The organism is Pseudomonas sp. NPDC098747 (assembly GCF_044760045.1).
GTDB lineage: Bacteria > Pseudomonadota > Gammaproteobacteria > Pseudomonadales > Pseudomonadaceae > Aquipseudomonas.
Genome location: NZ_JBIWAL010000008.1, coordinates 51,430 through 109,100, shown reverse-complemented (window position 1 = coordinate 109,100; position 57,671 = coordinate 51,430). Strand labels below are relative to the sequence as shown.

The 57,671-nt window shown below is 58.9% G+C and carries 45 protein-coding genes and 3 pseudogenes (1 of these 48 running past the window's edge); 13 read left to right on the top strand and 35 right to left on the bottom strand.

The annotated features are described in order from the left end of the window. Nucleotides 1-204: 204 nt before the first annotated feature. The 11 genes and pseudogenes from ACIQVE_RS07600 to ACIQVE_RS07550 form a co-directional block, all read right to left on the bottom strand. A complete protein-coding gene (locus ACIQVE_RS07600; RefSeq protein ID WP_402806272.1) occupies nucleotides 205-507 on the bottom strand; it encodes a DUF2934 domain-containing protein in 303 nt (100 codons plus the stop codon). Between the two features lie 27 nt (nucleotides 508-534). Further along, the gene (locus ACIQVE_RS07595) at nucleotides 535-3,303 is read right to left on the bottom strand and encodes a malto-oligosyltrehalose synthase (protein ID WP_402806270.1); all 2,769 of its coding nucleotides are present in this window, start codon (nucleotides 3,301-3,303) and stop codon (nucleotides 535-537) included. Beyond that, nucleotides 3,300-5,378, bottom strand: coding sequence for a 4-alpha-glucanotransferase (gene malQ, locus ACIQVE_RS07590; RefSeq protein ID WP_402806268.1), 2,079 nt, complete (start codon nucleotides 5,376-5,378; stop codon nucleotides 3,300-3,302). The genes ACIQVE_RS07595 and malQ overlap by 4 nt, the downstream gene beginning before the upstream one ends. Beyond that, nucleotides 5,375-7,177 carry a malto-oligosyltrehalose trehalohydrolase gene (gene treZ / locus ACIQVE_RS07585; RefSeq protein ID WP_402806265.1) on the bottom strand — a complete coding sequence of 601 codons (1,803 nt, stop codon included), beginning with the start codon at nucleotides 7,175-7,177 and terminating at the stop codon, nucleotides 5,375-5,377. Before treZ ends, malQ begins: the two co-directional genes overlap by 4 nt. Nucleotides 7,178-7,195: 18 nt before the next feature. Further along, the gene (gene glgA / locus ACIQVE_RS07580) at nucleotides 7,196-8,782 is read right to left on the bottom strand and encodes a glycogen synthase GlgA (RefSeq protein WP_402806264.1); all 1,587 of its coding nucleotides are present in this window, start codon (nucleotides 8,780-8,782) and stop codon (nucleotides 7,196-7,198) included. A gap of 617 nt (nucleotides 8,783-9,399) precedes the next feature. Beyond that, nucleotides 9,400-10,353 carry a D-2-hydroxyacid dehydrogenase family protein gene (locus ACIQVE_RS07575; RefSeq protein WP_402806262.1) on the bottom strand — a complete coding sequence of 318 codons (954 nt, stop codon included), beginning with the start codon at nucleotides 10,351-10,353 and terminating at the stop codon, nucleotides 9,400-9,402. A gap of 13 nt (nucleotides 10,354-10,366) precedes the next feature. Beyond that, the gene (locus ACIQVE_RS07570; protein WP_402806259.1) at nucleotides 10,367-11,419 is read right to left on the bottom strand and encodes an alpha/beta fold hydrolase; all 1,053 of its coding nucleotides are present in this window, start codon (nucleotides 11,417-11,419) and stop codon (nucleotides 10,367-10,369) included. Nucleotides 11,420-11,505: 86 nt separating this feature from the next. Beyond that, entirely contained in the window at nucleotides 11,506-11,940 is a 435-nt protein-coding gene (locus ACIQVE_RS07565; RefSeq protein ID WP_402806256.1) for a YqaA family protein, read from the bottom strand. Beyond that, a complete protein-coding gene (locus tag ACIQVE_RS07560; protein ID WP_402806253.1) occupies nucleotides 11,940-12,386 on the bottom strand; it encodes a DUF411 domain-containing protein in 447 nt (148 codons plus the stop codon). Before ACIQVE_RS07560 ends, ACIQVE_RS07565 begins: the two co-directional genes overlap by 1 nt. Before the next feature lie 250 nt (nucleotides 12,387-12,636). Further along, nucleotides 12,637-13,164, bottom strand: a pseudogene (locus tag ACIQVE_RS07555) (methyl-accepting chemotaxis protein); the annotation flags it as partial. 333 nt (nucleotides 13,165-13,497) lie between these two features. After that, a pseudogene (locus tag ACIQVE_RS07550) lies at nucleotides 13,498-14,574 on the bottom strand (cache domain-containing protein); the annotation flags it as partial. A gap of 434 nt (nucleotides 14,575-15,008) precedes the next feature. Between ACIQVE_RS07550 and ACIQVE_RS07545 the strand changes: the two are divergent. Further along, nucleotides 15,009-15,536 carry a hypothetical protein gene (locus tag ACIQVE_RS07545; protein WP_402806250.1) on the top strand — a complete coding sequence of 176 codons (528 nt, stop codon included), beginning with the start codon at nucleotides 15,009-15,011 and terminating at the stop codon, nucleotides 15,534-15,536. 59 nt (nucleotides 15,537-15,595) lie between these two features. Here the strand turns inward: ACIQVE_RS07545 and ACIQVE_RS07540 are convergent, their stop codons facing one another. From ACIQVE_RS07540 to ACIQVE_RS07515, 6 genes and pseudogenes are all read right to left on the bottom strand, one after another. After that, nucleotides 15,596-16,540, bottom strand: coding sequence for a GNAT family N-acetyltransferase (locus ACIQVE_RS07540; RefSeq protein ID WP_402806247.1), 945 nt, complete (start codon nucleotides 16,538-16,540; stop codon nucleotides 15,596-15,598). Then, a complete protein-coding gene (locus ACIQVE_RS07535) occupies nucleotides 16,518-17,828 on the bottom strand; it encodes a phenylacetate--CoA ligase family protein (protein ID WP_402806245.1) in 1,311 nt (436 codons plus the stop codon). The genes ACIQVE_RS07540 and ACIQVE_RS07535 overlap by 23 nt, the downstream gene beginning before the upstream one ends. A gap of 46 nt (nucleotides 17,829-17,874) precedes the next feature. Next, a pseudogene (locus ACIQVE_RS07530) lies at nucleotides 17,875-20,277 on the bottom strand (acyl-CoA reductase). 1 nt (nucleotide 20,278) lies between these two features. Beyond that, nucleotides 20,279-21,409, bottom strand: coding sequence for an acyl-protein synthase (locus ACIQVE_RS07525; protein WP_402806242.1), 1,131 nt, complete (start codon nucleotides 21,407-21,409; stop codon nucleotides 20,279-20,281). 10 nt (nucleotides 21,410-21,419) lie between these two features. Then, the gene (locus ACIQVE_RS07520) at nucleotides 21,420-22,667 is read right to left on the bottom strand and encodes an MFS transporter (RefSeq protein WP_402806240.1); all 1,248 of its coding nucleotides are present in this window, start codon (nucleotides 22,665-22,667) and stop codon (nucleotides 21,420-21,422) included. Between the two features lie 265 nt (nucleotides 22,668-22,932). Then, nucleotides 22,933-23,073 carry a hypothetical protein gene (locus ACIQVE_RS07515; RefSeq protein ID WP_191627647.1) on the bottom strand — a complete coding sequence of 47 codons (141 nt, stop codon included), beginning with the start codon at nucleotides 23,071-23,073 and terminating at the stop codon, nucleotides 22,933-22,935. Between the two features lie 157 nt (nucleotides 23,074-23,230). Here ACIQVE_RS07515 and ACIQVE_RS07510 point away from each other — a divergent pair, with 157 nt between their 5' ends. Then, nucleotides 23,231-23,419 (top strand): hypothetical protein, encoded by a 189-nt coding sequence (locus ACIQVE_RS07510; RefSeq protein ID WP_042559024.1) that lies wholly within the window; start codon nucleotides 23,231-23,233, stop codon nucleotides 23,417-23,419. An 18-nt stretch (nucleotides 23,420-23,437) separates the two neighbouring features. Here the strand turns inward: ACIQVE_RS07510 and ACIQVE_RS07505 are convergent, their stop codons facing one another. Continuing rightward, nucleotides 23,438-23,815 (bottom strand): fe2+ zn2+ uptake regulation protein, encoded by a 378-nt coding sequence (locus tag ACIQVE_RS07505; protein WP_402806236.1) that lies wholly within the window; start codon nucleotides 23,813-23,815, stop codon nucleotides 23,438-23,440. A 300-nt stretch (nucleotides 23,816-24,115) separates the two neighbouring features. On the opposite strand from ACIQVE_RS07505, the gene ACIQVE_RS07500 reads away from it, so the two are divergent. Continuing rightward, complete coding sequence (locus ACIQVE_RS07500) at nucleotides 24,116-26,461, top strand: penicillin acylase family protein (protein WP_402806233.1); 2,346 nt, start codon at nucleotides 24,116-24,118, stop codon at nucleotides 26,459-26,461. A gap of 55 nt (nucleotides 26,462-26,516) precedes the next feature. Here ACIQVE_RS07500 and ACIQVE_RS07495 read toward each other — a convergent pair whose 3' ends face one another. After that, a complete protein-coding gene (locus ACIQVE_RS07495) occupies nucleotides 26,517-27,518 on the bottom strand; it encodes a FecR family protein (RefSeq protein ID WP_402806231.1) in 1,002 nt (333 codons plus the stop codon). 105 nt (nucleotides 27,519-27,623) lie between these two features. Beyond that, complete coding sequence (locus ACIQVE_RS07490; protein WP_402806229.1) at nucleotides 27,624-31,580, bottom strand: dermonecrotic toxin domain-containing protein; 3,957 nt, start codon at nucleotides 31,578-31,580, stop codon at nucleotides 27,624-27,626. Here ACIQVE_RS07490 and ACIQVE_RS07485 point away from each other — a divergent pair. Both ACIQVE_RS07485 and ACIQVE_RS07480 read left to right on the top strand, forming a co-directional pair. Then, entirely contained in the window at nucleotides 31,557-32,066 is a 510-nt protein-coding gene (locus ACIQVE_RS07485) for a hypothetical protein (protein ID WP_402806226.1), read from the top strand. The genes ACIQVE_RS07490 and ACIQVE_RS07485 overlap by 24 nt on opposite strands. Nucleotides 32,067-32,649: 583 nt before the next feature. After that, a complete protein-coding gene (locus ACIQVE_RS07480; protein WP_402806225.1) occupies nucleotides 32,650-33,690 on the top strand; it encodes an Ldh family oxidoreductase in 1,041 nt (346 codons plus the stop codon). Nucleotides 33,691-33,905: 215 nt separating this feature from the next. Here the strand turns inward: ACIQVE_RS07480 and ACIQVE_RS07475 are convergent, their stop codons facing one another. Continuing rightward, complete coding sequence (locus ACIQVE_RS07475) at nucleotides 33,906-34,223, bottom strand: YqjD family protein (protein WP_402806224.1); 318 nt, start codon at nucleotides 34,221-34,223, stop codon at nucleotides 33,906-33,908. 154 nt (nucleotides 34,224-34,377) lie between these two features. Between ACIQVE_RS07475 and ACIQVE_RS07470 the strand changes: the two genes are divergently transcribed. Then, entirely contained in the window at nucleotides 34,378-34,629 is a 252-nt protein-coding gene (locus ACIQVE_RS07470) for a hypothetical protein (protein ID WP_402806223.1), read from the top strand. Nucleotides 34,630-34,824: 195 nt separating this feature from the next. On the opposite strand, the gene ACIQVE_RS07465 is transcribed toward ACIQVE_RS07470, so the two are convergent. Further along, nucleotides 34,825-35,298, bottom strand: a complete 474-nt coding sequence (locus tag ACIQVE_RS07465; protein ID WP_402806221.1) for an LEA type 2 family protein — start codon at nucleotides 35,296-35,298, stop codon at nucleotides 34,825-34,827. Between the two features lie 67 nt (nucleotides 35,299-35,365). Further along, nucleotides 35,366-36,832: a nucleobase:cation symporter-2 family protein gene (locus ACIQVE_RS07460; protein ID WP_402806218.1), complete on the bottom strand. Its 1,467-nt coding sequence runs from the start codon at nucleotides 36,830-36,832 to the stop codon at nucleotides 35,366-35,368. A gap of 202 nt (nucleotides 36,833-37,034) precedes the next feature. Here ACIQVE_RS07460 and zapE point away from each other — a divergent pair, with 202 nt between their 5' ends. The 3 genes from zapE (at nucleotide 37,035) to ACIQVE_RS07445 (ending at nucleotide 39,372) form a co-directional block, all read left to right on the top strand. Beyond that, nucleotides 37,035-38,153 carry a cell division protein ZapE gene (zapE, locus tag ACIQVE_RS07455; protein ID WP_402806216.1) on the top strand — a complete coding sequence of 373 codons (1,119 nt, stop codon included), beginning with the start codon at nucleotides 37,035-37,037 and terminating at the stop codon, nucleotides 38,151-38,153. Between the two features lie 17 nt (nucleotides 38,154-38,170). Beyond that, a complete protein-coding gene (locus ACIQVE_RS07450) occupies nucleotides 38,171-38,752 on the top strand; it encodes a DinB family protein (protein WP_402806215.1) in 582 nt (193 codons plus the stop codon). Nucleotides 38,753-38,874: 122 nt separating this feature from the next. Further along, complete coding sequence (locus tag ACIQVE_RS07445; protein WP_402806212.1) at nucleotides 38,875-39,372, top strand: GNAT family N-acetyltransferase; 498 nt, start codon at nucleotides 38,875-38,877, stop codon at nucleotides 39,370-39,372. Between the two features lie 86 nt (nucleotides 39,373-39,458). On the opposite strand, the gene ACIQVE_RS07440 is transcribed toward ACIQVE_RS07445, so the two are convergent. The 4 genes from ACIQVE_RS07440 to ACIQVE_RS07425 all read right to left on the bottom strand — a co-directional run bounded on the left by ACIQVE_RS07440 (nucleotide 39,459) and on the right by ACIQVE_RS07425 (nucleotide 44,482). Beyond that, nucleotides 39,459-39,668 carry a hypothetical protein gene (locus ACIQVE_RS07440; protein ID WP_402806209.1) on the bottom strand — a complete coding sequence of 70 codons (210 nt, stop codon included), beginning with the start codon at nucleotides 39,666-39,668 and terminating at the stop codon, nucleotides 39,459-39,461. 275 nt (nucleotides 39,669-39,943) lie between these two features. Further along, on the bottom strand, nucleotides 39,944-42,190 hold the full coding sequence (locus ACIQVE_RS07435) for a TonB-dependent siderophore receptor (protein ID WP_402806207.1): 2,247 nt from the start codon (nucleotides 42,188-42,190) through the stop codon (nucleotides 39,944-39,946). 147 nt (nucleotides 42,191-42,337) lie between these two features. After that, nucleotides 42,338-44,086, bottom strand: coding sequence for a phosphoethanolamine transferase CptA (locus ACIQVE_RS07430; protein WP_402806205.1), 1,749 nt, complete (start codon nucleotides 44,084-44,086; stop codon nucleotides 42,338-42,340). Between the two features lie 213 nt (nucleotides 44,087-44,299). Further along, nucleotides 44,300-44,482, bottom strand: a complete 183-nt coding sequence (locus ACIQVE_RS07425; protein WP_064391122.1) for a DUF6026 family protein — start codon at nucleotides 44,480-44,482, stop codon at nucleotides 44,300-44,302. A gap of 272 nt (nucleotides 44,483-44,754) precedes the next feature. Here ACIQVE_RS07425 and gnd point away from each other — a divergent pair, with 272 nt between their 5' ends. Genes gnd through ACIQVE_RS07410 form a run of 3 tightly spaced genes read left to right on the top strand, consistent with a single transcriptional unit; the run spans nucleotide 44,755 to nucleotide 48,061 of the window. Then, nucleotides 44,755-45,735: a phosphogluconate dehydrogenase (NAD(+)-dependent, decarboxylating) gene (gene gnd / locus ACIQVE_RS07420; protein WP_402806202.1), complete on the top strand. Its 981-nt coding sequence runs from the start codon at nucleotides 44,755-44,757 to the stop codon at nucleotides 45,733-45,735. After that, entirely contained in the window at nucleotides 45,732-47,255 is a 1,524-nt protein-coding gene (gene zwf, locus ACIQVE_RS07415) for a glucose-6-phosphate dehydrogenase (RefSeq protein WP_402806200.1), read from the top strand. Before gnd ends, zwf begins: the two co-directional genes overlap by 4 nt. Further along, complete coding sequence (locus ACIQVE_RS07410; protein WP_402806198.1) at nucleotides 47,252-48,061, top strand: HAD family hydrolase; 810 nt, start codon at nucleotides 47,252-47,254, stop codon at nucleotides 48,059-48,061. Before zwf ends, ACIQVE_RS07410 begins: the two co-directional genes overlap by 4 nt. 125 nt (nucleotides 48,062-48,186) lie before the next feature. On the opposite strand, the gene nhaB is transcribed toward ACIQVE_RS07410, so the two are convergent. The 3 genes from nhaB to ACIQVE_RS07395 form a co-directional block, all read right to left on the bottom strand. Next, nucleotides 48,187-49,689 (bottom strand): sodium/proton antiporter NhaB, encoded by a 1,503-nt coding sequence (nhaB, locus tag ACIQVE_RS07405; protein ID WP_402806196.1) that lies wholly within the window; start codon nucleotides 49,687-49,689, stop codon nucleotides 48,187-48,189. 88 nt (nucleotides 49,690-49,777) lie between these two features. Next, nucleotides 49,778-51,067, bottom strand: a complete 1,290-nt coding sequence (locus ACIQVE_RS07400) for a hypothetical protein (RefSeq protein ID WP_402806194.1) — start codon at nucleotides 51,065-51,067, stop codon at nucleotides 49,778-49,780. Nucleotides 51,068-51,349: 282 nt separating this feature from the next. After that, nucleotides 51,350-51,616 carry a hypothetical protein gene (locus tag ACIQVE_RS07395; RefSeq protein WP_402806191.1) on the bottom strand — a complete coding sequence of 89 codons (267 nt, stop codon included), beginning with the start codon at nucleotides 51,614-51,616 and terminating at the stop codon, nucleotides 51,350-51,352. 366 nt (nucleotides 51,617-51,982) lie between these two features. On the opposite strand from ACIQVE_RS07395, the gene ACIQVE_RS07390 reads away from it, so the two are divergent. Beyond that, nucleotides 51,983-53,308, top strand: coding sequence for a sigma 54-interacting transcriptional regulator (locus ACIQVE_RS07390; protein WP_402806189.1), 1,326 nt, complete (start codon nucleotides 51,983-51,985; stop codon nucleotides 53,306-53,308). Between the two features lie 54 nt (nucleotides 53,309-53,362). Here ACIQVE_RS07390 and ACIQVE_RS07385 read toward each other — a convergent pair whose 3' ends face one another. The 5 genes from ACIQVE_RS07385 to ACIQVE_RS07365 form a co-directional block, all read right to left on the bottom strand. Next, complete coding sequence (locus ACIQVE_RS07385; RefSeq protein ID WP_402806186.1) at nucleotides 53,363-54,667, bottom strand: hypothetical protein; 1,305 nt, start codon at nucleotides 54,665-54,667, stop codon at nucleotides 53,363-53,365. A 45-nt stretch (nucleotides 54,668-54,712) separates the two neighbouring features. Further along, nucleotides 54,713-55,459 carry a hypothetical protein gene (locus ACIQVE_RS07380; RefSeq protein WP_402806184.1) on the bottom strand — a complete coding sequence of 249 codons (747 nt, stop codon included), beginning with the start codon at nucleotides 55,457-55,459 and terminating at the stop codon, nucleotides 54,713-54,715. A 43-nt stretch (nucleotides 55,460-55,502) separates the two neighbouring features. Continuing rightward, complete coding sequence (locus ACIQVE_RS07375; protein WP_402806181.1) at nucleotides 55,503-56,183, bottom strand: C39 family peptidase; 681 nt, start codon at nucleotides 56,181-56,183, stop codon at nucleotides 55,503-55,505. A gap of 63 nt (nucleotides 56,184-56,246) precedes the next feature. After that, the gene (locus ACIQVE_RS07370) at nucleotides 56,247-57,221 is read right to left on the bottom strand and encodes a heme utilization protein (RefSeq protein WP_402806178.1); all 975 of its coding nucleotides are present in this window, start codon (nucleotides 57,219-57,221) and stop codon (nucleotides 56,247-56,249) included. 71 nt (nucleotides 57,222-57,292) lie between these two features. Beyond that, nucleotides 57,293-57,671, bottom strand: the 3' portion of a protein-coding gene (locus tag ACIQVE_RS07365; protein WP_402806175.1) for an adhesin. It continues 194 nt past the right edge of the window; the window shows 379 of its 573 coding nt (coding positions 195-573); its start codon lies beyond the right edge, outside the window — the gene reads right to left on this strand; the stop codon is at nucleotides 57,293-57,295.

Sequence of the window (57,671 nt, the reverse complement as noted above, 5' to 3'; positions counted from 1 at the left end):
AGCAGCCCCAAACAGTGCCGTCGCGGTGTATCAGGCATACCGCGTGCAGGGGTTTTGCGACTGCTGCGCAGCCGAACGGGGATAAATCCCCTCACCACTAAAGCCCATGTACGCAAAGGTTATGGGGGTTTCTTAAGGACGAAGGAGCCCTCGGTGGCGAGCGAACTCGCCACACGGTCGTTCAGTTCAATACTCGGGAGAGCGTCAGTTCGCCGGGGGCTTGCGTGCGGCTCGCGGTTTTTTCTCGGCGGCTTTTTCGCCCGGCGGTACGACTTTGGCAGCGCTCGGTTGCTTGGCTTTGGCCGGGGTTTTTAGCTTGGCTGCCGGGGTTTTTACCTCAGCGGTCTTGCCGCCAGCAGCCTTGGGCGATTTTTTTGGCGCCAGTGCTTCGGCTTCGGCCAGTTTGCGCGCCATCTCCCAATGGCGTTCTCCCTGGCCATCGGGTTTGCCTTCAGATTCCCAGATCTGATAGGCGAATTCGCGAATGCGTTTATCGTCGGTACTCATCGCAATACTCCTGAACTGAACTCACGCTTAGGTTAAGTGTTGGATAAAGAGATTGACCGGGACATCCCCCAGCGCGTCGCTGACTTTCAACTCCCTGTTTTTTGTGACTGCGCTAGTTGCGAAAAGTCCCTTCAGGTTTGTTTCAGAGGCGGCGAATGGTAAAACCACCCGCGTATCGCCCCAGCGCAGCGCATTGACCTGCGGTACAGCACTGTTTTCCAGCAAGGTCGCGCAGCGAATCGGCACGACCACGATGGCTTGCTGCCCCTCATGTTCACGGGCAAACGCCAGCACGTTGTGCGCCTGGCTGCCCAGCACCTCCAGAGCCTGGTACGAGCCACGACGGAACAGCTCGGCATGTTCGACGCGCCAGTTCAGCACCTGAGCAATCAAGGCTTGCTTGATGCGTCCGTCGCGCCAGTGCCGCAGCAATTCCCCGGCCGGCAACTGTGCCTCCAGGGCGTGCTCGCGAGCGGCGTAATCCACCGGCCGGCGATTGTCCGGATCGACCAGGCTGAAGTCCCAGAACTCGTTGCCTTGATACAGATCCGGCACTCCCGGCACGGTCATGCGCAGCAAAGTTTGCGCCAAACCATTGAGCGCGCCGGCGGCGGCGATGCTGTTGACGGTCTTGTGCAGGGCTGCGCGTAGCAGCTCGCCTTCGTCGCCGGTCAGCAGTTTTTCGGTGAACGACTGCGCGGCGTTTTCATAGGCCTCGTTGGGTGCGCTCCAACTGCTTTGCAGCTTGGCTTCGCGCAACGCTTTTTGCTGCCACTGCCAGATGCGCTTGGCGTAGTCGGCAAACCCGGCCTGATCGCCATCGTGCAAATCCAGCGGCCAACTGCCGAGCAGGGCTTGATAGAGAATCAGCTCATCGCCGGTCGACGGTTGTTGATCATCACTGCGCACCGGGCGAGCGAGGGCGCGCCACAGTTCGATTTGTTCGGCATACCAGTGGCTGCGTTCGCTGAGTACCGCGAGGCGCGCGCGGGTGTCTTCACCACGTTTGTGATCGTGGGTGGCGGTGGCCAGCAGGTTGTCGGGGAACTGGCTCAGACGCTGCTGATTGACGGCGTGGAAATCGCTGACCGGTGCGCTGAATTGTTCGGTGTTGTAGCCGACGTCATTGCGCGACAGCAGCACAGCCGAGCGATACAGCGCCGTGTCTTCCACGGCTTTGGCGGCTGCTGGCGACGTCAGTTGCTGGAAGCGTACGCAAGCATGTTTGAGAATCTTGCGCGAACGCCCGCGCGGCTTCTGCCGCCACGGCGTGCCACCGAGCCAGGCCGCGACGCAGTCGAGCACCGGCCAGTCGCCTTCGCCGAGGGTCTGCCGCGCACCGTCCATGGCCTGCTGGAAAAACACCTCATCCTGAGTGGAGCGGCCCATCGCGCTGATGTAGGTGCGATAGACCGGGAAGTGCACAATCAACGCCTGCAATACGCGGCGGATCGAACCGAGGGTCAGGTCGCGGGTCATCAAGTCATCGCGGGCCACTTGCAGCAAGGCCTGCGCGACACTTTCGCAATCGCTGGCCAGCGAACCGTTGAGGATCTGCTGACGCGCCAGTTGCGCCTCTTCGATGAACGCGGCGGGGCGTTCGGTACGGCGTTGCCACAAGTCGCCGAGGACGTGCTCACCATCGGGATCATGTTGCAGCAACGACAACTGGTTCATGAACTCGTAACCCGTGGTGCCGTCCACCGCCCAGTCGCGGCGCGGGCTTTCGCCAGCACCGAGGATCTTCTCGATGTAGATCGGCAGATGACGCCCCGGCGCAAGCAGATCGACACGGCGGCGCAGCTTGCGGCAATAACCACGCGGATCGGCGAGGCCGTCGATATGGTCGATGCGCAGACCATCCACAAGCCCTTCGGCGATCAACTGGAAAATTTTGCCGTGGGTCGCTTCGAACACCGCCGGACGTTCGACGCGCAGTCCACCCAGTTCGTTGATGTCGAAGAAGCGCCGCCAGTTGATGTCGTCCGCCGCCGTGCGCCAGCTTGCCAGGCGATAGCTCTGGCGTTCCAGCAACTGATGCAGCTTGTGGAAGCCTGCTTCGGTGGTGGAGTCGTAATTCGCCAGATTGCGCTGGATGGCTTCGAGCATCTGCGTATCGCTTGCCAGTTGTTGCAGCTCTTCCTTCAAAGGAATGGCCAGCGAATGGGCGTCGGTCTGGTAGCTCAGTGCACTGAAACGATCGGCCAGTGATTTCAGTGCTTCTTCAGCTTTGAGCAACTCACCGTAATCGTTCGGGCAGATCGGGAAATGATGGTCGTAGTGCTCGACGTAAAAGCTGCCGGTTTGCGCATTGAATTGCAGCTTCAAAGTGCCTTCTTGCAACGCGACACCGTAATCACTACCCAGAAATGGCAACAGCAACTGGCCTTCCATCAACGGGTCCGGCGAGTGCCACTGAATGTCGAAGAACTCGCCGTACGGGCTCAGACGTCCCCATTCCAGCAAGTCCAGCCACCACGGATTGTCGTTGCCGCCGACCGCCATGTGGTTGGAGACAATGTCGAGGATCAGTCCCATGCCGTGTTTGCGCAGGGTGCTGACCAAATGCCTGAGCGCAGGCTCGCCACCCAGTTCCGGGTTGACTTGCGTCGGGTCGACCACGTCGTAGCCGTGCATCGAACCGGCCCGGGCGGCGAGCAGAGGCGAGGCGTAGATGTGGCTGATGCCGAGGCGGGCGAAATACGGCACCAGTGGCACCGCTTGTGCCAGGGTAAAATCTTTGTGAAATTGCAGTCGCAGGGTGGCGCGCAGCGGCTGGATGAGCGATTGATTCATTGGTCACGCTCGGCAGCCTGAAGGCGCGCGCACGCCAGGAGCTCCAGGCGTCGCGCGGCATCCACACCGTCAAGCAACGCTTCGGCGGTGCCGGGGAGGCGCCGCGACCAGTTCGGGTGCGTGTCGATCGTGCCCGGCAGGTTCGCTTGCTCGTCGATGCCCAGCGCATCCTCCATCGGCAGTAACACCAGCGGCGCGCGGGTGTGGCCGAGGTAACGCACAGCGGCGTCAACGATTTGATCGGCTTCGTGGGACTCCTCGCGAAAGTTCTGCGGGTCCTGACTCAAGGCGCCACGCAGGCCTTCGCGCTCACGCTGGCGGTGGTGGCGCCATTCGATTTCGCCGTTGGCATCGACAAAACCCAGGCGAGCGTTCCAGTCGATGTCGCGGCCATGCCACCAGCCGTTGAGTGTCGGCAGATCATGGGTGCTGGTGGTCGCCAGCGCGTTGTCCGGCCAGTCGAGAATCGGTTTGAAGTGGGTGTTGTTCTGTTCAAACAACAGCACGCGCATGCCGAGTATGGAGCGGGCGATGAGTTTTTCTTGCAGGCCGTCGGGCACGGTGCCGAGGTCTTCACCGAGGACGATGGCTTGATGGCGATGGGACTCAAGGGTCAACAAACGCAGCAAGTCATCCACCGGGTAATACAGGTAGGCACCGTCGGCCGGCGCTGAACCATTGGGAATCACCCACAACCGTTGCAGCCCCATGACATGATCGATGCGCAGGCCGCCGGCATGGGCGAAGTTGGCGCGAAGCATTTCGATAAATGCACGAAAGCCATTGCGAATCAGGCCTTCGGGGGAGAACGCAGAAATCCCCCAGCCCTGACCGGACCGATTGAGGATGTCCGGTGGTGCGCCAACGGTCAGCGAGGCGAGCAGTTCATCCTGAAAACTCCAGGCCTGACTGCCGCCACCATCGGCACCGACTGCGAGGTCGGCGATCAGGCCAATGCCCATGCCGGCACTGCGCGCAGCGGTTTGCGCGCGTTCCAGGCAGCGGTGAATCAGCCATTGGCAAAAGGCGAAGTAGCCGATGCGTTCGGCGTACTCCTCGGCAAACGCGCCGAGAGCTGCGCCGCGCGGATCGTGCCAGTGCTCAGGCCATTCACGCCAGTCGAGGCTCTCGCCACGGGCGGCGCGCATTTCCTGAATGGCTTCGAAACGGCAGTGGTTCTCCAGTGCTGCGCCGCCGGCGTGACGAAAACTGGCGAAGTCCGGGTGCAACGGATGGTCGCCAGTGACGAAGCCTTCATACAAGGCTTGCAGGAGTTTTTGTTTGGCGTCGGCGGCGGTCGGCCAATCGATCAGTTTCAGTTCTTCCAGTTGCGAGAACTGTTGCGCCAGGCCTGCGCTGTCGATTGCATCGCGCAAGGCGCGTTCACCGAGAATCGCGCCGGGTGCGGCATACAGCGAGTTGAGAAACAAACGACTGGACGGCGAGTAAGGGCTGTAACGCCCGGTGTCGGCGCTGAACATCGCGTGCATCGGGCTGATCGCCAGCGCATCGGCGCCGCGCTCGCCAGCGACTCGGACCAGTTCCTCCAGCGCTTGGGTGTCGCCGAAACCGCCGTCACCGGGGCGTCGCAAGCCGTACAACTGCACGCTCAGGCCCCAGGCGCGGGGGATCGGGTTGTCGACCGCATCGCCGACGCTGAAGCAACGTTCCGGGGCCACGGCCAGCGTGAAGTATTGATCGTCGATGTGCACTTGCTGATAACCGACCGCAATCACGCCGGGCAGCTTGGCCTCGGAATCGAGTTTCAGGTTCATTCGCGAACCGTCTTCGAGGTGGATCTCACATGGCGTCTCGGGTTTGAAATAGCGCGCCAGATCAACGCTGACACCGACGTCACTGGTCAGCAGCGGCGGCAGGTGGCGGTCTTGCTGGACTTGTTGCAGCTCAAGCAGGCTGGCGTCGATTTCCTGCGCCGTGCTGGCGGGGTGGCCGAGGCCGATCAGGACATTGCGCAGCACCGCCGGAGCGACTTTTTGCGGGCGACCGTTGGCGTCGATCCAGTCGACGGCAAGGCCGGCTCGACTGGCGAGAATTTCCAGTTGCGCATCGCTCATAGGCGCTCTCCATTCAGAGGTTGCAAGGGGGTGGCGGCGGTGAGGCTGACGAGCGCGCAATACGGGGGCAGCAGGCCCTCATCCGACGATTCGTCGGCGGGTGGCTTTTGGAACAGCCACACTGCGCCGGTTCGTGGAGGGTTGACCACCGGCGTATCGCTGAGGTTCAGGTCGATTCGCAGCTCACTGCCATCACCCAAACGCCAACGTGCGCTGACGGCCGCGTAGCCGAGCATTTGCGCGCCAAGGGCCTGCGTACCTGACAGGTGCGGAATGATGTGTTGATGGCGCAATTGCAGGAGTTGCCGGTACAGGGCGAGGGTTTCCTGTTGCAGCTCCGTACCGCCGTCGATCAGCTTTGGCTGCGAGGCGCGGAAGGTTTGTTCGGCATTCGGATCGGGGATCTGCTCGAGTTTGTGCGGATCGGTGAAAGCGCTGAACGCGCAGAACTCGTTGCGCCGACCTTCGCGCACCAATTCCGCCAATTCGCCGTGATGGCTGGTGAAGAACAGAAACGGCTGTTGGGCGGCGAACTCGTCACCCATGAACATCAGTGGAATCATTGGTGACAGCAGCAACAGCACCGTGGCGGCCTGTAAGGCCCGAGGATCGGCCAATTGATGCAGGCGCTCGCCAAAAGCGCGGTTGCCGATCTGGTCATGGTTCTGCAAGAACAGCACGAAAGCGGTCGACGGCAGATGTTCGCTCGGTTCGCCCCGGGGTTCGCCATGGCGGGTGATATGACCCTGAAACACGAAGCCCTGGCTCAGACAGCGCACCAGTTGCTCGGTCGGTTGCAGCGCGTAATCGGCGTAATACGCATCGGTTTCGCCGGTCAGCAGGACGTGCAGGGCGTTATGCCCGTCGTCGTTCCATTGCGCGTCGTATTCCTCTTCAAGCAGGCCGGATTGGTTGAGCTCGTTTTCCACAGTCAGCCAGACATGCCGGGGCGCGTCGATCTGTTGGCGGATGCGTCGCGCCAGTTCGCGCAGGAATTGCGGATCTTCAATGGCGTGCACCGCGTCCAGGCGTAAACCGTCGAAGCGGTATTCCAGCAGCCACATCAACGCGTTCTCGATGAAAAAATCGCGTATTTCCAGGCGGCGGAAATCGATCCCGGCGCCCCACGGCGTGTGCTTGTCCTCGCGGAAAAAGCCTTTGGCGTAGCGGTGCAGGTAATTGCCATCGGGACCGAAGTGGTTGTAGACCACGTCGAGAATCACCGCCAGACCGTGGCCGTGGGCGGTATCGATCAGGTGTTTGAGTTGTTCGGGCGTGCCATAGGACGCTTGCGGTGCGTAGTGCAAGACGCCGTCGTAGCCCCAATTGCGATCGCCGGGAAACTGCGCAATCGGCATCAGCTCGATTGCAGTGATACCCAGTTCCACAAGCCGCGCCAGATGCGCTTCAACCGCAGCAAAGCCGCCGAGAGCGCCGACGTGCATTTCGTAAATCACCGCCTCGTTCCAGGGTCGACCTTGCCAGGTACTGTGTTGCCACTGATAGGCGAGAGGGTCGACCACTACGCTGTGGCGGTCGATGTCACCATCCTGGGCACGGGAGGCCGGGTCGGGCACCTCCAGTTCGCCATCGATGTTGTAACGGTAGCGAGTGCCCGCCGGACAGCGGGTCTTGACCACGAACCAGCCGTCTGCCTGAGGCAGCATCGGCAGCGACTCTCCATCGTCCAGTTGTACGCTGACGTAAGATGCGTCAGGTGCCCACAGCGCAAATTGTGTGTGTTCGGCGTCCAGCTTGGTCGCGCCGTGGGGCCAGTTCTCTTGGGTCCGTAACGGCATCTTTAAAAAACTCCCTGCTTATCTGTGGTGAGCTTTACCCAGCGCCTTGGCGACCAGTTGTTCGTAAAGTTCAGCGTACGGTTCGACTGCTTTGCACCAGTTGAACGGTGCGGCCATGGCGCGGCAACGCATGGCGTTGAGTAATTCAGGAAAAGCGAAAATCTTGAACGCGCGGCTCAGGGCTTCGCGATAGCTTTCAGGTGTGGATTCGTCGAAGAGGAACCCGGTCACGCCATTTTCAATGGTGTCGGCCAGACCTCCGGTATTGCGTGCAACGGGCAACGAACCGAAGCGCTGCGCGTACATCTGGCTCAGGCCGCACGGTTCATAACGCGATGGCATCAAGAGGAAATCGCTGCCGGCAAACATGCGGCGGGCGTCGGTTTCGTTGAAGCCGATGCGTACACCGATCTGGCCCGGGAAGCGCAACGCCAGCTCACGCATAGCCTGTTCTTCTTCCGGTTCGCCACGACCGATAATCGCGATCTGCCCGCCGTTCTGCACGATGTACTCGGAGACGGCTTCGGTCAGGTCCAGGCCTTTCTGGTAAACAAGGCGCGACACCACGGCGAACAGCGGGCCGGCAGAATCTTTCAGGCCAAACAATTCGCGAACGTGCGCGGCATTGACCGCTTTGCCCTCCCAGTCGCCGATGGTGAACGGCGCGAACAAGTGCGGGTCCGTGGCAGCGTCCCAGCTTTCATCAATGCCGTTGGGAATGCCACTGAGCAAGCCTTGCTGGGTCTTGGCCGCGAGAAAGCCGTCGAGACCGCAGCCGAAATCCGGGGTGGTGATTTCCTGAGCGTAGGTGGCGCTGACCGTGGTGATGTGGCTCGAATAGGCCATGCCGGCCTTGAGGAACGACATCTTGCCGTAGAACTCCATGCCTTCCTGTTGCAGGGCATGGTTGGGGATGCCGAGCTCTGGGCACGAGCCGAGACTGGTTACACCTTGATAAGCCAGGTTGTGGATGGTGAACAAGGTTGGCGTGCGCTGACCGCGCCAGTGCATGTAAGCGGGCGCCAGGCCAGCCGGCCAGTCATGGGCGTGCACCAGGTCCGGGCACCAGTGAATTTGTGCGAGGTTGGCGGCAATATCGGCAGCGGCCAGGCCTAAACGGGCGAAACGAATGTGGTTGTCCGGCCAGTCGCGACCGTTGTTGGCGCCATAAGGCGAGCCTTCACGCTCGTAGAGTTCGGGGCAGATCAACACGTAGATCACCAGCCCGTCGGGCATGTCCATGCGCCCGATCTTGCACGGCGGCAGTGCTGCATGGCCGCCGAGTTCGCCGATGATATGGATAGGATTCTCGCTGTGCATCACCTGCGGGTAACCGGGGATCAACACCCGAACATCGTGCAGATGCGACATGGCGCGGGGCAGGGCGGCGGAGACGTCACCCAGACCGCCGGTCTTCACCAGATCGGCGATTTCCGAGGTCACGAACAATACTTTTTTCTTGTTGGGATTCTGGCTGGCTACCGGCGTCAGCGTTTTGCTGCTCGGGACGTTGATTGACCGGCTGCCGGGAATGCTGACGGTGCTCGCTTCGCCTATCGACTGCTGAGCACGCTCTCCCTGAATGTCCAATGCCGCACTGATCATATGTATCTCCCGTATCTTGATCTGATTCTTGTCTCAAACAGACGATGTCCATGGCCACATCCTGTGGCCGGGCGCAAACACACCGCGCAGGGGTGAGCTAACGCTACCCAACACGCGCAAAGCAGAATGGGTGAGGTGGCCATTGCAAGGATTGCACCACTCGCTTTGGCCCTACCTTTGAGATGACCCGCCACTATCTGCAAAAGTTTCGACTAATTTTCGAGTTTGCGACCGGGCGGTTTTACCCTGCGAAAATCAGTCTAGGCCAGATCCTAGAGCGGGCGAGCGCAAATGGGTAAATTGTTCGACAATCGGTTGCGGAGTGTTGCGAGTGGAGGTGTAGAGGGTGAAACGCACCGACGAAGGGCAGGATTTTTTGCAGGGAGGGGCCAAAACGGTGACTGACCGGTCACGTTTTCGTGCTAGCCAGGAAGGCCGGCGCACTGTTGTGGTGCGTGCAGTTTGTTGATGGGTTGTCTTCAATGGCCTCATCGCTGGCAAGCCAGCTCCCACAGGTCATATGGCGTGCACAAATTTTTTGTAAGCCATATGACCTGTGGGAGCGGGCTTGCCAGCGATGGCGGCGGAGAGTGCGCCGCAATATCGAAAGTTTGCAGTCAGTTCAGCAAACGAACCGGACTGCCCGCCGACCACGCCTGAATATCCTCGATCATCTGCGAAAAGAACTGCTGATAATTCTGTCGACTCACATAACCCACATGCGGGGTCGCCAGCACATTGTCGAGTGTGCGAAACGGGTGCAGCGCTGGCAGCGGTTCCTGATCGAACACATCCAGCGCCGCGCCGCCCAGTTGTTGTTTCTGCAAGGCCTTGATCAGCGCCGCTTCATCGACAATCGGGCCGCGGGCGGTGTTCACCAACAGTGCGGTCGGCTTCATCCAGGCCAACGCCTGCGCATCGACCAGCCCACGACTGCGGTCGCTGAGCACCAGGTGCACCGATAGCACATCCGCCTGTTCAAACAATTGCTGCTTGCTGACATAGGTCACGCCGGCCTGTTGCGCACGCTCGGCCGTGAGGTTTTCGCTCCAGGCGATGACGCGCATGCCAAACACCTGACCGAACTGCGCCACTCGTTGGCCGATGCTGCCCAAGCCGAGAATGCCCAGCGTCTTGCCATGCAAATCGTCGCCAAGGCCTTGTTGCCACGCACCTGCGCGTAATGCATTGGCTTCATTGAGCAGGTTGCGCGTGGCGGCCATGATCAGCGCCCAGGTCAGTTCCGGCGCAGCGTGCTTGTAGCTGTCGGTGCCGCAGATCTTGATGCCCAGCGCCGCTGCGGCTTGCATGTCCAGCGCTGCGTTGCGCATACCGCCGGTAACCAACAGCTTGAGATTAGGCAAACGCTTGAGCAGGTCTTCGTCAAAACGCGTGCGTTCGCGCATCACGCAGATCACCTGATAGTTGCCCAACCGTTGGGCCAGCGTGGCATTGTCCGCCGGGTAATCATGTTCGAACGTCACTTCACCGAGGCCATCGAGGAGCGACCAGTCGACCACGTCGCGCGCCACGTCCTGCCAGTCATCGATTACCGCAATCTGCACCGCCATCCGCCTTACCTCATCAATCAACGGGATTGGTTTTGTTCAACCAGCCGAGCAGGGCCTGGTGGAACTTCGCCGGTTCTTCCATCTGCGGCGCGTGGCCCATGCCGGGGAATTCGACCAGGGTTGACTGCGGAATCAGTTTGGCCACCTGTTTACCGAGCACGTCATAGTGACCGATTTTCGCTTTTACCTCAGGTGGCGCGAGATCCTTGCCGATGGCGGTGGTGTCGGAGGTGCCGATCAGCAACAAGGTCGGCATCTTCAAGTCCTTGAACTCGTAGTACACCGGCTGGGTGAAAATCATGTCGTAGATCAGCGCCGAGTTCCACGCTACCTGGGTCTTGCCCGGGCCTTTGCTCAGGCCGGCGAGCATATCGACCCAACGGTCGTACTCTGGTTTCCAGCGGCCATCGTAGTAAGTGGTGCGCTCGTAGTCGCGAATACCTTGGGCGCTGACTTTCAATTCGCGTTGATACCACTGATCCACCGTGCGATACGGCACGCCGAGGGCTTTCCAGTCTTCCAGGCCGATGGGGTTGACCATTGCCAATTGGTCGACCTGTTCCGGGAACAGCAACGCATAACGCGTGGCGAGCATGCCGCCAGTGGAATGGCCGAGCAGGGTGGCTTTCTGGATACCCAGCGCCTTGAGCAACTGCTGGGTGTTGGTTGCCAGTTGCTGGAAGCTGTACTGATAGTTGTCCGGTTTGCTGGACGTGCAGAAACCGATCTGATCTGGCGCGATCACCCGGTAACCGGCCTCGCTCAGGGCCTGGATCGAACTGTCCCAGGTGGCAGCGCAAAAATTCTTGCCGTGCATCAGCACCACGGTGCGACCGTTGGCCTTGCCGAGGGCGGCGACATCCATGTACCCCATCTGCAAGGATTTACCCTGGGACTGGAAGTCGAAGTGTTTAAGTGTGTAGGGGTATTCGAAACCTTGCAGCTCTGGCCCGTACGCGGGACCTTCGGCGGGCGCTGTTTCGGTTTGCGTGGCGGCATGGGCAAACAGAGGCAGGGCGGCAGTCAGGAAAAGGCCGGGCAGCCAGCGCGATGGCGTGAAAGACATAAGGGCTTACTCCATTGAAATCGACCGATGCTGGAACGGCAGGATTAGGGCGACGTTAAGCACAGGCAACGTGCAGACCTGATCGTTCAACCGAGCCAGCCCAACGTCAGCATGGCCAGCACTCCATAACGCGCACCTTTTGCGAGGGTGACGATCAACAGGAAACGCCCGAGCGGCTCGCGCATCACCCCGGCAACCAACGTCAGCGGATCGCCAATGATAGGCAGCCAACTGAACAGCAGTGACCAATGGCCGTATCGCTCATAGTGCTTGCGCGCCTTGACCATGTGCCTGGCGCTGACCGGAAACCAGCGCCGATCCTGAAATTGCTCAAGCCTGCGCCCCAGCCACCAATTGACCAGCGAACCGAGCACATTGCCCACGGTCGCCACCGCCAATAATCCCCAGAGCCAATAACGGTCGCTGACGATCAACCCGACCAGCAAGGCTTCTGATTGCAGCGGCAGCAACGTTGCGGCGCCGAAAGCGGCAAAGAACAGACCTGTGTAAGCCGCGCCCATCAATGGGCCGGGTAGTCCGCCACAACCACGTCAGCGCCGTTCTTTTTCAGCCCGATCACTTGATAAGCATCGCTCATGCCGTCCATTTCCATGCCCGGCGAGCCCATCGGCATGCCCGGTGCGGCAACACCCCGCAGATCGTCACGCTTGCTCAGGGCCAGCACTTGCTCCGCTGGCACATGGCCTTCGACAAATTTGCCGTTGATGATTGCGGTGTGGCACGAAGCAAGCCGCGGCGGTACGCCGTGTTGTTGCTTGAAGCTGCTCATGTCGGTTTCAACGTGATCTTCGACTTTGAAGCCGTTGGCTTCGAGGTGGCTGATCCATTTTTTGCAGCAGCCGCAATTGGCGTCGCGGTGGACTTCGATGGGGATCAGGTCGGCGGCCTGGGCCAGGGAGGAGATGAACAGGGCGCTCAAGGCGACCAGACGCAAGTGGGTTCGCATAACGGACTCTCGACTCGGGTGACGGTCAAAAAGAACGTATTTTGACCGGTTTTTCCTGCCCGGCATCAACTGAGTGTTTCCAGTTGCTACAAGACAGTCTAGCAGGATCATCGTAGATCAACCCTGACAGCCCGATGAGCGAGAGATGACAAATCTGTAAGGTTTCATGCGCTCCCTGTGGGGCAGATCTGCAATGGAACCCATTGTGGCGAGGGAGCAAGCTTCCTCGCCACAGGGGCATCGGTAGTGTTTAGCTGACCTTGAACCGTCCCATGATCGCACTCACCCGGCTGTTGGCTTCCAGCAACTGGCGCGTGTTGAGTTCGCTGGCGTGGCCGCTTTGTACCAGTTCATCGACCATGTGGCGGATCTGTACCATGCTGCGGTTGATCTCTTCGGTCACCGCGCTTTGCTGCTCGGCGGCGGTGGCGATTTGCGTGCTGAGGCTGTTGATATGGCTGACGGAGCCGGCCATTTCATCCAGACCCGAGTTGACCCGTGCCGTGGCGTCGGCTGCCGATTGGCAACTGGCCTGGGTGTTTTCCATGGCGCTGACCGACGAACTCACGCCCAGGGTCAGGCGCTTCAACATCTCGTTGATTTCCGACGTGCTGGCCTGGGTGCGGGCGGCGAGGGCACGCACTTCATCAGCCACCACGGCGAAGCCGCGACCCTGTTCACCGGCGCGAGCCGCTTCGATGGCGGCGTTGAGGGCCAGCAGGTTGGTCTGGCCGGCAATCGCACCAATCACCCCGAGAATCTCGGTGATGCGCTGGGCGTCCTGCTGCATGTTTTCGACTTTGTGGGTGGCGCTGGCCACTTCACCGATCAGCGCGACCACGCTGTTGGTTGCCTCGCCCACGACCACCCGCGAACGGTCGGCGTTTTCGTTGGCACGTTGGGTGAACGCAGCGGTTTCGGCAGCGTTCTTCGCCACGCTTTCAGCGGTCGAACTCATCTCGGTGATGGCGGTAACGGTCTGATCGGTTTCCGAGGCGTGACGCAGCAGAATCTGGCTGGTGTGCGCCGACGTGCGTTGCAGGTTGTCGAGGCTCGACGCCATGGCGCCGGTAGCCTGCGTGACTTCACCAATCATGTTTTGCAGGTAGGCGATAAAGGTGTTGATCGAATGACCGATGGCGCCGAGTTCGTCCTCGGCGCGAATGGTGATGCGTCGAGTCAGGTCGGCATCGCCGCTGGAGAGCAGATCGATGTTGGCTTTCAGCGCTTTCATGCGCGAAACCAACTGGCGGATTGCATAGACCTGCAACAGCACCAACAGAATCACTAGCGGAATCTGCAACAGGCTCAGGGTGCTGAGCACGTCATCACGCTGCGCCGTCAGCATTTTGGTCGGCAGGGCGGTGGCGAGGAACCACGGTGTGCCCTCGATCGGGCGCATGAAGAAGGTGCTGGCTTCACCGTTGTTGTCGAACTCGACGCGCTGTGCCTGATCGCGGCTTTGCAGGCTGGTCTTGACCTGGCTGGCGAAGGTCGAGCTGGCAGCCAGTTCGCTGATGTTTTTCAGCACGATCGGCCCGCTGATGCGCGAACTGTTGCTGATGATTTTGCCATCGGCCTCGACGATCAGCATTTCGGCGTTGAGGTCTTTTTCCTTGCGGGCCACCAGATCGTTGAAGAAACCCAGTGTGACGTCGATGGTCGACACGCCCCAGGCGTTGCCGTTTTTCTGGATGGCCATGGCGCAGTTGGTGCGCGGCTCGGCGCTGGCGTCGTCCTTGTAGGCCGCCGCCCAGGCGCACTGACCGCGCGGCGTTTGCATGCCGCCCTTGTGCCAGCTCTGGTCGTAGTAATTGGGCGCCGCGTCACTGTTCCAAAAAGTGTTTACCGCCAGTTTGCCCGAGGCATCGCGGTGCCAGAAGGTGCTGAACTTGTTGCGCCCGGCTTCCCGCTGGCCGGGTAGCGGCCAGATACCACCGCCAAACACTTTCAGTTCGCCGTACTGATCCACAAGGCCCGGCAACACCGTGTCGATGGCCGCGCTGTCGAGCAGCGGGATGGTCTGGGTGATGCTGCGTTGTTGCGCCTGAACCTTGTTCAACTCGCCCTGAATCTGCTCGGCGACTTCGGCGATGCGGTTGAGCACCACCTGTTCTTCGGTTTGACGCAGTTTGGGTGCGACCAGTTGGCTGATACCAACCACGGTCAGCACTGACAACAGCAGCATGAACAGAACCAGAAACAGCGTGTAGCGAGCCTGAATAGTGCGGAATGCGGGCATGGAAACCGGTCCTTGAGCTGCGATTCTTATTAGGGGCGGGGGCGTAAACAGTACGGGTATCCCTAGGTATCGTCGGCGCCGTCAGAAGCTTTAGGTACCGGCGTACTAAAAAGCCGAAGACCGATGACTGGTCGGTATCGAGCTTGTTACATGCGAACTAACCAACCTGTTCATTAAGGTGAAAAACTTTTTGCGTACGCTGTGAGAGAAGGCCAGCCAGCCCGCATCTGTAGGGGTTTTCTGATTTGTATCGATAATGTACGAGAATTGTAAGTGAGTGCACAAAAAGGGTTGGTGCCATCAGTTAGCCGGTGGATACTCCCCAGCATTCGAGTGGTTCAACTAAGGCATTTCATGCTTATTTCACAGGGAGTTTGCTCATGACCATTGGCATTGTCGGGGGCTGGCAAGCCAAAGCCGGGGTCCTGGTGCGCGATACCGGCGCCAGGAAGCAGGTGTCTCAAAGCGTCAAGGTTCAGCAGATGCTGACCAAGGTCGGTAACGATCCGAATGCCATAAACGTCGCGGAGATGGACAAGCAAGGCCTGCGCAAAAATATCAAGGGCTTTGATCCTGCGAACGTCTCTGTAAAACAGATGGGTAACCTGGCCGCCATGCTGCGCAGCCGAGGACTGATCTCCGAAATCACGTCCTTCACCTTGATGAATGCCGGCGACAAGTTCGACCGTTTCGGCGTGACAAAAGACATCGATGTCAAATTCAACGCACTGGAGTATTTCGCGACTCAGCTTGATGCGATCCAGAACAATGGCCTCAATGGCAACGCTTACGGCAAGAATCTGATTCCCGAGTTCAAGAAAGCGATCTACGTCCTGCAGAACCTGAAGACTTACGGCGAAGGCAACGTGGCGAAACCAGTGGATCAGGGCGTTAAAGCCAGGGCCTGAGAAGACAAAGGGTGGCCCGCTCGAGCGTGAGCGGGCGTTATCGAACGGCCATGCTGCGCCTAATTGCCTGATGGCGGCGTTTCGCGCGAGTGAAACGCGAGTTGCTGTTGCGCCTGATCATGTAGTTGCTGCATCTGCGGGCAGTGCAACTCAAGTTCGCTCAGCCGATACCCCCGGTGAAACAATGCCAGCCATCCCCCTTCCTTATCCTCAACCGGTGCCAGCCCGGTAAAGACAAATCCGATTGCAGCCAGCCTGTTCATATCGCAGGTAAAGTGGCGCGACAGTCGGAGCCGGATCGATATCAGCCATTGCTGCGGCAATCCCCTTAGCTGCTCGAGCAGCTCGGGCCAGAGTGTCTTGAGCAGAATGTCGTAACGGTTGACGTGTTGTTTCATCTGAATCGTCGCCCCTCGCCAGCGAGATACGTGCTCCTGCGTACCGAATGCACGACATAACTGCTGCATTAAATCCCGGCAACCCGAGGGCCATATCTGCCTTGGCAACGGGCGCTGATACCCGTCGATGATGCGGCATCCCATGACAATGGATTCTGGCATCGAGCTACCGAACGGCGAGGGCACGTAGTCCGGCAATAACCCGGTGTTATGAAAACCCAGGTTGACGGCCATGCGTTGTGTGTACGGATGGCGGGTCACCTGTTTGATGGACACGTCGTGGCAGCCCAATGCTTGGGCGTGGGTCAGCAGTTGCTGGCCCAGGCGTGTGGCAATGTTTTGTCCGCGAGTGTCAGGATGCACGGCGCTCAATGCCAGTTCGGCGGTGTGGGCGTCGGTGTCCCGAAAGAGGGTCGCGTGCCCGCGTATCTGCCCGTCGACCTCGGCGACCAGCGAGTGCCAGCGCTGATCGGCGTGGTTCTGGCTGATCATCTGCGGCAGATAAACATGCGGTTGCACATAAAGATCGCCGTACACCGCACGGAATAACTGGCTGACGGCCGTGGCATCGCTGGCGCGGTAGTTACGCAGAATCAGCGGTTCCACCCGGAGCCTCCTGGTCCTTGTGTTCATAACGACGCAGATCCAGCACGCGCAGGCATTTACCCGAGCGGGGATGTCGTGGCAGATCCTCATGCGTGCAGCGCTGGACATGCAGTTCCAGCAATTGATCCGTGCGTAATTGGGTGATCAACGGACAAAGCTCGATCATTGCGGTTTCCAGTTGCTGATTGACGTCGGCGCGGTCGGGAGACCGTGCGGCCGGCACCCATTTCAGCGTCAGCACATCCTTGAGCTCGGCCTGTTCAATCACCAGTTGCCAGTCGTCACTGGCGGCATTGCGGCGGATCAGTTCGGCGATCTCCTGAGGGACCAGCGACAAAATACCTACTCGAACCCGTTGGCTACTGACGCTGCGTCCCTTGATCGCGAATTTGCGCTGCGCAGTGCCGAGTGGGTCTCGCCAACAGGCGCGGTCGCCTACCGGGTAACGAATCAGCGGCATCAGGCGTCGATGGAGATTGGTCAGGACGAGCACACCCACTTCATCGCAAGACTCGATCACTTCTCCCGAGTATTCGTCGATGATCTCCAGAATGGCGTGGTCGGTATGCATTCGATGCTCGCCCTCGGCGCAGTCGCGTTGACTGCTGCCGATGAAACCGGCGTCGACGCTGGCGTAGCCGATCGAGGCGATGCGCGCGTTGGGAAATGCCAGGTTGAGAAACTGGCGTTGTGAGTCAAACAGGCTTTCGCCGCCATACAGCAAGGTGTCGATACCGGGCAGTGTCAAATCGCGTTGTTTAAGCCAGGCCGCAAAGGTCAGCAAATGTGTAGGTACACCTGCCAGTACGTTGATTCGATGCTGCACGATCGATTGCGCCAGTACCTGCGAATCGACGGTGCCGGTGAACGGAAACTCGGTGATGCTCACGCAGACATACGCCAGTGAATCGTGGATGAACAGGAATCCGGCATACAGGTCGCCTGCAAAAAACAGATTGGCCACCCGATCTCCCGATTTGAATTGCGAACTCAGAATGTTGCCGAATTCGCTGACCAGGTGCCGCCATTCTTCCCGGGTGTAGACAGAAAGTTTGCCGGCGCTGGTAGAACCGCCGGTCTTGAATACCAGTGCTTGCTGCGCGGTGGCGGTCAATACCGGCCACAGATCGAGGGTCTCACTATTACGCCAGTATTCGACGGGATCAATTATCGGTAACTCAGAGAGCAACGTTGTTTGCCTTGGAACATCAGCAAAATGTTTGCGGTAATAGGGCGATTGCCGGCGAGCGAAATTGATCAACTCGCCCATTGAGTCAGTGATTTTCACAATGTTGACCTTTCTTATAGTTGTCTGGCTTAACTCACGGGAAGTATCAGTTGCGTGAATCAATCAGTAACGGCGTCTTGCCGCTGTGCTTGCTGCGGGCGAAGTCTTCGATGGCAAAGATTTCAACTTCGAGATTGAGCAATCCGCTCTGAATAATCGTTACCAGGGTCGGGTAATTCGACAGCCTGGTCTTCGCGTCAACAGTTGCGAGTTCGCTGCGCAAACGCATGCGCTCGACCCCGTCGGGGGCATGATCCAGCAGCAGTTGAAACGGCACTTGCAGATGCAGCGCCAGTTCGGTCAGTGAAATGAAGTCGGTGCCGATGCGGATCAACTTGCCGTGGCGCTGCAGCAGTTCGAAGCGTGGCGAAGGCAGTCCGCATGCACAGATGCCAGACACCCAGCGGCCGGTGTCGCCGACCTCATAACGCTGGACGTTTTGCGCCTCTCGGGCGATCGAGGTGAACAACAAGCGGCCGACTTGATTGCCGACGACGGGCTCATCGGCGTCGAGCGCGACAATTTCCAGATGCTGGGTGTCGCTCATCAGATGAAAAACGCCGTCCCCTGTGGCCTGGCAAGCGTGGCCGAGTGGACCGGCGTCGACGCTGCCGTAAATCGCCGAGCGGATGCTGGTCACACCGCAACTGCGCAGCAGATCGCGGCTCGGTTCACTGAGATGCTCGCCGCCGAGAAACACCTTGGTAATCGCGCCGTAGGCTTGCAATCGCTGTCGTTCGTTGAGGAACAGTCGGTGCAGCGTGCTGGGCATGCCCATCAGCACCGTCACGCGCTGACTGATGATCAGCTCGGCGATGTCGCGGTAATCGTCATCGGCCGGGGCGCCCATCGGCAAGTGGGTGATGTCCAGCAACTCAAGCACTTTGGCAAGACTCAGGAAACCGCCGTACAACCCGCCGCAGAAGAACAGGTTCATCACTCGATCCCGCGCCGGATCCAGGCCCGCAGCAAACAAGCCGTCCGCCGTCGCGCGCATCTGTCGATGGAAATCACCGTGGCTATAACCCGACAGCGTCGGCGTACCGCTGCTGCCACCGGAGCGGAAATACAACTGCGCCGCCGCGTTGAACGGTTGGCCGATGAAGCTTTCCTTGTCCATGATTGGCTGCCCGGCCAACGCTGCCGGCAACGGCGCGCGGTCAAGCGTTGCGTGGCTTGGCAGCATGTCGGCGGCTACGCTGACTGACACGCGTCGGCTCAGCCGTTGCAACGCATAAACGCCATCATGGGGTTCACCGTCATAGCCATCGTGGATGCCGGCCACTGAAGCGATGCGTGTCACGCCGGCACTGATCAGCGCTCGCGCCAGCTCACCTATCTGTGCTTCGCCGCACAACAGCGCGCAGCTTTGCAGAACATTGCGCCATGGCAGCAGGGTGTCGGTGATCAGTGACCGTGGCACCGGATGCAACAGCACGCTGCGAAACAGCGGGGAGGGTGCGAGCTGACGCTCATGCGCCCAGATAACCCGCCAGCCCGGCGCGCTCCAGACATGGCCGGTTTGCTCAGCGAAACTCTGCGCCAGGCGTGCCATATGCGTGTGTGTGGTGATTTGCGCGGCTTCCTGTGGCGTTGGCAAAAGCGTCGGCCAGCGCTCGGCGCGGCGTTCGAAGGCTGCCGCCAGACGTTCACCGATGTCGCGCAAAACCACCGGGTCGTCACTGTCCACCAGCAGCCATTACGGGCTTGAACAGGCCAGTTGATCGAGTCGGCAGACTTCATCGGCGACGGCATCCAGGTTCTGCGCTGTGGTGGCTTCGGGCGTCAGATAGACGAAGCTGATGCGATGTCCCCAATCGATCCAGCGGCAACCGGCCGGGAGTTGTTGACGGATGGCTTGCAAGGCTGATTCACCACCCCACGCGGCGACGCCATTGGCGCGTTTGCACAGCAGGCCGATCTGCGCCGTGCTCACCGGTAATACCGCCACGTATCCGGCGAGTTGGCCACTCGGATCGCATTGCAGCAAAGCGTGCAATAACCGTGCGGTCAGGCCCTGATCGCTGCTGCTGGGCCGCAACCAGTTGACGTTGCCGGCCAGCAGGCTTTCCAGTACCGCGCAGAACGCCAGCAACGGCGCGTTGCCCGGCGTGATATGGACGACCAACCCGAGTGGGCTCCAGCATTCGAATCGTGATTGTCGATAGTTGATGCGGCGCAATGAGCCCGGTTGTGCGCCCAGTTCGCGTTGCAGTTTGATCTGCAACGCCTCGGCCGCGCAAAAGGCGATCAGGGCCTGTCGCTGCTCGGCATCGAGCGCGAGCGCTTGATTGTCGTTGCTCAGCTGTTAAGCGAAGCAGGTCGCGGCATGCATGACCGTGCTGCTTTCCAGGGACGTGCTCAAGTGGTGCGCAAGGTCTGCCTGAAGGCATTCAAGGGCAGTGTCGAGGTCGCAGGCGTCGCGTAATTGTCCGTTGATCAAGTACATATCAGTGGCTCCCCAGCAGTTCGGCCGCTGCCATCGCGCAACTTCTGCCCGCGGTGGTACCCGCGCGGCCATGCAGTTCAAACCAGTCGCTGCTCAGCCCGCAGCCGCAACTCGCGCCAGGGTGCAACGTCGCCATATCGCTCATCACTACCGCGTGCGCGGGACTGGATGAGATGTAGGGCGAGACGAATCCCAACAGGCCTTGCTGGCCATAGGGTCGAAGCGAGAAATCAGCTGGATTGCGCACGTACACCTTCGAATAAACCGGCACATGAAAGCGGTGATGGGCACATTCGATGTAAGGCACGGCATGCTCGACGGCGCCGTAACCATCGCGACAACGCGACGTTTCAATGCCCAATTGGCGGTGGATGCGGGCGTATAAACGCTGCCTCGGAATTTCTTGCGCGGCCTGGGTTTTCCAGCCACCGCCGAAAAAAGCCAGTGAATCGGCGGGCAGTTTCAGGTCTGTCATGCCCAGGGCCTGCATCTGTTGCAGGGTTTGCCAGAGAAACGCCGGGAAGCCGAGAATGCGCACCGGCAGGCCTTCTTCGGCAAACGCCTGCAAGGCGTGGATGACGCCAAACACATCAAACTGATGACCGTCACCGGTGCTGCGCAGGGCATAGACCACGCGGATGGCAGGGGCGAAGCGGCACAGAAACTGATCGGTGAACGAGGTGCCAAGCGTGATCTGCCCTTGCGGCTCGTAACTCAGCAGCAAGTAGTTACAGGGCGTGTCCGGGGTGTCCCAGCCGTAATGGCGGAAAATTTGCGCGACCATGAATTGCGCTGCGGCCAGACTGCGTTCGTCGTAGCGCATGCGGCTGCGCTGACCGCTGGTACCGGAAGATGTCAGTTCCAGGGCATCGGCGCCGGTGCTGCTGAGCAGCAGGCGCTGCTTGAAAAAATTGGCGAAGATCGGTGGCAGGCGTGACCAGTCATCCAGCGTGTCCAGTTCATGCGCGCCGAGCCCGTTGGCGTTCAGCCAATGTTCGTAGCCCGGCGTGTGCTGGCAGTGAAACTGGCTGATCTCGGCCATGGCCTGGTCGAACAGGCCCCAGGGTACGGAATCCGGGCAATAGGGGTGGGGCAACGCGCATAGCGCGTCGCTCGAGGGTAAGTGGATCATCAATGTCCCCTTAGTGCGGTGAGGTGAACGCGGTTTTTGCGTCTTGCAAGAACAAGAGCAGCAGGGGCAGGCACATCAGGCCGCCGAACGCGGCCCATAGGGCGAAGAGCTCAAGGCGGGTTCCGCCGCCAATCGCGGCAATGATCGAGCCGCCGATGCCCATTACGGCAATCGAAATCATGCCGACCATGGCCGAGACCAGGCCTTTGCTGTCATCCGAACAAAACAGCGCCAGTCGATACAGCGCGGCATTGCTGATGCCCAACCCAACGGCGTAAAGCGCCAGGCTGGCGACAATCGCTGCCAGCCCCAGATCCAGCAGTGCGCAGCCGATCAGCGCCAGAAGGCCGAGGCAAAACGGCCAGAGCCCCAGCTGAATCAAGCGTGGTAACGAGTGCGTGACCAGCAGACGATTGAGAATCAGATTGCCGGCGATGACGGCAGAGAAGATCGGGATCTGCCACAGGCCGTACATCAGCGGCGTCATGCCCAAGCCCTGGATCAGCAGCAACGGCGCCAGACCGATCCAGGCAATCAGCGGCAGGCTCATCAGCCCCAGGGCCAGGCTCGCGCCGAGGAACCGCTGATTACTGAGCAGAGCAAGGTAGCGCTGGCGGATCTGGCGCATGGAAAACGCCACGCGCGCTTGCTGCTGCCCGTCGCAGCGGACAACCCCCACGGTCTCCGGCATCGAAGCGTAAAGCCCTAGCCAGACCAGCACCGCAGCAATACCGAGTGCCAAAAACAGCTCGCGCCACGTCAGCCATTCCAGCAGCAGGCTGCCGAGCATGGGCCCCAGCAATGGCGACAACAGCGCGATGTTACCGAGCAGGGCCATCAGGCGTACGGCATCCGCCTCGCAGAACACCTCCTGCAGGGCCGGATAACTGACGGCCACGACAAAACCCAGCCCCATGCCCTGTATCAGGCGCAGCACATTGAACGATTCAATGCTTCGGGTAGCGAAAGCGGCGGCACAGGCACCAGCGAATACGGCGCAGCCGATCAACAACAGGCGTCGCCGCCCCCAATGATCAGACAACGGCCCCATCAGCCATTGCAGGCAGACTCCGCCCAGCAGGTAAAGATTGAAGGCATTGGGAACATGGCGAACATCGGCTTGAAATTCTGCAGTGACGCTCAACATCGCCGGCATGATCAAGTCACTGGCCATGTAAGTCAGTAGTTCAAAAGCGCTGAGTGCCAGGCAGAATCCGACGACTTGTCGTGGCCCGATTCTGATCAATGTTCTCTGCATAAACATCCATGTCAGTTAAAGAGGAAGTTTTCAGAGCCTAGGTCCAGACGTTCGTGCGACCTACCTATTTGCTGCGACATGAAATTTCGAATCGTTGCGAGTTATGGAGTGGATCCAAAATGTTCGCAAAACAGCAAGTTACCGGCAGCCATCCGTGGCCAAAAAAAATGCCCGCGAATAGGCGGGCATTGTTTTTCAGTTCGTTCAGTTTGTATTTTTTAGGCCCGACATCATCATTGTCGAGCGGGCAGGACGAAATATCCTGTTAACGGTGTTGATAGTAACCAGGGCCTCCACGATCATAACGATGATGGTCGCCGTGCCAGCCGCCGTGGGGGAAAATGATGCAACCACTCAGGGTCAGCAGGGCGAGAACAGGAATCAGCCAGGTGATTCGACGCAACATTTGAAAATTCCTCATGGTAAAGCCGTCATGAAGCCAAAACCCTTCATCGGCTGTAACATGAGACCCCCTTTGCAGCGGCGCATCCCCGTAAGACGGTAAGTGCATGGCATGCAAGTGGATACAGACCGGATACATTTCAACGTTTCAGGAAGCCGCAATGACCCAGAAGCAACGCTTGATTTATTCGATTCTGATCGCCGTGTCCGTACTGGCGATCATGCTCGGCCTGTCCTGGCTGCAAAACACCGGGAAGATCGATGAAAAAACCTTCCAGTACATCGCCATCGGTGTGGCGGTGATCGTCGTCGTGATCAATGGCGTGATGCGCCGCAAGGTCAAACCCTGACGGCGATCGCTATACGTTTCACTCGTTGTCGAGAACCGCAGCAGCCTGTGGATGCAGGCTGTAGCTCTTGTCTGCATTGAAGGTGATCACGCCTTCGGTGCACAGGCGCTTGAGGACTTCGCGCACACTGAGGAAGGACAGCGGAATATCCAGATCCAGCAATTGGCTATGGACGCCGCGTACGCCCAGGCGACGATCGCTTTGTGCCGCGACCAGCAGGGCGTCGATGACCTTCAGACGAATCAGGCTGGTGCGCAGACCGAAACTTTTCAGCAACTGCCGGATGCGTTCGTTGCCGTGACGCTCGACGCGTTGCCCGAAATCGCTGGCGTGGGGGCTCATGGATGCTCCTTGTGGCGCCTGGCTACCGTCCGTTGGTAGTTGCGAGTTGTACATGCGATTACTCCTTTTCAGAGCCCTATCGGGAAAGGTTTTTTTGCTCTCTCTAAACAAGACGTTTCAGCTCGACAAATCATGAAAGAAAAAATGTAGAAAATTTGTCGGTAATTCGTCTACTGCGCGTAATCACGGCGTAAAACCGGCCAGCGGCGGGCTAAATTTTTTCTCCGGCGTTCGTTTTCAGGACAGGCTCATTGCGCGTGGACGCGTGGGTGTTTCCACAGCGGATCCGCTACCCGTCACAAGCTTGGCGCGGCGACGCAGATCCGCTCTTTGGCATTTCGATCAGGAGCGAGCGTGATTATTTCCAGGCAGTTAACCGGACTGGCCCTTGCCGGTATGTTTTGTGGGCTGAGCCTGTCGGCCCACGCATTGAGCCCCTCTGTTGATACCAGCGCCGATATCCGTCGTACCGGTTTCGGCGTGCCGCATATCCGCGCCCAAGACGAGCGCGGCCTCGGTTTCGGCATCGGTTACGCCTATGCACAGGACAACCTCTGCCTGTTGGCCAACGAGATCGTCACGGTCAATGGTCAGCGTTCGCGTTATTTCGGCCCGGATCAGTTCACCGTCGAGGAGCGTGAAAACCGCGTCAGCGATGTCTTCTTTACCTGGCTCAATACGCCGGAAGCGGTCAATACGTTCTGGCGGGCGCAAACGGCCCAGGTGCGTGATCTGGTCGAAGGTTATACCGCTGGCTACAACCGCTATCTCGCCGAGCGTCGTCAGCAGGGGCTGCCGCAACAATGTCAGGGCGAGTGGGTGCGCGATATTGCCCCCGAAGACCTGGTGAAGCTGACTCGTCGTCTGTTGGTCGAGGGCGGGGTGGGCCAGTTCGCCGAAGCCCTGGCCGGTGCCGCGCCACCACAGGCCACGGCCGGGATCGCCAACGATACGCGCGCCTACCAGATGGCAGACGCCCGTCAGCAGCGCTTCGCCCTTGATCGTGGCAGTAATGCTGTAGCAGTGGGCAGCGAGCGTTCGTTCAACGGTCGCGGCATGCTGCTGGCCAACCCGCACTTTCCCTGGGTTGGCGGTATGCGTTTCTATCAAATGCACCTGACCATTCCCGGCAAACTCGACGTCATGGGTGCCGCCTTGCCGGGCTTGCCAATGATCAACATCGGCTTCAACCAGCATCTGGCCTGGACCCACACGGTCGACTCCTCGAAACACTTCACCCTGTATCGCCTGCAACTCGATCCGAAAGACCCGACGCGCTATCTGCTCGATGGCCAATCGTTGCCGATGAGCAAGCAGACAGTGACCGTGCAGGTCAAACAGGCCGATGGGCAAATGCTGCCGGTGAAACGCGACATCTATAGCTCCAAATTCGGCCCGATTGTGCAATGGCCGGGAAAGCTCGACTGGGACAAACAGTTCGCCTACAGCCTGCGTGATGCCAACCTCGATAACGATCGCGTGCTCAAGCAGTGGTATGCGATGAATCAGGCTTCCACGCTTGAGGAGTTGCAGGATTCGGTGCACAAGATCCAAGGCATTCCATGGGTCAATACGCTGGCGGCAGATGACAAGGGACAGACGCTGTACATGAACCTGTCGGTGGTGCCAAACGTCAGCCGCGAAAAACTCGCCAAGTGCAGCGACCCGCGAATCGGCACTCAGATGATCGTGCTCGACGGCTCCAACAGCGCCTGCGCCTGGGACATCGACCCGCAAGCGGCACAGAAGGGCATTTATGCCGCCAGCCAATTACCGCAACTGCTGCGCAAGGACTTCGTCCAGCACTCCAACGATTCCGCATGGCTGGCCAACCCGGCGCAACCGCTCACCGGCTTCTCGCCGCTGATCAGTCAGGACGGCGAACCGCTGGGGTTGCGTTCGCGCTTTGCCCTCGATCGTCTGGCGAGCCTGAACAAAAAAGGCTCGCTGGCGGTGAAGGATCTACAGCAGATGGTGATGGACGATCAGGTGTATCTGGCGACCCAGGTCGTGCCGGATCTGCTGAAGTTCTGCGCCGCTGATCTTGGCGCCGATGCGCAAGCGCTGAAACCTGTGTGTGTCAGCCTCAAGGCGTGGGACGGGCGGGCCAATCTGGATTCGGGCCTGGGTCTGGTGCATTTCCAGAACATCATGCAAGCCTTGCAGACGTCAGCGGACATCTGGCGCGTCGCCTTCGATCCGCAAGACGCGCAACACACCCCGCGTGGTCTGGCTGTCGAGCAGCCTGCGGTGGCCAAGGCCCTGCGCGAAGCAATGCTGGCGTCGGTCGAGACGATTGGCAAGATGGGCCTCAAACCGCAAACCCGTTGGGGCGATATCCAGGTGGCCAGCAGCGGCGGGCAGCAGACGCCGATTCATGGCGGGCCGGGTACGCTGGGGATCTACAACGCTATCCAGAGCGTGCCACGCGAGGACGGCAAACTTGAGGTGGTCAGTGGCACCAGCTATCTGCAAGTCGTGACGTTCGATGAAAAGGGCCCGCACGCGCAGGGGCTGTTGGCTTTCTCGCTGTCCAGCGATCCGGCATCGAAATACTCGCGCGATCAGACCGAGGCATTCTCTAAGAAACAGTGGAGTGTGATGCCGTTTACCGAACAGCAGATCCAGGCTGATCCGCAATATCAGGTCCAGACCATTCAGGGCTCGTTGGGCAAGGTCGGGAAAGTCGCCGCTCAGTAAGCACAGCGTAACTTGAGCAAGAACTGAAGGCCGCATCCCGCAAGGGGCGCGGCCTTCAGCTTTTTGGCGGCTGTTGCGGCATCGGGTTGATCACCGGGCTGCCTTCCTTGTTGCGCGTCAGGTAGACGGGCAGGACCTTGGGCAGGGAGTTGGCCAGGTTATTGAGCTCTTTGATGTTGTAAATGCCGCCCAGCCGAATCGCGCCGGTGCTGTTGTCGGCGAGCATCAACGGTTTTTCCAGGTAGCGATTGATCAGCGGCAAAGCTTCATTAAGCGACAAATTGTCCAGCACCAGTTTCCCGCTGCGCCAAGCCAGCGAGGCGTCGTTGGGGTAGGTCTGGCTGATCTGCGGCATGTAGTCGCCCGGTTTGTAACGCGCCTGCATGGACGGTTCGAGCCGCAAGCCATCGCCCGGCAATTGGCGATTACTGCTGACCAGCACCGAACCTGCGATCAGGTTCACCCGCACTTGATCCTCATACATCCAGACGTTGAACCGCGTGCCGGTTACCCGGATCCTGCCTTCGCCTGCACGGACGACAAACGGATGCGAGGTGTCGTGACTGACGGTAAAGAACGCCTCACCTTTACTCAGGGTGACGCGGCGTTCGTCCTTGTAGTTGCTGAAGGTCAGATCCGTGTTGAGGTTCAGTTCGAGTTGGCTGCCGTCACTGAGCGTCACCTTGCGCACATTGTCGCTGGCGGCAAAATGCTCATAACTGTTGGGCAGCCAGCCGAGATTCCAGCCGGTGTAAGCCGTCAGCGGCAGTGCGAGCGCGCAGATTCCGGCTGCTATCGCGTATCGGCGCCAAGGACGGGAAGGCCGAGCAGTCGGTACGACCAACGCCGTTTCCGGGCGCGGCAGGAGTCCGGCAACGTCCCAGATTTCCAGCATGGCTTCGTACTCGAACGCATGCAGGGGATAAGCATCGTGCCATTGCTGGAATGCGCGACGCTCTTCCTCCGTGCAGTCGGCGGCGTGCAAACGCATGCACCAATGCGCGGCGGCATCGGTGATCGCATCGTATTCGGCTTCCGATAGAGTGTCTTGGGTCATTGACTCATCCTGATTTCGCACATTCTAACCTTGACGGGAAGTTGCCGAGAACATCAGTCATGGCATTTACCCATCAAAGTTGAACTTATTTTTCACTCAGGCGCCTCAGGGCGCGGGCACCGGGTCGAGTTGCCGGCCCATCTCACAGATCAGTCGTGCGAGTGAATCGGCATTGTGCAGGATGATGTCGATACGCGCATCCACAGAGACTCGGTCGTAGAAAGCATTGCGCGCGTCATCGATGGTGGGACTGCCTGTCAGCCTCAGTACCGCTTTGCTGAGGTGTTTGCCGTGCTCAAGTTCGTCAAAATCGACAAACTCGCTGCGGCGTTTACTCCAGCGTGCAAACAGCTGCTCTCGGGGCGTGCGCAGTGACAGGGCAGTATTCTGAAACTCCTCCAGCGCATCCCTGAGGATCTGACCGAAGCCTGTGATGGTGTTTATCAGATCAGGAAATGGACGCCGCGCCTCCAGTAAGGCGAAGTCTTCTGTTTGCGAGAACTGATGGGAGAATTCGTGAATCAGTGTTGATGCCTGAGCGTGACCGTCGATGTCAAAAGATTCAGTCAAGTTTCCTTTGTAGTAATCCAGTTCGGGATCAAAGAACAGCTCGGTGAAATGCACCATTTTACGGTCGTCCTTGATTAGCACGAATGCGGCAACGGCGTCTTCACCAGAATTGGAGCCCACCACAAAACGTTCCGTATTCATCAGATCGTCGTTGGGGTCCACCAGTGCGTCGCAGACGGGTACGATTGCCTTGTACACTTTGCTCAACAAATTGTTATCGACCCTTGTTACACCAAAAAAAGCCTTGAAAAAACCATCCAGACGGCTCCCAGGCACATTGGCCTTCAGTTGGGCCAGGTTGTGCAGGCTGTTGAATGCATAAAAGCGCGCAAGGTCGACCGCCTGTTGAATCTGCTGGGCTTTATGGGGATAAAGGCGTTGGATCTCCTGCATGCCAATCGCTTCGATGTTCAACAAAGCCCTACGGGTGGTCTCTACATCGTACCGCGGGTACAAGGTCGACATGACCTTACCGTAATGAACCGCGTGCCGGTCGGGTGCCAGTAACAGACGCGATCCACTCGCTATCAAAGACGGGCCGGGTATCTGATCGTTGACGATCTGCCAGACAATCCCGGGCTGTTCGATGCGATTTACCTTGCCGGCAATTGCCGTATAGATGCGCTTGCTGATCAGGTCCTCGTACGTGCCAGTCTGTGCATCGTGCTTGAGATCCTTTAGCGCGACATCCATTGCTTCAAAGGGCTGTAACTCGGTGCGCAGGGGCGAGGTCGGTCTGATTTGCGACCAGGTTGGGGCCGCCAGCGCTGGAAGGCGCGGCGCGGTGTCAGTGACGTGCGTTTCCACGGCACCCTCCAGTTTCAGGCGTCCCAGAGAGATCATTTGCGCCGCCCCGGAAATGAATGACTTCAAGGCTCGCGACCAGTGATGATCCTGCAAGCCTTCGGCCGAATGTTTGAAGTCTTTGTATGCCTGCCAGAGAAACGAAAAATAGGACAGTTTGCCCGGGAGCAGGCCTGCACTTAGGCTGATACCACGTTTGAACAGGACTTTGGCCGTCTCCCAATCGGCGTGGGCGTTACTCTGCGATTGGCATTTCAAAAAATGCGGCAGCAGCTTGAGGTTGTCTGTGAAAAACCTGTGCAATACGTTGCCGGTGATGGGGACGCTGGCCAGGGTTATCTCACTGGTCTCGCCGTAGGTCGACTTAAACAGCGCCGCAAACACCGACTGCTGTGCCTGCGGCAATCGGCGAATCACCAGGTCCTGGAAACTTCCGGGCTTATTGATGGCGGCGACTACGCTTGCCTCGTCCGTGAACTCGCGGAAAATTTGTTCGCCATACGGGGCATACACGACCAGTGGCCCCTTGTGACCGCTGCCCGGGCTGACGATATACAGACCCACGGCTTCTACAGCAGTTGCCCCGGCCGTTTTTATCAACGACAACGGATAAACAATGGCGTGAGCCCCCTCGACGATATTGCGTGCGATGTCATCCGGCATGTCCAGCACCTGGAAGAGGTTATCGAACGCGTTGCTGGATAACTGTTGTTGCATTTTCAAGCCCTGTGCATGTTGCAGCAGTTGCCAGGGTATCTGGCGATAGAAGCGCTGTTTGCGCTCAGCGGCTTGCGCATTGCCAGCCGAGAACGCATCAGTGATTTTTGTAGCGAACGTCGTGGGTATGGCCAGTGAAAGCAAAAGTTGCCGAACGGCGTTTTGATCCAGACCTGCCGGTAATCGCTTGAAGGTTTTCGAGGCGACTTTGAACCCGGTACCCTGTCCGATATTAATGTGGTTCAACGCAAATTCGGTAAGCGTGCGAGGGGGGCCGGCCAGCGCCAGATTGGGGGTGATCTCGATGTTGTCCGGATCGAGTTGGCTGCCTGGAAACCGGCTATCGAGCAATGACTTCAAACTCTGGTTCACATAGTCGGGCAGAGAGGGTAGGTCACTGAGGTAGTCCTTGTGGCCAACAACGCTGTGGCGCCATTGCTCCAGCAGTTCGAGGTGTAGCTGCTGCTCTTCTACCGGCGCCATGCCGAGCCAGGCGGGAAGTGACTGTTGTTGGTTGATGGCTTTTGCCAGATAAATGGTTCGTAGCAGATTCGTATCAATCGGCGTTTTTACGAGAATGTGCAGCGCCGCCTTCAGTCTGGCCGGGTCTTTTATGTGCTCGCGAAGCTGTTGGCAACGTGCGAGAAAGTGCTCGATGCCTGATTGCACGCGGTCGAGCAGCACATTGTCCTCGATCAACCGCAAGCCACCCAACGTGTACTCCTTATGGAACCGACGCTCTTGCGGCAGAAGGTTTTGCAGCAGTGACAGACGCTCAACCTTGTCCTTTAGCCTTCGCTCCAGCGCAAGTCGCGCGACGGCAATACTGCTAAAGACTTCCAGGCCCAGCGCGGGAGTCCATAGAATAATTCGGCCCGAATGCGCGTCGTCGAGGCCTCCACGTTCGGTCAGTAAAACGCAGTGAGCCAGTGACAATGCGCCCTTCAGACCGGGGCTCTCGAGGGTGAGTGACCAGGCATCAGGCTGGAAGCCATTGAGTGAGGGCCGATCATGGCGGCTGGCCTGATCGCAATTGAACACGGTTTCGACAATCGCCTGCTCGGCGGCTTTGAACGAGCCACTCAACACTCGCAAATGCGCCTCTTGGGTCACACCGCTGACCAGCACGTTGGCCAGTCGACTTTTCATGTTTTCGATATAAGGGCGTTGCTCTGCTCCGGTGGCGATCGGCTGGCCTCTGAACGAGCCGGTGATCACCGCATCTTCGAGATCACATAAATTCGCAATCTCTGTTGCCTTGTGTGCCAGCACCGCCGAAGGTTGTTGAACGCCAGTCAACACTGGCCTGGTGGACCAGCGCTCACCGGCATCCAGCCTCAGCAACCGCTCATGCAGCATGGCTCGGATATCCAGGGCCTTGTCGAACAAAGAATGAATGTCGACGGCGCCCTCGCTGTGGCGAAACACCTGCAAGGCGTAGGCGATGTTCTGCCGTTGCTTGGTGATAATTGCCTCGCACAGCACTTTGAAGGGTTCGCCGCCGATACTCTCGCCCGTCACGTTTGTCCGATTTAAGCCAACAAACCGATTGCGCTCTTGCATGCTCAACAAGCCATAGAATTCGTCCTCATGGCCGGGGGCGCCGAACTTGCTCAACACGGTGTCTCGCAGGTCGGCGTAATCCTTGAGTACCTGCAAGCCCTGGGTCGGGGTGTAAAGACAGGCGTCGGTATGGCTGATCATCAACGAGCCCGCCAACTCGACATAGTCGGGCTCGTATTCCCACAGCCGCACGTTTTCGATGGTTGGGCGACCGGCCGGCAACGCGTCGGGCCGAATCATCTGATGCAGGACGGCGAACTTGTCAGCGTTGATGATGCCGGTTTCGCGTTTGATCATCAGATCGGCGCGGGCCTGCTCTTCCAGTGCCGCAGCGAAAAATGCGTCGCGTGACGCTCCCGACTGGGCGGGCGCGTCCCAATAACGTTGCAGTTGCTCAAACAGCAACACCTCAAGTTTGCCAGCTACCTTGTTCAGCGCGTCTTCCCAAATGGTTTGATCGCGATCGAACGGCGCACGCTTGGGGTTGGAAAACTCATGCAACTGATCCGCCGGCCAACCCTGGTTTCGGTAAAACATCAACACCGCGTCACTCAGGCTTATCGAGTCGTGCCAGTGTCTGACCGACTGCGCAGTCGATGCGGCAGAGCTGCTGTCGACAGGGGTGTCGGTGTAGAAGTTGACGCGGGTGAGTGCCTGTTTGATGTTTGGCAAGCGGATGTTCAGCAGATCATCAAGCATCCTTTCCAGCATCGATGTGAGCGCCGGCAACCGCTTCAACTCGTCAAGCATGGCCTGCGCGTTCAATTGCTGACCGGCGAGAATATCGGCCTCCTGGGTATCGAAGATGTCGCCTTCGATCATCTGATACGTCAGGGTGCGCTGGGTCTGCTCACTAATCTCTCTGCGCTGGGCGAGCGAAAGAAATGCCAGTAGTGGATCTTCTTCCTCGGCGTCCTTCACACGTTTTTCAAGCAGGGTTTTCAGGGTCGCAAGGCTTGAGTATTTCTTGATGCCATCGTACGGCGTGTAGAGGATCGCGCCCTTGTCGTCGGGGGTTTCACTGAGGACAAAACAGCCGGGCAGTTTTACCGATGGCGCCGTGCCGGCGTGGATTTGGATGCTTTCGGCGATCATCGGTGGGGTTTGCGTGCTGCGTAGAGCGTGCGTCGCCAGTGTTACATGGGCCAGCCAGGTAAAGTCCTTGCCGTTCAGGTTATGAGTTTTGCCCAGTTTTGCCCACAGGCCATGTGAATTCAGGGTTTCGGGGAAAAGCAGTGGGGATGCAGGCTCATTCATCATTGAGTCTCGGTATGGCGCGTTCGGCGCGAAGAGTGAGGCCCAAGAGTAAGAGTCGTGGCGGATGCCAAGGTGGTAGATAGTTATCGCATCACCGGGTTTTCAAGCATTTGTGCGATGGCCGTCGAAGGGTTGACAGAGCACCGGTCCGGCGTGGTTAATCGGTACGCAAGTTGTCCGTACGCTGGTGTTCCCTCCAATAATTATTCTGGAGCTTCAGATGTCTGCGCCACACGATTGTGCAAAGCCTGTGTCTGCGTCCGCGATTTCACTCGAAGCGCTGACCCGATTGCTCGAAACGATTTTCCTGCGCCATGGCACCTCCACCGAGGTGGCTCAGGTGCTGGCCGCCAACTGCGCCAACGCTGAACGTGATGGCGCCCACAGCCATGGCGTGTTCCGTATTCCCGGTTATGTCTCGACCCTGAAAAGTGGCTGGGTCAACGGCCACGCCGTGCCACAGGTCGAAGACGTCGCCGCGGGTTTCGTGCGTGTCGATGCCGGCAACGGTTTCGCCCAGCCTGCGCTTGCAGCTGCGCGACCATTGCTGGTTGAGAAGGCGCGTCATGCTGGTATCGCCGTGTTGGCCATTCGCAATTCCCATCACTTTGCCGCGCTGTGGCCGGATGTCGAGCCCTTCGCCGAGGAAGGTCTGGTGGCACTGAGTGTGGTCAACAGCATCACCTGCGTGGTGCCTCACGGCGCCGATCGGCCATTGTTCGGCACTAATCCGATCGCCTTCGCCGCACCACGCGCCGGTGCGGCGCCGATTGTTTTCGACCTGGCCACCAGTGCCATCGCCCATGGCGACGTGCAGATCGCTGCGCGTAAAGGTGAAAAGGTGCCAGCGGGCACGGGTGTCGACAGTCTCGGCCAGCCGACCCAGGACCCCAAGGCGATTCTTGAAGGTGGGGCGTTATTGCCGTTTGGCGGCCACAAGGGTTCGGCGCTGTCGATGATGGTGGAGTTGCTGGCGGCGGCGCTGACCGGTGGGAATTTTTCTTTCGAGTTTGACTGGTCAAACCATCCCGGCGCGAAAACACCGTGGACCGGGCAGTTGCTGATTGTCATTGATCCGAGCAAGGCGGCCGGGCAGAGTTTTGCCGAGCGCAGTGAGGAACTGGTGCGACAGATGCATGGGGCAGGGCTCAAGCGATTGCCGGGGGACCGTCGGCATTTGCAACGTGCCAGGTCACTGGCGGAGGGAATCGTGCTGGATGAGCAGACGTTGATGCAATTGAAGGATCTGGCAGGTCATTGAGCTTAGGGAACTGGCAGATAATTGAGTGTGGTGAGGGGATTTATGTGGCGAGGGGATTTATCCCCGTTGGACTGCGCAGCAGGCCCCTTCTTTTGATTCAAAAGTGGGGGCCGCTTCGCGACCCAACGGGGATAAATCCCCTCTCCACATAAATCCCCTCAGCACAATTGGTTTCTACTTAAGTAAAGACTTGGCTGCTCAAACAGCGTTTTTGCTTAGCGACGCCCCAGCAGCAAACCTACCACCAGACCAAAACCGGCAGAAATCGCTACGGTCTGCCAAGGATGGCCGCCGATGTAGCTTTCGGTGGCTTCGACAGCGGGTTTGGTACGCTCACGTGCGCTGGAAACCGAATCCAGCGCCTGTTGCAGCTTCAGCGCGATTTGTCCGCGCAGGGTTTCCGCTTCTTCGCCAACCAGTGAGGCGCTGCTCTTGAGCAGTTTGTCGGACTCTTCGATCAGCGCCTGAAGGTCGCTGAAAGCTTGATCCTTGATTTGATCCTGGGCGGCTTGCACGGCGGATTTGCGGGCCATTGGGTGACTCCTTGCGGTTGAATGGACAGTGATTAATGGAGTGTGGAACTTTGTGAAAAGTTGCACTGAATTTAGGCCAGAATCAAAAACCTGCGCGGGAGATTTCCGTCGAGCGTGTAAGATGTCGGCAATTTACGCAGCAGGATAATTCCCCATGAGTTTCAATCTGGCCGACAAACCCCTCGCAGAGCGCGCCGCGCTGGAAGACGAGAAATCCCGTCTGTTCGACCTCTGGCAAAGTAATCTGGGCAAGGCCAAGGGCGAAGCTGCACGGTTGTTCGGCGAGCGTGCCAAGCGCAAGGGCAAATGGGCCGAATGGGTCCGTTCGGAGCTCGACGGCATGTCGCCGCCGGAGTTCGCCAACATGGTGCGCAGTGAGGTCAACCGCTTGATGGCGGCGAAGTAAGGCCGCTTTCAAAACATACCTGTGGGAGCTGGCTTGCCAGCGATGGCGGTGGGTCAGGCAACAATGATGTCGACTGACAAGGCCTAATCGCTGGCAAGCCAGCTCCCACAGGGTTTAGGGTTTAGGGTCAGTGTTGAGTTCGCAGCCATTCCGCGCGGGTGATTTCCCAGATTCCCCGGCGAGGCCATCGAATGTTTACCAGGTGGCGGCGCGGGCCTTGGGCAGGCTGAGTGTGCCGCTGTCGACAAAGCGCATGGTGCCGAACAGTCCGCCGGCGAGTTTGCCGCGCAGCACGTAGGGCAGGTTGTCGAGGGTTTGTGTCTGGCTCAGACCGAGGGTCTGGCGCAGCACCGAGAACGCGGAAACGCTGACCGGGACGGTGACCACGGTTTCGGAAAAACGCGCGATCGTCCCGCGCTGGTCGCTCACGCCCGAGGCCAGCGCATGGCCGTTGACCTGCAGGTCCAGGGCGATGCCGTTGTAGTCAATGGCAGTTTCGTTGGGGTTCTGCACCCGCAGTTTGATCGCAAAACGCACTTCCAAGTCCTGGCTGGTCAGCGGTTCGATGCCGACGACGTTGATGTTGACCTGGTCACGATTGGGAAACAGCGCGCAGGCACTGAGCGATAGCAGAAGTAGTGACAGGATGACGGCGTGCAAACGGCGCATAAATAATCTCTCAACAAAAAAGGGCTGAACCGATTGCCGGCTCAGCCCTTTTTCGCAGGCGCAGCTTTTAGCGGTTCAACTGTGCGACAGCCGCCGGCGAGGCAGGTTCAGCCTTGGCCAGGACATCCGGGTTCTCCATGACTTGCAGGATAGAGGCTTCCGGATCGAAATCGTCTTCCTCAAGTTCGATGAACTCTTCCGGCAGGAAGATGTTCAGCACGATAGCGCACAACGCCCCCACGGTGATCGGCGATTCGAAGATGTTTCGCAGTGCCTGGGGCAGTTCGCGCAGGACTTCCGGCACGGCGGCGATGCCCAGGCCCATGCCCAGGGAGATGGCCACGATCAACATGTTGCGCCGATGCAGGCCAGCCTCGGCGAGGATCTTGATCCCGGCCACGGCTACGGTGCCGAACATCACCAGTTCAGCGCCACCCAGCACGGGTTTTGGCATCAATTGCAGTACCGCGCCAATCATCGGGAACAGCCCCAACAGCACCAGCAGGCCGGCAATGAAGAAGGCGACGTAACGGCTGGCCACGCCGGTGAGCTGAATCACGCCGTTGTTCTGCGCAAAGGTCACCATCGGCATGCTGTTGAACACCGCTGCCATCGCCGAGTTGAGACCATCAGCGAGCAAACCGGACTTGATCCGGCGGATGTACAACGGGCCTTTGACCGGTTGCCGGGAAATCATCGAATTGGCAGTCAGGTCACCGGCAGCTTCCAGCGGCGAGACGAGGAAAATTACCGCGATGGGCACAAACGCCACCCAGTCGAAATTGAAGCCGTACTTGAACGGCACCGGCACGCTGACCACCGGCACGTCGGGCAGGTTGGCGAAGTCCACGGTGCCCATCAGCCACGCAACCACGTAGCCGAGGGTCAGGCCGATGACAATCGCACCCAGACGCAGGAACGGCACGTCGACCCGGTTCAACACCACGATGGTGCCGAGCACCAGTGCCGCCAGAAACAAATGGCTGGCGCCGCCCAGATCCGCCGCACCGAAACCGCCGGCGATGTCGGTCATCGCCACTTTGATTAGCGACAGGCCCATCAGCGTGATAATCGTGCCGGTCACCACCGGGGTAATCAGCATGCGCAGTTTGCCGATGAACTGGCTCAGCGCGACTTCAATGAACGCAGCGAAAAAGCACACGCCGAAGATCGTCGAGAGGATTTCATCCGTGCCGCCACCGCGAGCCTTGACCATAAACCCGGCACTGAGAATCACGCTGATAAAGGAAAAACTCGTGCCTTGCAGGCACAACAAACCAGAGCCCACCGGGCCGAAACGCTTGGCCTGAACGAACGTGCCCAAGCCTGAGACGAACAGCGCCATGCTGATCAGGTAGGGGATTTCGCTTTGCAGACCGAGGGCGCCGCCCATGATCAGGGTCGGGGTGATGATGCCGACGAAACTCGCCAAAACGTGTTGCAGCGCAGCAAACACAGTGGCGGTGAGGTGCGGGCGATCGTTGAGGCCGTAGATCAGATCGTTGTTGCGCGGGACTTTTTCAGAGGCGGTCATGGTGATTTGCGCGCCGTGAGGCGGGGCCGGGTCAGAAAATGGAGGCGCAGGATGCCGGAAGAGGGCGGCGAGGGCAACGCAATAAAACTGCCTGAAAGGTCAGGTTTTATTGGGTGTGGGCGGTTTTCATAGCCAGGATCAAAAGATTGCAGCCTTCGGCCGCTTCTACACGGGGTTTGGGCGCCGTGGCATACTGCCGCGCATGACTTTCGACTCTCCGCTAAACGCCTGGCAGCATGCCATTGAGCATAAGGGTTTCATCCAGGATGAAGCTCAGGAGCACGCCGTATGGGCGCTGCAAAAATGCCACGAAGCCTTGCACGCCGGTGCCCGTTCGGTCTGCGGCGTGTACTTGTGGGGGCCGGTCGGGCGCGGCAAGACGTGGCTGATGGATCAGTTCTATCAAAGCTTGCGAGTGCCGGCGCGGCGCCAACACTTCCATCATTTCATGGGCTGGGTGCACCAGCGTTCGTTCCAGTTGACCGGCATCGCCGATCCACTGCGAGCGCTTGCTAAAGAGCTTGCAAGCGAAGTGCGGGTGTTGTGCTTCGACGAACTGTTCGTCAACGACATAGGCGATGCGATCATTCTCGGGCGACTGTTCCAGGTGATGTTCGACGAAGGCGTGGTCGTGGTCTGTACCTCCAACTTGCCGCCGGATGATTTGTACGCCGATGGCTTCAATCGCGACCGTTTTGTCCCGGCGATTGCCGCGATCAAGGCGCATATGCAGGTGATTGGGGTGAATGGCGCCGAGGATCATCGCCTGCATCCGGGCGCGATCCACCAGCGCTACTTTATCGCCACTGCCGAAGGCGCCAGTGCGCTGGACGAGGTCTTTCAAACGTTGACGGCCGGGCAATCGGCCAGCGCTGAGCCGGTGCCGGTTGGTCATCGAGTGCTGAATGTGGTGCAGGCCAGTCAGACCGTGCTCTGGTGTCGTTACGCCGACCTGTGCGAGCAACCGTTCGCCGCCATGGATTTCATCGCGCTGTGCGACACCTACCGGGCTATTCTGTTGAGCGACGTGCCGAATCTAAGTGCCCAGAAGCGCGAAGGGCGCATCGCTCGCGGTACCGAAGACGGCTCCGCGCAAGTGGTGGCCGGGGATCGTGAATTGCCGCAGTTGTCGGTGCACGACGATGGCGTTCGGCGCTTTATTGCGTTGGTCGACGAGTGCTACGACCGCAAGGTGCCGCTGTACATCGAGGCACATGTACCGATGGAGGCGCTCTACACCGAAGGCTACCTGGAATTCCCGTTCCGCCGCACCCTCAGCCGCTTGCAAGAGATGCAATTGCAGCGCTTTGCCGAGGCTTGAAAGAAGAGGGCGCCCACATGAACCAGCCGCTGTCCCATCATCTACTGACCATGGCGTATCAAAACGCCTGGGCCAATCACCGACTGGCCAAGGCCTGGACGCAACTCGGCGACAGCGACCTGGCGGCCGCTCGGGTGAGCTTTTTTCCGAGCATCCGGCTGACACTCAATCACATCCTCACCTGTGACTGGTTCTACGTGGATGCGCTGGAACGCGAACTGCGCGGGGACGAACCGCATCCGGACTGCTACGTGTTTTTCAACGCCGACGAACCCTTTACCGACCCTCTTCCATTGCGTGACGAACAAGCGCATGTCGATCGCCGGCTGATCGCTTATTGCGAACAATTGCGCGATGCCGATCTGGGCCGGCTCGTCACCATCGCCCGCGAAACGCCGCAGCACGACAGTCGCTTGCGCATGCTTTCGCACCTGTTCGAGCATCAGATTCATCATCGTGGGCAAGTGCACGCGATGCTCAGCGATACCGCTGTGAAACCGCCGCAACTCGATGAGTTTTTCTGTGTGGGCGAGGCTGGTTTACGCGCCCGCGACTTTGCTGAACTGGGCTGGACCGAAGAGCTGATCTGGGGGCATTGATCCAACAGGATCAAAAGATTGCTTTCCCCGTGGGTTGTCGGCCGGGCCGCGCTCGCGCTAAGGTCAATGGAGCCTTTCAGCAAGCACTTTGCGCGCCGGGGCTTTTGTGTTCGGGGATGGAAATGGATTCCGCAGAAATTCTTGTGCTTCAAGCCAGTTACACCAATCCACTGCATGCCGAGGCCATCGGTGTTGTGCTCAATCACTATGCAGAAGACCCGATGGGCGGCGAGCAGCCGATTGACCCTGAGTTACTGCGACGTCTGCCCGAAGAGCTGGCGCGCCGACCACACGCCTTCAGTGTACTGGCGTTTGTCGGCGGCGAGCCGGCAGGGCTGGTGAACTGCTTTGAGGGGTTTTCCACGTTCGCCTGCAAACCCTTGGTCAACGTCCACGATGTGGCGGTGATGAGCAAGTTTCGCGGTTTGGGATTGAGCCAGAAAATGCTCCGCAAGGTCGAGGAAATCTCCCGCCAGCGCGGCTGCTGCAAGATCACCCTCGAAGTGCTGGAGGGTAACGCCGTGGCACAAAGCTCCTACCGTAAATTCGGCTTCGCACCGGGCATGTTCAACCCGGATCACGGGCGCATGCTGTTCTGGATCAAAGACCTTCAGGCATAAAAAAAGGCGCCCGAAAAGGGCGCCAAACTGTCATCTCTCAGGCCGGAGCACAGCCGTGGGAGGTTCATCGGTTGCTCTGTGAAAACTCAGTTACGGTAGGACTCGGTCACTTGCGCCGTCTGATCGACGGGAACCCGAATCTCTTTCCCGCTGGCGTCGCTCGCCTGCTTGCTTTGCGCGCTGTGGACCGGGAAGTTGTCGAAGTAATAACGCATGCGTTCGGCGCCACCTTCAGCGAAAGCGCTGGCGGAACTGAGGGCGAGTAGCCCGGCAAGAATTGCGGTGGTGATTTTCATGGTGCCTCCTACTGATTTAGTCGGAGCCGTTCGTCCATGAAGCAGACCTCGGAGGCAAGTCTGTGCCGAGCGAATTAACTCGGGGTTAACACCCTTTGATTGCGTGCCATACCTGTGGCGAGGGGATTTATCCCCGTTGGACTGCGCAGCAGTCCCCTGCTTTTGCTTTTAAAAGCAGGGGCCGCTTCGCGACCCAACGGGGATAAATGCCCTCGCCACAGCTAAAGCCCTTCAGCACAATTTCCTGTGTCAGCAGGGCAATGTCAGGCGCCGTGTCAGAGCTTCCAGTCCAGGCTCACCGTCACCGTGCGCGGATCGCCCCAGTACACGCCGTTGTAGAAGCCGACGTTCTCGTAGTACTTCTTGTCGAACAGGTTGTCGACGTTCAGCGAGGCCGAAAGGTTTTTGTCGATGGCATAACGCGACATCAACTTGACCACGGTGTAGGCACCCTGGTGAATCTTGGTATTTTCGGTGATGAACTCACCCTCGGCATCGCGGCCGACCGGGCGATTCGAATCGCCGAAAATACGGCTCTGCCAGTTCACTGCACCGCCTACAGTCAATGCCTGCCATTCGCCCGGCAAACGATACGCCGTGGACACCCGCAGCATGTTCAGCGGCTGGTTTTCATTGGTGCGTTGCTGCTCACCGTTGGCCGAGTGGGTGTAGGTGTAGCCGGCGGTCATGTTCCAGCCGTTGCTGATTTCGCCTGAAACCTCGGCTTCGAAACCGCTGACCTTGTTGCCTTTGCCGCCGGACTTGTAGAACTGTTCGCGGGTGACCGGATCTGGCGGCACCGAATTGTCGACCTCGGCAACGTTGTCCTGCTTGCTCCAGAACAGCGCCGTGGCGACGTTGAGTCGCTCTTCCAGCAAACTGCCTTTGAGACCCACTTCGTAGTTGCTGCCGACGACCGGATCGAGGTAGTTGCGGCTGCTGTCGCGGTTGCTCTGCGGTTTGAAAATATCGGTGTAGCTGACGTAAGCGGTGTATTCCGGCGTCAGGTCGTAGAGCAGGCCGGCGTAGGGTGTCCAGACGTCATTTTGTTGCTGGCGGGTGGTTTCTACTCGGGTCAATTGCAGGCTTTTGTCATAGGTGTAATCGGCATTTTCGCCTTCCCAACTGCCGTAGCGGCTGCCGATCACGGCGTGCAATTGATCGGTCAAGCTCAGCCGCGTGGCGATATAGCCGGCCTTCTGCCGCGTGCTGCCCCTTGAGCCGGTCAGCCCGGTGACGGTGTCAGGGAACTTGGCGATATCGCCCATGTACTTCCAGTCGCGGATGCTGCCGTAACCCGCGGCACGCGGTCCGTTGACGGACTTGGGGGAGTAGGAGCGGTGCTCGGCTTCGCCATAACCGAACATCATTTCGTGCTCGCGACCAAGCAGCGAATAGGGGCCGGAAAGATTGAAGTCATAGACGTCCATTTTCTGCGTGCCGACCATGTGCGAGGTGTAGGCGACCATGCCGCTGCGGTCTGCGTCGGGAAAACCTTCGCCGCCATAGTAGACCTTGCCGTCGATATCGCTTTGGCGATGGGTGTAGGCCGCTTTCAGGTGCCAGCCACCCGCCAGTGCCTGATCAAGGGTGGCGAAAGCGGTTTTATCCTTGAGCGGCCACGAACTCCAGGCAGTCGCCATATTGGTCGAGCGGCCAAGTCCGGCCTTGCCGCCGTCGGCGTTCCAGTAAGGCACGGTGCCCCAGGCCGAACCTTGCACCTGTTTGTCCTGATAGTCATAACCCACGGCGAGCACCGTGGAATCGGTCAAGTCGGCCTCAAGAATGCCGTAGCCGACTTCCCGTTGCAGCGCGTACTTGTCGCGAAACGACTGGCTGTCGCGATAAGCCAGCACGGTGCGCCCGCGCAAACGGCCATCGAAGGCCAGCGGCCCACCGACATCCACGTAACTGTAGTAATCGTCGTAACTGCCACCGCTGACCCCGGCCAGCGCCTGAAGTTGGGCCGTCGGACGTTTGCGCACCATGTTGATGGTCGCCGACGGATCGCCCGCGCCCGTTGTCAGGCCGGTGGCGCCGCGTACCACTTCGATGCGGTCATAGATGATGGTGTCGGCGTCGGATTTCATCCGGTCGAACGTGTTGAGCATCCCGTCGATCTGGAAATTGTTGATCGAATAACCCCGGGACGAATAGCCGACCCGGTCCGAGTCGAGGTGCTGCACCACCACGCCAGTGGTCTGGCTCATGGCTTCGGACAATGTACCGAGCTTGAAATCATCCATCTGCTGGCGGGTGACCACAGACACCGATTGCGGCGTTTCCTTGATCGACAGGTTCATCCGCGTGGCGGTGTTCATTGCGCCGGTAGTGTAAGCGTGGGAGTTTTCAGTGGTGGTGCCCAGGCCTTGGGCGGAGATGTTGGTTGGTTCCAATTGCATAGCCGGGGCGGTGGGCTCCGGTGGTTTTTCGACTTCGGATTCAGCCAGTAAGTCAGTGCTCAGGGCGGCTCCGCAGAGGCCGAGGGTGAGGGTCATGGAACGGGTGATGGGCGCGAACATCGCAGCCGACTCCTTGTCTTCGAGGGGAAAAAATCCGTTTGTTCAAAGACGAAGCGAGGCACTGCGATTTAGTATCAAACGCGAAATACTTTCATTTGAAGATGTTGCAGGCATAAAAAAGGGGCCCGTTTCGGCCCCTTTTCGATGTCACTGTTGTACGACTTTCGGCTCTGCGCCCGCGACGGGCTTGGGCTTCATCAGGCTGAAATCGATCAGCGCCCGTTGTGCAGTTTGATACGGATCGCCGATCAGCAGTGGACGAACCTTGAAGCTGTCGCTGACCACGCTTTTGCTGCGGTCGAGTTCGTCGAAGCTCAAACCGGCCAGGTCTGCCCAGGTGTGGATCAAATGCGAGCTGCTGTACGGTCGCTGCAAGTCACCTGCCAGGTTCCAGTCATGGTTTTCGCGCCATTTCGGCGAAGCCCAGGCCATGAACGGAATGGTGTACATCGGCGCGGTCGGTTTGCTTTCGTTACGGCCCAAGGTGTTGTGGCCGACCGAGTCGAACACGTCTTCGCCGTGGTCCGAGAGATACAGCAGGAAGCCATTCGGATCGGATTTGGCGTAATCCTTGATCAGGCTCGAAACGACAAAGTCGTTGTACAGCACGGCGTTGTCATAGCTGTTGTAAGTCGGGACCTGATCGTCACGCACACCCGGCGGTACACCGTTGCGATCCTTGAACTTGTCGAAAGTCGGCGGATAACGGTACTGGTAACTCATGTGAGTACCGAGCAAATGCACGACGATCAGCTTGCGCGGCGCCGCGTCGGTCAGAGCCTTGTTGAACGGCTCAATCACGTCGCCGTCGTACTGGGCGGCGTTCTGGTTGCGGTTGTTGTTCAGGTACACCTGCTCGTCGGCCTGTTCGGAGAAGGTCGTGAGCATGGTGTTGCGCTTGGTCATGGTCTGCTGGTTGGTGATCCAGAAGGTCTTGTAACCCGCCTGTTTCATCATGCTGACCAACGATGGCGTGGACAGATACAGGTCCGGGTTTTCTTCGTCAGCGAAAGTCAGTACCTGCTGCAACGCCTCGATGGTGTACGGGCGAGGGGTGACGACGTTGTCGAACACCGCCAGTTGATCCTTGAGTTTGTCCAGTTCCGGCGTGGTGTTACGCGGGTAGCCGTACAGGCTCATGCGCTGACGGTTGGTCGACTCGCCGATCACCAGCACGAGCGTCGACGGCTGCTCGGCCCCGGCGTCCTTGAGGTTATGCAGCGGCGGGATCTTGCTCGCGCTGTGCAGCATGCCCTGCATGTCTTCCAGGGTGTCGAGATAACGGTGGTAAGCCACAGCCATTTGCCATGGCACCGCCGGCTCGATACGGGTTTCGAATTTCTCGAAGCCTTGAGCGAAGGTACCCATGCGCAGCGTTTGCTTGACCAGCGGATAACCGACAACAGCGATCACGATAGCCGCGGCAGCGACCATTGCGCGGCCACGGGGCATGTACACCGGGCGCAAGCGAGTCCACAGGAACCAGGCGAATGCGGTATGCGCGAGGAACGCCGCCACCATCCACCAGGCAAAGTACTGAGTCATGTACTCGCCGGCTTCAGACACGTTCGACTCGAACATGATGAAGATGACGCTCTGGGAGAATTCCTGCTGATAGATGAAGAAGTAACCCAGGCTGGCCATCGAGCAGGCCCACAGCACTACGCCAATAAGGGCGGCAAGTAGCTTGGTACGCTTGGGGAACAGCAGCATCGGCGCCAGCCAGATTGCGCTCATCACGAACGCTTGGCGAAACCCCGTGAAACCGGAGGTGCCCGTTATTTGAATCAGCAGTTGGGTAATGCCGGAGAAGTACCAGAAGAACACAAACAGCCAGATGAAACCGGCCCAATCGAAACCTGCCGCAGTCGTTTTGCTGCGTTTGAACAATGCCATTTGGCGCTCCAGCTTACTCGTTACAACTACCGCCGGAACATCCATGAAGCCGACGAACGGATGCCGCACGCGCAGGTACGGCCAGAATGCGGCGCAGTATCACGAAGGGAATGTGAAAGTTTTGTTAATCGCCGTTCTTGTCTGTGCAGACGCGGCCAGAGGTGCATCGTGTCGGGAACAGCGTCGGCTGCTCCCGAAAACAGCCGGGGTGGATCAGGCGTGCGGGTGACGCTGAACAACCGGCAGCGGCTTGGGCTGAGCACCCTGAGTCAACGCACGCAATTGCGCCAACTCCTGCTTCAATTGGTCGCGCTCGTCTTTCAACTGACGCAATTCATCGCGACGAATCGTGACGTACAGGGTTTGTGGCGGCATTGCTGTGTGTACTGTGCCCATTGCTCACCTCGCAAATGGTGTGTCTCAACTGTAAGTAGCCCCCGTTCTGAGGCGCTGACTTACTATCGGCACCAATTTTGTTTTCTTTTGCCCATGAATGGAACTTTTTTATTTTCCATGGTCGGTGTGTCTTCGGCACGATTCCCGACGTTATCTGTCTGGATCGGGCACAATGCCCGGAAACTTCATCCCGACGCTCTGGACTAACCTCCATTAGTCGCGTTGGGCTATACCTTTTGACACACATTATTTGTAGTAAGGAGCATCAGCACATGCAACTCGGGATTATTGGACTGGGCCGTATGGGCGGCAATATTGCGCGGCGTCTGATGCTCAACGGTCACACCACCGTTGTTTTCGACCGCAATACCGCTTTCATCGATAACCTGGTCGCCGAGGGCTCCACGGGCGTTGCCGATTTGCCGGCACTGGTTGCAGGCCTGGCCAAACCACGTGCCGTGTGGGTCATGCTGCCGGCCGGCGCGCCGACCGAAGACACCATCCAGACGCTGAGCAACCTGCTGGAAGCGGGCGATACCATCATCGACGGTGGCAACACCAACTATAAGGATGACATCCGCCGCGCTAAAACCCTGGCCGAGAAGGGCCTGCACTACATCGACGTCGGCACCTCCGGTGGCGTCTGGGGCCTGGAGCGCGGCTACTGCATGATGATCGGCGGCGATGCCGAGACCGTAAAACGTCTGGACCCGCTGTTCGCCGCCCTTGCGCCGGGCATGGGCGACATTCCGCGCACCAAGGACCGCCAGTCTGATGACCCGCGTGCCGAGCACGGCTACATCCACGCCGGTCCTGCCGGTGCCGGGCATTTTGTGAAGATGATTCACAACGGCATCGAGTACGGGATGATGGCGGCCTTCGCCGAAGGTTTCGACATCCTCAAGACCAAGTCCAGCGAGCGTCTGCCGGAAGATCAGCGTTTTGATCTCAACGTGGCTGACATTGCTGAAGTCTGGCGTCGTGGCAGCGTGGTTTCCTCCTGGCTGCTCGACCTGACGGCCGACGCCTTGGCCAGCGACCCGAAACTCGACGGTTTCTCCGGTTCGGTGGCAGACAGCGGCGAAGGTCAATGGACCATCGAAGCGGCCATGGAGCAAGCGGTGCCGGTACCGGTGCTTTCGAACTCGCTATTCTCGCGCTACCGCTCACGCGGCCAGGGCACCTTTGGTGACAAGATTCTTTCGGCCCAGCGCTTCGGCTTCGGCGGCCACGTAGAGACTGCGAAAAAATGACCCATACGATCCGCAGAAAATCCAAGGCAGAACCCGCACCACCGACCACACTGTTCCTGTTCGGTGCCCACGGCGACCTGGTAAAGCGCTTGCTGATGCCAGCGCTTTACAACCTCAGTCGCGACGGTTTGCTTGATGAGAATCTGCGGATCGTTGGCGTTGACCACAACGCCATTACCGATGAAGCCTTCGCGCAAAAACTCGAAGACTTCATCCGTACCGAAGTGGCGGCGAAGGTCGGCAAGGGCGATCAGATGCTTGATCCAGCTTTGTGGGCCAAGCTCGCCAAAGGTATCAGCTACGTCCAGGGCGACTTTCTGGACGACAGCACCTATTCAGCGCTGGCGGCGAAAATCGCCGACAGCGGCACCGGCAATGCGGTGTTCTATCTGGCCACCGCGCCACGTTTCTTCAGCGAAGTGGTGCGCCGTCTCGGCAGCGCCGGGTTGCTTGAGGAAATTCCCGAAGCCTTCAGAAGGGTAGTGATCGAGAAGCCGTTCGGCTCCGATCTGCACACCGCCGAAGCCCTGAACGCCTGTTTGCTCAAGGTCATGTCCGAGAAGCAGATCTATCGGATCGACCATTATCTGGGCAAGGAGACCGTGCAGAACATTCTGGTCAGCCGGTTCTCCAACAGCCTGTTCGAAGCGTTCTGGAACAATCACTACATCGACCACGTACAGATCACCGCCGCGGAAACCGTCGGCGTTGAAACCCGTGGCAGTTTTTACGAACACACCGGTGCCTTGCGCGACATGGTGCCCAATCACCTGTTCCAGTTGTTGGCGATGGTCGCCATGGAACCTCCGGCGGCGTTCGGCGCCGATGCGGTGCGGGGCGAGAAGGCCAAGGTGGTCGGCGCCATTCGGCCATGGACCGTGGAAGAAGCACGGGCCAATTCGGTGCGTGGGCAGTACAGCGCCGGTGAAGTCGGCGGTAAAGCACTGTCCGGCTATCGCGAAGAGCCCAACGTCGCGCCCGACAGCAGCACCGAAACCTACGTCGCGCTCAAGGTGATGATCGACAACTGGCGCTGGGTCGGCGTGCCGTTCTATCTGCGCACCGGTAAACGCATGAGCGTGCGCGACACTGAAATCGTCATCTGCTTCAAACCGGCGCCTTACGCGCAGTTCCGTGACACCGAAGTTGACGAGTTACAGCCGACCTACCTGCGTATCCAGATCCAGCCCAACGAAGGCATGTGGTTCGATCTGCTGGCCAAACGTCCCGGTCCGGCGCTGAACATGGCCAACATCGAGCTTGGGTTTGCCTACAAGGATTTCTTCGAGATGCAGCCGTCGACCGGCTACGAAACGTTGATCTACGACTGCCTGACGGGCGATCAGACACTGTTCCAGCGCGCCGACAACATCGAGAACGGCTGGCGCGCCGTGCAGCCGTTCCTCGACGCTTGGCAGCAGGATGCGAGCGTACAGACCTATGCCGCCGGTGAAGACGGCCCGCAGGCTGCCGAAGATCTGCTGACTCGCGATGGTCGCGTCTGGCATGGTCTGGGATGAGCGAGCCTATCCGTTTTTTGCTGAGCGATATGGACGGCACGCTGTTGCTGCCCGATCACAGTCTGAGCCAGCGCACCATCGACGCCGTTCGATCGTTGCGCGAGGCGGGCGTGCTGTTCAGCCTCGCCACTGGCCGTCCACCCAAAGCCATGCTGCAGCAGATCGAAGCTTTGGGCGTCGACCTGCCGACAGCGGCGTTCAATGGCGGCACCATCGTCAATCCGGACGGCAGTCTGCTGGTGGCGCATTACCTGCCGGCGACCACCGCACTGATTGCGCTGGCGACGTTCGCGGACCAGCCCGATGTTGAAGTCTGGGTGTTCAGCGGCGGTGACTGGCTGCTCAAAGACCCGAACGGGCCGATGGTGCCGCGCGAGCAGGCTGGTCTCGGTTATCCGCCGGTGGTGGTGGAGAGCTTTGAACCGTATCTGGAGCGCATCGACAAGATCGTCGCGACCAGTAACAATACCGAGTTTCTGATCGAGCTGGAAGCGCGCCTGTTGCCCAAGGTCAACGGCATGGCGCAAGTCTCGCGTTCACAACCGGTGTACCTCGACGTCACGGCGCTGGAGGCGAACAAGGGCACGGCGTTGGCGACGCTGGCCGCGCATCTCGGCGTGCCGCTTGCGCAGACGGCAGCGATTGGCGATGGCGGTAATGATCCGGCGATGTTCCATTGCGCAGGGTTGTCGATTGCCATGGGGCAGGCGGAAGAAGCGGTGCGGCGTCAGGCGGATGTGATTACCGGCGCGAACACCGAAGACGGTGTAGCCCAGGCGATCGAGAAATACATCCTCCCTAGCTGAGCCAAAAACATAAGCCAATGTGGGAGCGAGCTTGCTCGCGAATGCGGTGTCTCATTCAACGAATTCGTTGCCTGACACTCCCTCTTCGCGAGCAAGCTCGCTCCCACAGTTTTACTTCGGTGGGTTTACAACCAGTAACTCACCGCATACCAGCCCAGCAGCCCCATCACCACGGTGTAAGGCACTGCCATCCAGACCATCCGCCCGTAAGACAAGCGCACCAGCGGCGCAATCGCTGACGTCAGCAGGAACAGAAACGCGGCCTGACCATTTGGCGTCGCCACGCTCGGCAGGTTGGTGCCGGTGTTGATCGCAATCGCCAGGGTCTCGAAATGCTCACGGCTCATGTGCCCGGCGAGGAATGCCTGTTTCACTTCGGTGATGTAGATCGTCGCGACGAACACGTTGTCGCTGATGGCCGACAGCAGACCGTTGGCGATAAACAGCATGCCCGGTTGTTGATCCACCGGCAGCGCCAGCACCCATGTAATCAGCGGCGCAAACAGTTGTTGATCGTGAATCACCGCCACCACGGCAAAAAACACCACCAGCAATGCAGTGAACGGCATGGCGTCCTTGAACGCGCTGCCCAGACGATGCTCGTCGGTGATCCCGGTAAAAGCGGTGATCAGCACAATCACCATCAAACCGATCAGGCCGACCTCTGCCACGTGAAACGCCAGGCAACCAATCAGGATCAGCGCAGCGGCGCCTTGCACCAGCAGCGCCGCGCGTTGACGTGCGGTACGTTCGGCATCGTCTTCGGCCGCGTAGTTGGCCAGCACGGCGCGCACGTTGTCCGGCAGCAGGGTGCCGTAACCGAACCAGCGCAGTTTCTCCAGCAACACGCAGGTCACCAGGCCCGCCGCCAGCACCGGTAGCGAAACTGGCGCGACTTTCAGGAAGAACTCCGCGAAATGCCAGCCCATTTCATGGCCGATCAACAGATTCTGCGGCTCGCCCACCAGCGTGCAGACGCCGCCAAGCGCTGTACCAACCGCGCCATGCATCAGCAGGCTGCGCAGAAACGAGCGGAACTGTTCCAGGTCGGCATGGTGCAACGTTGGCAGGTGTTGGTCGTCGCTGAATTCGCTATCCTGGCGCGGATCATTGCCCGAGGCCACACGGTGGTAAACCGAGTAAAAACCTACCGATGCGCTGATGATTACCGCAGTCACCGTCAAGGCATCGAGAAACGCCGAGAGAAACGCCGACAGAAAGCAGAACATCAGGGACAGTATCGCTTTGGAGCGCACGCCCAACAGCAACCGCGAAAACAGATACAGCAACAGATCTTTCATGAAGTAGATGCCAGCGACCATAAACATCAACAGCAGGATCACCGGGAAGTTGTGCAGCAGTTCATCGTAGAGCGCCTGTGGCGTGGTCATCTTCAGCAGCAGGGCTTCGACCAATAGCAAACCACCGGGCATCAGCGGATAGCACTTCAGAGCCATGGCCAGGGTGAAAATGAACTCGATCACCAACAGCCAGCCCGCCGCGACGGGACCGACAGTGAATAGCACCAGCGCATTGAGGATCAGGAAGCCGACGATGGTCGCCTTGTACCAACGTGGCGAGTGCCCGAGAAAGTTGTGCGCGAGCGCCTGGGCGATTGAACCGGACATCGGTTGCTCCTTGTAGTCAGAAGCGCGCAAGTTGCCGGATGTTTCAGCCGAGTTCAAGTTCTAACTGCTGGATACGCGAGCTACGTCGTTATTGGTTGATATACCGCGCAACCATTGCCCGATAGTTGCCATCCAGCGAATAGCCACCGACCAGTATTGAGCCGTCCGTTTGCACGGCCAGTGAGTTGGCCGTGTCGAGGCTGCGGCCCAGGCGTGTACGCAGCCAGCCGCGGCCACTGCCGAAGGTTGGGTCGAGGCTGCCATCGGCGCGATAACGAGCGACGATGAAGTCTGCCTCGACGCCGCCAATGGTTGCTCCCACTGCGATTACTCGACCATCCGCCATGCGTTGCGCGGCGCTCCACTGACAGCCGCTGGGGCCGATTTCGAGCAGTTGCGGCTGGCCATTGTTGATGTGCAAGTCGGGGCGGCCATTGGGGTGCAGGCTGAACGCCAGACAGCGGATCGGGTCGCGACTGCTGCCGAAACAGTGCAGCGATTCGGTGGACTCAAGGATCTGACTGACCAGTGCACTTTTGGCTTGGGCGGTGAACGCCATGAAACCGTCCACTGCAAAGCGTTCGTCAAGACAGCCATCGGGCAGGTACCGCGCCAACAGACCTTGCTGCGGAAAGTCGATCGAGCCGCCAACCACGATCCGCCCGTCGGCCTGCAACAGCAAACTGCTGAGCCAGGTATTGAGCAGCAAATGGCGGATCATCACAAACCCGCGACCGTTGAAGGACTCATCCAGACAGCCGTCGGGCTTGAGGCGAATCAACATGCCGGCGTGGTCGGCAAGTTCGAAATGATGGTTGGCGATTAGCAGAATGTGCCCGTCGTCCTGAACCGCGAAGTCGCAGGCTTCGGCACCCGGCACACCGGGTGGGAGCCAGGTATCGCGGGTGCCCATGGACAAGTCGCCCGGCAGGCGCACCACTTGCCGGCCATTGTCGCCAAAAGTTTGATCCGGATTGCCTTGGGCGTCGAACAGGGCGAGGGCGGGCAAGCTGCGATGGCTGTTTTCATAATGCAGACCGGCCAGCAGGATGCGCCCATCGGCGAGCGCCTGCACTTTGCCGGCCATGGCTTCAAAACCTGAGGCAAATGTGCCGATCACGCTGCCCTGATGGCCGAAGGACAAATCAGCAGAGCCATCCGCCAGCAACCGCGCGAGGCCAAAACGGCTGCCCTCCGCAATGCCGACTTTGGCAGCCACCAGAATCCGCCCCTGGGCATCGAGCGCAACATCCTCGGTCAGGCTGGACAAACTGCCGGCGAAATACACCTGAGCAACGCCGCTGACGGCAAAGGTCTGGTCAAGTTGGCCGGCATTATTCAATAACGCTGGGAGCGCAAAGGCGTTCAGGGTGGACATGCACGCATCTCCTTGCTAGTTGACCAGGACCGAATACCGGTTGGTAACTGCATGAGCGGAACATTCAAAACCTGAACTGAGGGAAGTACAACTGTAAGAACTAACAGGTGGAGGGTCGCACTGTGCCAGAACAGTGTCTTTTTGAACCAATAGCAAGCGTGCCAAGCAATTACGCTGGAGCGTGTTACTGAAAGTTGTACAAAATTACGGACGATTAAAAAGAAAACAGCAACTAACAAGAGCAGGGCGGATGACCAGAAAGTCATCCGCATCGCTCGGATATCAGTGTGGCATCGACCAGGATTGCAGCGTGTAACCTTCTTCGCTCAGTTCAGCACGAGCCTGCTGCAGCAGTTGCTCAAGTTGTGCGGGATCGGAGTAGGCACTGCTTGGAATCTGTTTGCGACCGATGTGGGAATTGGTGCGATCGATAACGGTCAGGCTCAGTTCGCCATTGCCGTCTTGTGGTGCCCAGGCCACGCACTGGAAAGGTTTGAAGGCGTGGTTGGCAATCAAAAGTGCTTCGTTGATACGGAGCGGGGCGGTCATGGGGTCTTCTCTCTGTAGTGCCCAATCAAGTGATGTGCCGTCGGTTGGGCTTACCGTTCGGCTAGTTACTTGTACTGATGCACGCAACTGGGGAGCAGGTCACACTCTTGGCAAAGAAATTTCGACTTTCTTTCATATGTTCGGTGTTAAAGCCGTTTTGAAAGCTTGGCGAAAGCTTGTTAGCTGCGATAAAGGCAGAGCTAAGTCGATAGCTAACTAACAACTGCGTTTCTTATAACGTGTTTGCTTGTGCACCTATAAGCAATCGATACAAGGCACTGTCAAAATCTTGCTAATGTTACAGCCAGGTCTGCCAAATGACTGTTTTTACAACCTTTTCCTAAAATTTGGCGCCAAGGAACAGTCATGAGCGAAGCGCCTGCGTTACGACGTCTATTGGTGGTCGATCCGTGCGACGACTGCCATCGCCTGTTACCGGGTTTGCGTGCGGTAGGGTGGGATGTCGACAGTTGTACTCTGGAAAACGCTGCTGACCGCAGCTGTGATGTCGGGCTCTTGCGATTGCAGCCTTTTCATCTGGAGCGTCCCGAATCCGTCAAGGAGTTGATCAGCCGAAGCGGCACTGAATGGATCGCCGTGCTCAATCAGGAAGTGCTGCGTTTGCAGAACGTTGGCGACTTCGTTTGCGAATGGTTTTTCGATTTTCATACCTTGCCGTTCGACGTGTCGCGGGTGCAGGTCACTCTCGGTCGGGCCTTCGGCATGGCACGGCTGCGCGGGCAGGGCACAATCCACGTGGATCAGCCTGAGCATGAACTGCTCGGCGACAGCAAACCGATCCGCGAACTGCGCAAATTGCTCAGCAAACTGGCGCCCACCGAATCGCCGGTGCTGATTCGTGGCGAAAGCGGCACCGGCAAAGAACTGGTCGCGCGCACGCTGCATCGTCAATCGCAACGCCACAGCAAGCCGTTTGTGGCGATCAATTGCGGGGCGATCCCCGAGCATTTGATTCAGTCCGAGCTGTTTGGCCACGAAAAAGGCGCGTTCACCGGCGCTCATCAACGCAAGGTCGGGCGTATTGAAGCGGCCAACGGTGGCACATTGTTTCTGGATGAAATCGGTGACTTGCCGCTGGAACTACAAGCCAATCTGCTGCGTTTTTTGCAGGAGAAACACATCGAGCGAGTCGGCGGCAGTCAACCGATTCCGGTTGATGTGCGCGTTCTGGCGGCGACCCACGTTGACCTTGAGGCGGCGATCGAGAAGAAGCTTTTTCGTGAAGACCTTTATTACCGGCTCAACGTGCTGCAAGTCGTCACCGCGCCGTTGCGCGAACGGCACGGTGATCTGTCGATGCTGGCCAACCACTTCTCACATTTCTATAGCCACGAAACTGGCCGCCGGCCGCGCAGCTTCAGTGAAGATGCGTTGATTGCCATGGGTAAGCATGACTGGCCCGGTAATGTCCGTGAACTGGCCAACCGCGTTCGTCGCGGTCTGGTGTTGGCCGAGGGTCGGCAGATCGAAGCGCGGGATCTGGGGCTGATCAGCCAGCATTCGATCGCCACGCCCATGGGCACCCTGGAAGACTACAAGACCCGTGCCGAACGCCAGGCTCTTTGTGATGTGCTGAACCGGCACAGCGACAACCTCAGTATTGCCGCCAAAGTGCTTGGGGTTTCCCGGCCGACGTTTTATCGGCTGCTGCACAAACATCAGATCCGTTAAAAGCCAAAAGATCGTCCGATCGCGGTTCGCGATCGGACGATCTTTTGCTTTGGCTTAGAAGTAGTACGGGAATTTCAGGCTGAAGGAAAAGTCCGGCGCATCGTCGGTCAAACCGATGGACAGGTTGGGCACGATGGTCAGGTTATCGGTGGCCGCAATGGTCATGCCGACGTTGAAGTAACCGGCGTTGGCGTCGCTGGACACCACCGATTCCCAATCCCCGCCATCCTGTTTCAGTTCGCTCTTGCGCTGCACCAGGTCGGATACCGAGAACGACATACTCATCTTCTCGTTCAGTGCAAAGGCGATACCGGCGCCGATCTGGAAGCTGTCGCCGATCTTCACCTTGCCCGGGTTTTTCTGGTTGACGGTGGAGCTGATATCGTCGAACGATTCCTCGAGGTTGTGCGTATAGGACAGGCTGCCGAACAGCACAGCCGGGTCAAACGTCTTGACCAGCGAGATGCCCGGTGTGATCGACCAGACGCCGTTGCCGGTCGGCAGGGTGTCAGGCACGAACAGGTTGGAGTTGGCGTCGGTCTGGCGCAATTTGATGCCGAACGGGTCCTTGCCGGTTGGCGCCTTGACTCGCAAGGTGACTACCGCATCCGGCGTGTTGACTGACTCGTCGAGGAATTTGTACGCAATGCCGAAGTTGACGTCGCCAAGGGTTGGATCCTTGGTGACGGTTTCCTCGGTGGTGACGCCTGCCGCGCCCTCGTTGCCGCCGCCCGACTGATAAGTCGACTCGCGATACACCACCGGCACGTTCAGGTCGAACTGCCAGCGATTGTCGAAGTTATAGCGGCCCGTCAGGTCGTAGGTCCAGGTGTCGGCCTTGATCCGGTCGAGGTTGATGTTGCCGAGAAAGATCGAGTCCAGTGCGAGGAAGCCGTTGAGAATCAACTGGCGGGTGTCATAGCGCGAATAAGTGATGCCGGTTTCAACGCTGAACTTGCCGCCGCCAAAAAAGCCGCTGGCCTCGTCATACAGGTTGGATACGCTTTGCGCCGGCTGAGAATCGCCAGCCAGCGATTGGCCATAAGACGCGCCGCTGCCCCCGGCGGCGCCCCCTGATGCAGCGGCTGCACCGGTGCCTGTGGCGACGCGGTTGCCTTTCATGTCCGATGGCGATTTCGCCAGTCGTTTTGGCGGTGGGGCAGACGGTTGATCTTCTACCTGGCGAACCCTTTGCTCGAGTACCGCCAGGGCTTTTTGTTGTACTTCGTATCGTTGCTTCAGCTCCAGAAGTTCCTGTTTCAGGGCCTCTACATCCGCGTTAGGAGCCGCTTGCAGCATCGCGGCCGGGATAAGAGTGCTCAAACACACCGCTGCGCGCAGTGATACTGATCGATACATGAATAAGCCGTCCCTTTAAGCCCAATGATCGAGACTCAGCGTAGTTCAATATCCAATACTGCGTAGGGCACCGAGTTGAGTCAGGTTGCAGTCCAGTGCACCGGCGCTTCTGCCGTTATTGTTGAGTACGACGTTGAGTTGAGTCAGGTTGTTGACCACGTTGGCGCTGCCCAGCAATCGGGTGTTCTGCAACAAACCGCCCTGGGCGACCTGTTGCAAGGCTGTGCCCTGATTGCCGCTGGCCTGGATGGCCATTTGTACGCCGCCATTGTTCGCCGATACCGCGACACTGCCCGCGCCATTACTGCCACTGATGGTTTGTCCGGCGATCAGAGCCTGGCCTTGTGAAGGGACCAGCGCGGGCGCCTGAGTGGCTTCTCTGACGTTGATCGCAACGTTGTTGTTGGCGGTATTGCTGTCGCCGGCGGCGCGTACGCTTTGTGTCACGCCCTGGCTGCTGTTGAGTCCCGCGCCACCGATAACGGTGCCGGTGCCCAGTACAGGGACGCTGCCGTTGCCGGTTTCTTTGATGGTCGAGACGTAGAATTCCGGTTTTACCGTTGCAGCCTGAATCTGCATCGAGGTCGCGGCCCCGATCAAGTCACCGCTGGCGTTGCGCCAGGTACTGCTCATGACAATGCCGAAGCTGATAATCCGCCCCGGCATGACATAACGACCACGCAGCTCGGCGAGCTCCTGGTCCTTGATTTCTATGGGTTTGAATCCTGCATTGGCAAAGCCTGACGCACTCGCTGCCAGACAGGCGGCGGCCAGCCAGTATGAGGTTTTCATCTGCTGCTCCCGGGACATCCAGTCCCATTTCTATAATCGGCGATTAAAAGAAGTCGCTCTGTATGAACCCGAAATCCATCAATTCAGCATCTTTGACCGGGTTGAAGCCATCCAGCTTGTTCTTGGCGGTCAGCGGCAGCGGAGGGCTACGCAAGGCATTGGCCTTGTCGTATCCGGGGCCGACGATGGCGAAGACAATGCCATTCCAACCTTTGACAAAGTCATCATGTTTGTAGCGTTTGTGGCCCAGAACCGGGTCTCCGATGTAAACCCAATCCTTGTCCGAACGCTGCAGCACGACGAAATGCTTGTAGCCGCGAATATCCATCAGTACCACCACCGGAATGGTCACCGCTTCGAGTTTCTCGGGCGGAATCCGGTAGCCTCTGGCACGCATGCCGATACTTTCCACGTAGCGCTTCATGTCGAGCATGGAGAAACCCTGAGTACGAACAAGGTCCTGGTCTGCATTGACCAGCATGCCTTTGATGATGTGCTCCTCATCGACGTCGAGCCAATACGCCTGGCGTAACACCGTGGCCAGTGCGGCGGCGCCGCAGCTGAAGTCGGTTTTCTGTTCGACGATGTCGGAAAACTTGCGCTCACGCAGGCTTTGCACGTCCTTGTAGACCAGTACGCCGCCCGGCAGGGCAGCCACAGGCATCTGTGCTGCCTGAGTCAGGCCACACAGGCAAAGCAAAGCGAAAAGGGCAGTCTTACGCATGATCGATACGCCTTTGCGGACTGAGGAAAAGCCCCGTTTCCGGGGCTTTCGTTTCGATCGCGATTACAGGCAGGCTCTGCAACCTGCGGCGATGGACAGCGAGTTGCTTTGTTGGTTGCCCACACCCGCCGAGACGTTGGCTCCGCCGTTGCCGGAGAAGTTGTTCATCGAGTTGGTCATGTTGGCATTGTTGACGACAGGTGCTTTCCAGCCGTCTTTGGTCATCACTTGCTGAGTGGTTACGCCAGCGAGGCCAAAGGTACCCACGGCTTCGAACTTGGCTTTCTGATCATCGTTGCCGCCGTGGCCGCCGCCACGATTGCCCCAACCGCCATGATCGTCATCGTCTTCGATGGTTGCAGTGCCTTTGGCTTTAAACACGCCAGCGGCCGCGTAGGTGCCAGTGAGCGTGTCTGTTTTGTAGGTCCGCACGCCTTTGTTGTCTACGACCAGGCCAGTGGAGGACTGATCGGCTGCAGCAGCAGCGGAGGCGACGCGGCCACCCGATACGGCGATTGCAAGGTTGTTTTTCTGCTGGTTGAAGTTACCGGCAGTGACGTTGATCCCGATGTTGCCGGAACCGTCATTACCCGCGTTGTTGAGAGTTGCGGTATTGGTGGTCGACGAGTTTTTCACATAGTTGTTGTTGTTGACTTGAGTGGCACTCGAGACAGCAACAGCAGTACCAAAGATGAAGCTTTCGTCGGCGGTAGCCAAGGCTGCGGCGTTGTCTTGCTGGTTGCCGTCGCCGGCTGCCACGTTGGCGCCCATGTTGCCGTTGGAGCCATTGAGCGAGTCACTGGCATTAGCGGTGTTTTTGGTGCCTTGGTTTTTCACCACGTTGCCGTCGCTGTTTTGCTCGTCCAGCACAGCGGCGCCGGCACCGGCGGTGATTTGCAGAAGTTGTTCCAGGGTAGGGCCTTTTGGACCATGCCCGTTACCATGACCGTGATCGTCACGGCCGCCTGCCTGTGCTGCGATTGCCATCACTGCTGCAAGTGCGAAAACCAGTGGTTTGAGAGCCATTGTAGGTTTCATGGTGTTTCTCCGTCGTGCTTATTAGTTGGTTAAGTGTTGGTACTTTCTAATTGCACTGCTTTTTATTAGGGTCAGTCTGCGACCCGGATGCTCAGGGTGTTAGCCATTCGGTTCCCCACCCCGGCACTCTGGTTCACCTGGATTACCCCGCGGCTGCCGGTGAAGGCCTGATCACTTGTCGTGATCTGGCGACTGCCGGGTGAGGTACCAGTTGCTCCTGAGCTCGGTAACAACGCCACGTTCTGTTGCGAAAGGGCGCTATCGTCAACGCTCTGCGGGGCAGCACTGATGCTGACGCGCGTCACGTTGGCCATCTGGTTGTTGGCCCCGGCGCCCTGGTTCACGCCCAGGATTCCGTTGCCATTACTGAAAGAGTTGCCGCCGATGTTGGCGCTGGCATTGATCGAGCGATCCGCAGGTGTGTCGATCTTCTGAATGACGCGGGTGGTG

Bases quoted from the DNA above. Each gene is read 5' to 3' on its own strand.
- ACIQVE_RS07600 (WP_402806272.1), bottom strand. From the start codon at position 507: ATGAGTACCGACGATAAACGCATTCGCGAATTCGCCTATCAGATCTGG.
- ACIQVE_RS07595 (WP_402806270.1), bottom strand. From the start codon at position 3,303: ATGAATCAATCGCTCATCCAGCCGCTGCGCGCCACCCTGCGACTGCAA.
- malQ (WP_402806268.1), bottom strand. From the start codon at position 5,378: ATGAGCGATGCGCAACTGGAAATTCTCGCCAGTCGAGCCGGCCTTGCC.
- treZ (WP_402806265.1), bottom strand. From the start codon at position 7,177: ATGCCGTTACGGACCCAAGAGAACTGGCCCCACGGCGCGACCAAGCTG.
- glgA (WP_402806264.1), bottom strand. From the start codon at position 8,782: ATGATCAGTGCGGCATTGGACATTCAGGGAGAGCGTGCTCAGCAGTCG.
- ACIQVE_RS07575 (WP_402806262.1), bottom strand. From the start codon at position 10,353: ATGGCGGTGCAGATTGCGGTAATCGATGACTGGCAGGACGTGGCGCGC.
- ACIQVE_RS07570 (WP_402806259.1), bottom strand. From the start codon at position 11,419: ATGTCTTTCACGCCATCGCGCTGGCTGCCCGGCCTTTTCCTGACTGCC.
- ACIQVE_RS07565 (WP_402806256.1), bottom strand. From the start codon at position 11,940: ATGGGCGCGGCTTACACAGGTCTGTTCTTTGCCGCTTTCGGCGCCGCA.
- ACIQVE_RS07560 (WP_402806253.1), bottom strand. From the start codon at position 12,386: ATGCGAACCCACTTGCGTCTGGTCGCCTTGAGCGCCCTGTTCATCTCC.
- ACIQVE_RS07545 (WP_402806250.1), top strand. From the start codon at position 15,009: ATGACCATTGGCATTGTCGGGGGCTGGCAAGCCAAAGCCGGGGTCCTG.
- ACIQVE_RS07525 (WP_402806242.1), bottom strand. From the start codon at position 21,409: ATGATCCACTTACCCTCGAGCGACGCGCTATGCGCGTTGCCCCACCCC.
- ACIQVE_RS07520 (WP_402806240.1), bottom strand. From the start codon at position 22,667: ATGCAGAGAACATTGATCAGAATCGGGCCACGACAAGTCGTCGGATTC.
- ACIQVE_RS07515 (WP_191627647.1), bottom strand. From the start codon at position 23,073: ATGTTGCGTCGAATCACCTGGCTGATTCCTGTTCTCGCCCTGCTGACC.
- ACIQVE_RS07510 (WP_042559024.1), top strand. From the start codon at position 23,231: ATGACCCAGAAGCAACGCTTGATTTATTCGATTCTGATCGCCGTGTCC.
- ACIQVE_RS07505 (WP_402806236.1), bottom strand. From the start codon at position 23,815: ATGTACAACTCGCAACTACCAACGGACGGTAGCCAGGCGCCACAAGGA.
- ACIQVE_RS07495 (WP_402806231.1), bottom strand. From the start codon at position 27,518: ATGACCCAAGACACTCTATCGGAAGCCGAATACGATGCGATCACCGAT.
- ACIQVE_RS07480 (WP_402806225.1), top strand. From the start codon at position 32,650: ATGTCTGCGCCACACGATTGTGCAAAGCCTGTGTCTGCGTCCGCGATT.
- ACIQVE_RS07475 (WP_402806224.1), bottom strand. From the start codon at position 34,223: ATGGCCCGCAAATCCGCCGTGCAAGCCGCCCAGGATCAAATCAAGGAT.
- ACIQVE_RS07470 (WP_402806223.1), top strand. From the start codon at position 34,378: ATGAGTTTCAATCTGGCCGACAAACCCCTCGCAGAGCGCGCCGCGCTG.
- ACIQVE_RS07465 (WP_402806221.1), bottom strand. From the start codon at position 35,298: ATGCGCCGTTTGCACGCCGTCATCCTGTCACTACTTCTGCTATCGCTC.
- ACIQVE_RS07460 (WP_402806218.1), bottom strand. From the start codon at position 36,832: ATGACCGCCTCTGAAAAAGTCCCGCGCAACAACGATCTGATCTACGGC.
- zapE (WP_402806216.1), top strand. From the start codon at position 37,035: ATGACTTTCGACTCTCCGCTAAACGCCTGGCAGCATGCCATTGAGCAT.
- ACIQVE_RS07450 (WP_402806215.1), top strand. From the start codon at position 38,171: ATGAACCAGCCGCTGTCCCATCATCTACTGACCATGGCGTATCAAAAC.
- ACIQVE_RS07445 (WP_402806212.1), top strand. From the start codon at position 38,875: ATGGATTCCGCAGAAATTCTTGTGCTTCAAGCCAGTTACACCAATCCA.
- ACIQVE_RS07440 (WP_402806209.1), bottom strand. From the start codon at position 39,668: ATGAAAATCACCACCGCAATTCTTGCCGGGCTACTCGCCCTCAGTTCC.
- ACIQVE_RS07435 (WP_402806207.1), bottom strand. From the start codon at position 42,190: ATGTTCGCGCCCATCACCCGTTCCATGACCCTCACCCTCGGCCTCTGC.
- ACIQVE_RS07430 (WP_402806205.1), bottom strand. From the start codon at position 44,086: ATGGCATTGTTCAAACGCAGCAAAACGACTGCGGCAGGTTTCGATTGG.
- ACIQVE_RS07425 (WP_064391122.1), bottom strand. From the start codon at position 44,482: ATGGGCACAGTACACACAGCAATGCCGCCACAAACCCTGTACGTCACG.
- gnd (WP_402806202.1), top strand. From the start codon at position 44,755: ATGCAACTCGGGATTATTGGACTGGGCCGTATGGGCGGCAATATTGCG.
- zwf (WP_402806200.1), top strand. From the start codon at position 45,732: ATGACCCATACGATCCGCAGAAAATCCAAGGCAGAACCCGCACCACCG.
- ACIQVE_RS07410 (WP_402806198.1), top strand. From the start codon at position 47,252: ATGAGCGAGCCTATCCGTTTTTTGCTGAGCGATATGGACGGCACGCTG.
- nhaB (WP_402806196.1), bottom strand. From the start codon at position 49,689: ATGTCCGGTTCAATCGCCCAGGCGCTCGCGCACAACTTTCTCGGGCAC.
- ACIQVE_RS07400 (WP_402806194.1), bottom strand. From the start codon at position 51,067: ATGTCCACCCTGAACGCCTTTGCGCTCCCAGCGTTATTGAATAATGCC.
- ACIQVE_RS07395 (WP_402806191.1), bottom strand. From the start codon at position 51,616: ATGACCGCCCCGCTCCGTATCAACGAAGCACTTTTGATTGCCAACCAC.
- ACIQVE_RS07390 (WP_402806189.1), top strand. From the start codon at position 51,983: ATGAGCGAAGCGCCTGCGTTACGACGTCTATTGGTGGTCGATCCGTGC.
- ACIQVE_RS07385 (WP_402806186.1), bottom strand. From the start codon at position 54,667: ATGTATCGATCAGTATCACTGCGCGCAGCGGTGTGTTTGAGCACTCTT.
- ACIQVE_RS07380 (WP_402806184.1), bottom strand. From the start codon at position 55,459: ATGAAAACCTCATACTGGCTGGCCGCCGCCTGTCTGGCAGCGAGTGCG.
- ACIQVE_RS07375 (WP_402806181.1), bottom strand. From the start codon at position 56,183: ATGCGTAAGACTGCCCTTTTCGCTTTGCTTTGCCTGTGTGGCCTGACT.
- ACIQVE_RS07370 (WP_402806178.1), bottom strand. From the start codon at position 57,221: ATGAAACCTACAATGGCTCTCAAACCACTGGTTTTCGCACTTGCAGCA.